Source organism: Chelativorans intermedius (genome assembly GCF_025398255.1).
Lineage (GTDB): Bacteria > Pseudomonadota > Alphaproteobacteria > Rhizobiales > Rhizobiaceae > Chelativorans > Chelativorans intermedius.
Genome location: NZ_JAODNW010000018.1, coordinates 56657 through 113030, shown reverse-complemented (window position 1 = coordinate 113030; position 56374 = coordinate 56657). Strand labels below are relative to the sequence as shown.

Below are 56374 nucleotides of genomic sequence, written 5' to 3'. Positions count from 1 at the left end.
GGATGGCGACATCTCGCCCCTGGCGCTGTTTCTGTGGGCGCTGGCCGGCGCGGTGACAGGCGATCAGGCAGGCTATGCGCTGGGACGCTTCGGCGGTCGGGCAGCCCTTGAACGCCTCATGCCGCAACGTTGGGGCCGCTCCGGGCTCGGCCAGGCCGAAGCGCTGTCAGCCCGCTGGGGCAGCCTCGGCATCTTCTTCAGCCGATGGCTGGTAAGCCCGTTGGGTCCCTGGATCAACATCACGAGCGGGATTGCCCGCTATTCCTGGCCGCGCTTCCTGTTCTGGGACGTCACGGGCGAAAGCATCTGGATCGCCGGCTATGCCGCGCTTGGCTACGGCTTCAGCCGCTCGATCGCAGGGCTTGCCGATTTCCTTGCCAATCTCGGCTGGCTCGTCGGGGCCGTGGCGGTGACGCTTCTGCTCGGCTGGCAGCTGCGCCGCGCCATGCTCCACAGCCGCCGCGCCGAAGAACCCGAGCACTGACAAATCCGCGTTCGGCGACGTTTTGCCGCTATCATCTCCATGGAGAGATACACGGGCTGAGGCCGCTTTTCAGCCCGAAAGGGCGGCGCGCACGGCTTCCACCGCCTGGGCCGCCTTTTCTCCCTCCGGCCCGCCGGCCTGCGCCATGTCGGGCCGCCCACCGCCGCCCTTGCCGCCAATGGCGGCGGAGGCGGCGCGCACTAGGTCGATGGCGTTGAAGCGGCTGGTCAGGTCATCGGTGACACCCACCACCACGCTCGCCTTGCCCTCCTCGGAGGTGCCGACGAAAACGACCACGCCGGAGCCCAGCGACTTCTTTCCGGCATCGGCGAGCGGCTTCAGGTCCTTCGGCGAAATTCCCTCGACAACCCGGCCCATGAAGCCGACGCCGGCCACCTCCTCCCGGCCATCGCCATTTCCGGTTGCGGCACCGCCACCAAGGGCCAGCTTCTTGCGCGCCTCGGAAAGCTCCCTTTCCAGCCGGCGGCGCTCCTCCACCAGGCTCTCCAGCCGCGCCGGCACGTCCTGGGGGGAGACCTTGAGAAGGGCCGCCGCCTGCCGCAACCGCTGCTCCTGCTCGTCCAGATGGCGGTGGGCCGCAACACCGGTCAGCGCCTCCAGGCGGCGTACGCCAGCGGCGACCGCTCCTTCATCGACGATGTGCACGAGGCCGATCTCGCCCGTCGCCTTCACATGAGTGCCGCCGCACAGCTCCAGGGAATAGGTCTTGCCCGCCTTTTCGCCCTTCCTTGCCGTGCCCATCGAGACGACGCGCACCTCGTCCCCATATTTCTCGCCGAACAGCGCCATGGCCCCTTCGGCGATGGCGTCGTCCACAGCCATCAGGCGGGTGACGACGGGCGCATTCTGCAGCACGATCTCATTGGCCAGCGCCTCCACCTCGGCAAGCTCCTCATCGGTCATCGGCTTGGGATGGGAAAAGTCGAAGCGCAGCCGGTCGGGCGCCACCAGCGAACCCTTTTGCGCCACATGGGTGCCCAGCACCTCACGCAGCGCCTCGTGCACCAGGTGGGTGGCCGAGTGATTGGCGCGGATCCTCGCACGGCGCTCGTGATCGACGGTCAGGGAAACGGGCTGGCCCACCTTCGCAGTTCCCCTCGTCACACGGCCGAAATGGACGATCAGCCCCTCGCCCTTCTTCTGGGTATCGGTGACGGCGATGGCAAAGCCTTCGCCCTCGATGGTTCCGGTGTCGCCCACCTGGCCGCCGGACTCCCCATAAAAGGGCGTCTGATTGGTGACGACAGCGACGTCCTCGCCCTCGGCCGCCGCCTCCACGGCAGCGCCGTCCCTCACCAGCGCGTTGATCACACCTTCGGCAACTTCCGTCTCATAGCCCAGGAAATCGGTGGCGCCCGTCTTGTCCTTGACCGCGAACCAGACGGCTTCCGTTGCCGCCTCGCCGGAGCCGGCCCAGCTTGCCCGCGCCTCCGCCTTCTGGCGCTCCATTGCGGCGTTGAAGCCCTCGACGTCGACGGCGATGTCCCGCTGGCGCAGGGCATCCTGGGTCAGATCGAGCGGAAAGCCATAGGTGTCATAAAGCCTGAAGGCGGTCTCGCCGTCCAGGCGGTCGCCCGCGCCCATCCCTGCCGTGGCTTCCGAGAGCAGCTGCAGCCCGCGTGCCAGCGTCTTGCGGAAACGGGTCTCTTCCAGCTTCAGCGTCTCGCTGATCAGCGCCTCGCCGCGCGAAAGCTCGGGATAGGCCTGCCCCATCTCGCGCACCAGCGCCGGCACGAGGCGCCACATCAGGGGCTCCTGCGCGCCCAGGAGCTGGGCATGGCGCATGGCCCGGCGCATGATACGGCGCAGAACGTAGCCGCGCCCCTCATTGGAAGGCAGGACACCATCGGCAATGAGGAAACTTGCCGCGCGCAGATGGTCCGCGATCACCTTGTGGCTGGCGCGATGAGGGCCTTCCGCCTTTACCCCCGTCGCCTCCTCCGAGGCATGGATGAGGGCCTTGAACAGGTCGATTTCGTAATTGTCGTGCACGCCCTGCAGCACGGCGGCGATGCGCTCCAGCCCCATGCCCGTATCGATGGAAGGGCGCGGCAGATCGACCCGCTCCTCAGGCGTCACCTGCTCGAACTGCATGAAGACAAGATTCCAGATCTCGATGAACCGATCCCCATCCTCGTCGGGGCTGCCGGGCGGACCGCCGGGGATGTCCTCCCCATGGTCGTAGAAGATTTCCGAGCAGGGCCCGCACGGGCCGGTATCGCCCATCGCCCAGAAATTGTCGGAGGTGGGAATGCGGATGATGCGGTCTTCAGGCAGGCCGGCGATCTTCCGCCAATGGCCTGCCGCCTCGTCGTCGGTATGGTAGACGGTGACGAGAAGGCGCTTGGGATCGAGGCCGAACTCGCGGGTGATGAGCGTCCAGGCAAGCTCGATGGCGACGTCCTTGAAGTAATCGCCGAAGGAGAAATTGCCCAGCATCTCGAAGAAGGTATGATGGCGGGCGGTGTAGCCCACATTGTCGAGATCGTTGTGCTTGCCGCCGGCGCGCACGCATTTCTGCGCGGTCACGGCGCGCTTGTAGGGGCGCGTCTCAAGGCCGGTGAAGACATTCTTGAACTGCACCATGCCGGCATTGGTGAACATGAGGGTGGGGTCGTTGCGTGGCACAAGCGGCCCCGAGGCCACGATCTCGTGCCCGTTCTTCTTGAAAAAGTCGAGAAAAGTCGACCGGATGTCGTTGACGCCACTCATGTTTTTGCCTTTGCGAGAAACCCGCGCCTGACGGGAAGAAGATTGCCGCCTTTTAGCGTCCAGGCTTGAAACTGTCCAGAAATCCCGCAGCCGGGATGGCTGACGCCACCGCATCATGCGCAAGCGGCACGTTCATCCGTCTCCCGCCTTGTGTCACCTCTGTGAAAACCCTTCTCGTGAGAGAAGACCCGGCGGAACCTGGCGCAGGGGCGGCAAGATCGAACGACCAAGGCAAGCCTGCACCTAGCCGAGGGCCCACATCTTTCTTGCGTTCCCGCTGAAAAGCTTGGCCCGTTCGGCCTCGGAGCAGCTTCCGAAAAGGGCCCGAGTGGCCGCCACCCAGGTGGACAACCCGCCGCCCAGCGTGCACACAGGCCAATCGCTGCCCCACACCACCCGGTCCCAGCCGAAACATTCAACCGTGTGCTCCACCCACGGGCGCAAGCTTTCCAAGGTCCAGCTTTCAGGATCAGCGTAGGCGACGACGCCCGAAATCTTGGCGGCAACATTCGGCCTTCTGGCAATCTCCGCCATGTGGCTTCGCCATGGTTCAAAGACTTCGCCCTTGATGTCGGGCACACCGCAATGGTCGAGAATGAACTGCACATCCGGCGCCAGATCGGCAAGCGCCATGGCCTTCGGAAGCTGATGCGGCAGCACGCACAGATCGAAGGTGAAGCGGGTGCCGGCAAGCCGCTTGATGTTTGCGCGAAAGCGCTGGCCCTCCGAAAGCTCGTCGGGCATCACATGCAGCACGCGGCGAAACCCCTTGACGAGCGGGTTATCCCGCTGGCGCTCCAGATAGGCGGCAAAGCCCTCGCCTTCCGGCCGGCAGGCGGCAATGGCGCCGACGATGAGGCTGTTGCGGCGCCCGGCAAGGCCCGCCACATAGGCCGTCTCGGTTTCCATCTGCGCCTCGGCCACGTCGACTTCCATGTGCAAGGCCGCCTCGATGCCCACGCGCCTCGCGTCGCGTGCATATTCCTCGTAGGAAAAGGTGCGATTGAGCGCCGGTACGCCAGAAAGCCACGGATAGGTCAGCGCTGCCTGGTCGATGACATGCAGATGAGTGTCGACGATCATGCGCGGTCTCCTCCCTTGCTCCTCCCGCACATACTCTCACGCCTCAGCCGGCGTTCAAGCAGATTCGGCCTCGCGCGACGCCGGCACGACCTCCGAACCGGCCAGTTGCGAAAGCTTCCGGGCGGTCGAGCATCCGGTAGAATTCGTTCGGGCTGCGGCCCAGCCGCTTGGCGATCTCGGCCTGGCTGAGCCCGCCATCCACGCCGGCCAGAAGCTCCAGGATGTCAAGCCGCTTGTCCAACGCGGGGGCGCGATAGCGCTCGTTCTGTTTGTCTTTCAAAGCCTTCTTCAATGAAGCGCTCGCTTCATATACGCAAAGCACTTGCGGGCGCAAAGCGGCTTGATCCTTGACCAACAAACAAAGCAGATGCTCTTTTATGAATCAGTTTCTCATTTATGAGAGAATTGCACCGCCGCTCCGACAGGGCCCGGTGCGCTCGCCTTTCGGGGGACGCGTCATCGGAACCCGTGAAGCCGTCGATCTGGCCGCGTCTTGCTTGGCGCTCGCACGCGCTGTTCACTACGCTCCATTCGCTTTTTACCGTTTGCTGTTCGTTCGGAGTCCGCCATGACCAGTCTCGCAGGGAAGACCGCTCTCATCACCGCCGCCGCCCAAGGCATCGGCCGCGCCAGCGCGCTGGCCTTCGCGCAAGCCGGCGCCCATGTGTTTGCCACGGACATCAACGAAAGGACGCTCAAGGCGCTCGATGGCCAAATGGGCATCGTCGCACGCCGGCTCGACGTGCTCGACGAGGAGGCGATCAAGGCCCTGGTGACCGAGATCGGCGCGGTCGACATCCTCTTCAACTGCGCCGGTGTGGTGCATGCCGGTTCCGTCCTGGAGATGAAGGACGAGGATCTCGACTTCGCCTTCGATCTCAACGTCAAGGCGATGGTGCGCACCATTCGCGCCGTGCTGCCCGGCATGATCGAGCGCGGTGGTGGCGCCATCATCAACATGGCGTCGGTCGCCTCCAGCGTGAAAGGCGTTCCCAACCGCTGTGCCTACGGCATCACCAAGGCCGCTGTCATCGGCCTGACCAAGGCCGTGGCCGCCGACTATGTTGCCCAGGGCGTGCGCTGCAATGCCATCTGCCCCGGCACGGTCGAAAGCCCTTCGCTTCAGGAGCGGCTGAAGGCCACCGGCGACTATGAGGCAGCCCGCAAGGCCTTCATCGCCCGCCAGCCCATGGGACGGCTCGGCACGCCGGAAGAGATTGCCGATCTTGCCGTGCATCTGGCCGGCGCCACCTACACCACCGGCCAGGCCTATGCCATCGACGGCGGCTGGACCACCTGACGAGAGCGGCCGACGGCCTCCACCGGGCGCTCGGTGCAGCGATGGAAGGGCGCGGGCTGCGGCCGGTCCGGCGCTTCATGCCGCGCATGATCTTCTTCTAAGGCGCCAGGCCCGTCGCCATGCATCCGGTCGGGCCGATCCGTGTTGCCTTTGATGCCTTTGCGCTCGTCCACAGCCGCCTTGGGCTGACCCGGTACCATGTCATCGAGCATTGGCGATTGCGCGGCCGAACGCTCTCACGCGCGCGGCAGCCACTGGCGCGCTTCATCGAGAAGCCGCACCACCTGTGCATCCTCCGTCTGATCGAAGTTCTCGTAATGCAGGCCGACGGCGCGGAAGCTCTCTGGCGCCGCAAGGCAGATCACCTCGTCAGCCTCCCTTTGCAGAACCTTGAGTGTATCGGGTGCCGCAACGGGAACAGCCAGCACGACACGCCCCGCCCCGGCGAGGCGCAGCGCCTTCAGTGCTGCGCGCACCGTGCCGCCGGTGGCTATGCCATCGTCCACCAGAATGGTCGTGCGCCCGGCAAGCGGTATCGGCGCGCGGCCGGCAAGATACGACCGGCGCCGCCTGTCGATTTCCAGAAGCTGCCGCTGCATCTCGGCCTCGACATAGCCCGGCGGTGGGTTGACCATCTCCATGGCTTCGTCATTGAGCACAAGCTGCGGATCATCGCCATTCACCACGGCGCCGATGCCGAATTCCGGCTGTCCCGGCGCCCCCAGCTTGCGCACCATCACCAGATCCAGCGGAGCCCGCAGCACCCTTGCGACCTCGAAGGCAACCGGCACGCCGCCGCGCGGCAGCGCGAGCACCACCGGCGCCTGCCCACGCAGATGCTCCAGCGCATCGCCGAGGCGCCGCCCGGCCTCCGCGCGGTCGTGAAATTCCGGTGTCCTGCCGAACATGGCTCTCATCCTGCCGCAGGGGCCGGGCCAGTCAAGCAGCCTTTTGGATGCGCGCGATTGAGCCCTTCGCCGGCTGTCGGCTATAACGTGGGCGCGCACAAAGAGGAGGGGCTCGGTTGGGCAGCGACATCAGGGAGAAACCGGCACGAGCGGGCCGCCTGCAGAAGGCGAGCCGCGACCCGGAGCGCACGCAGGCCGCCATCCTGAAGGCCGCGACCGCAGAATTTGCCGAAAAGGGTATCGGCGGAGCCCGTGTCGACATGATCGCCGAGCGCGCCGGCACCAACAAGCGCATGCTCTACCATTATTTCGGCGACAAGGCCGGCCTCTACGTCGCTGTTCTGGAAGCCGCCTACGGGGCCATCCGCTCGGCCGAGCGCGGGCTGGACCTGGCGCACAAGGCACCGGAGGAGGCGCTGTGCGAGCTGACGCGCTTCACCTGGCATTATTTTCTTGAGCATCCCGAGTTCATCAGCCTTCTGAACACGGAGAACCTGCACAAGGCACGGCATATGAAGGGTTCCCGGAAACTGATGGAGATGCACTCCCACTTCGTCACGGAGCTGGCGGAGGTGCTGAAGCGCGGCGCCGAGGCCGGGGTCTTCCGCGCCGGCATCGACCCCATCAACGTCTACATCACGATCGCCGCTCTCGGATATTTCTATCTGTCCAATCGGCACACCCTTTCGGCCATCTTCGACCGGGATCTCGCTGACCCCGCCCGGCTGGCCGATTGGGAAGCCCATGTGGTCAGGACGGTGCTTGCCGCCGTCAGGCCGTGAGCCGCAGATGGTCGAGCACCATCTCCACCGCATGGGCCTCGCGCGCGGCGACATGCCTGCTGCTTGAAAGGTCGGTATCGAAGATCACCGAGAGTGTGGCGTTGTTCGAAACGTAGAAATAGCCTAGGGCGGCGATCGAGATGTAGAGCTGCACCGGATCGACATCGTCGCGGAAGATGCCGCTTTGCGCGCCACGGCGGATGAGCTTTCTGATCTGATCGACAAGCGGCGAATGCAGCCCGTGCATTTCCGGCAAGGTGCGCAGATAACGCGCGCGCATCAGGTTCTCGTTGGTCAACAGCGCAATGAACCAGGGACACTCCAGAAAATGCCGGAAGGTGAAACGCACCAGCCGCGCCATCGCTTCCACCGGGTCATACTGGTCAAGCTGGAGCGCCCGCTCGCCCTGGCGGATCTCGCGATAGGCCTCGGCGAGCACGGCGCAATAGAGCCCCTCCTTGTTGCCGAAATAGTGGTAGAGCATGCGCTTGTTGGTGGCTGCCCGGCGGGCAATGGCGTCGATGCGCGCCCCTTCGAGTCCGTGTTCGGAGAACTCGGCGCGCGCTGCAGCAAGAATCGCCGCCCGCGTGCGGGCCGGATCGCGGGCGCGTGCCGCCAGCCGCGCCTCAGCCGGTACGGCCCTGCGGGTCAAGACGCTTGAAGATCTGCGTGACACGTCTGCTCACCATGGGCATGCTCATGAGGATCGTCACCGCGATGACGGTGACGAGCACCGCGCTGATCGGGCGTGTGAAGAAAGGGGTTACATCGCCGTCGGACAACAGCAGGCCGCGGCGCAGATTGACGTCGAGAAGCTCCCCCAGAACGATGCCGAGCACCAGGGGCGCCATTGGATAGCGCATCTCGCGCAGCACGAAGCCGATCAAACCGAAGGCGACCATCACATAGACGTCGAACATGCGCTGCGTGATGGCGAAGGAGCCCACCACGCACAACACATAGACCACCGGCATCAGCTTCTCGCGCGGGACGAGGAGAACGCGCACCAGAAGCTTGGTCAGCGACAGGCCATAGATGGTGATGGCGATCGTGGTTAGAAACAGGATGCCGACGATCTGATACAGAAACTGCGGGTTTTCGGTCATCAAGAGCGGGCCGGGCCGGATTCCATGGATGAACATTGCAGCAATCAGCACCGCCGCCGCTGCCGAGCCCGGCAGGGCTAGTGTGAGCGTGGGAATCATGGCCCCCGGGATCACCGCCGAGTTGCCGGTCTCGGCCGCCACCAGCCCCTCGATGGAGCCCTTGCCGAAACGGTCCGCCTCCTTGCTCTTGCGGCGCGCCGCAGCATAGGAAGCCCAGGCGCCGATGTCTTCGCCCACACCAGGAATGATGCCGGCAATGGTGCCCAGCACCCCGGAACGGATGGTGGTGCGCCAGTAGCGCGTAATGTCGGCAAGCCGCGGCAGCACCCGGTCGTCGCTGGTCGCCATCTCGGCGGTGAAGCGTTGCTTCATGACGCTCAGGATCTCGGCAAAGCCGAACGCACCCACCATGGCCGGAATCAGATCCACCCCGCCACCCAGCGCGCCGATACCAAAGGTGAAGCGCTGATAGGCGTGCAGGCCCTCCATGCCGATCATGGCCGCAAGTAGGCCCAGAATGCCCGCGATGTAGCCCTTGAGCGGATTGTCGATCGCCGTCAGCCGCCCGGAAATGAGCACACCGAAGAGCGCCAGCCAGAAGAACTCATAGGAGCCGAAACGCAGCGCAAACTCGGCCAGCCACGGCGCGATCAGCGCCAGGAAGAAAATGCCCACGAGCGTGCCAAGCGCGGAGGAGGTGGTGGCGATCCCCATCGCCAGCCCCGCCTTGCCGGCGCGGGCCAGGGGGAAGCCGTCCAGCGCGGTGGCAGCGCTTGCCGGTGTGCCCGGGATGGCAAGCAGGATGGCCGAGCGGCTGCCGCCATAAATGGCGCCCACATAGAGCGCCATCAGGCACAAAATCGCCTGGTCGGGCGGCATCTTGTAGGTGAGCGTGACAAGCAGCGCCACGCCCATGGTGGCCGTCAGCCCCGGCAGGGCGCCGATGACGATGCCAAGCAGGCTTGCCCAGGCCAGATTGAAGAGGGCTCCCCAGGTGAGAAAATGGGCGATGCCTTGGCCGAGCAGCAAGAGACCTTCAAGCATTGGACTGAACCTGTCGGGCTAGGGCAGACGGACGAGAAAGCCGTTTTGAAACACGAGCGTGACGACGATGCCCACCAGCACCGCCTGAACCCCCGCCCAGAGGAGGGAGCGCGGGAGCGGTTTTGGGCTGGGCGAAAGCCAGGTCTCGAAAACGACGATGAAGACGAAAACGAAAAGCGCCGTGGCAAGCCAGAACGGCAGCAGGCCCACCAGGAGAAGCGCATAGACGAGCGCCAAGCCCCCGACGACCGCAAGGCGCCCCATCTCGGCGGAGCGCAGGAGCGAAAAGAAATCGACCCAACCGCCTTCCCCCCGCCCTTCGCGAAAGGCCTTGATGGCAAGGGCTGCCCCGCAGAAGGCGAGGATGAGGCCCAGAAGACCCGGAACAAGACCGGGCACCGTGGCGGGGTGAATGCCGCGCACTTCGAGCCGCGGCATGGTCCAGGACACGTAGACGATCGCAAGTCCCAGACCGGCAAGCACGCAGCCGGTCACGAGATCGGCGCGGTTCATGCGGCGTTGCACCCGAGGGTCGTCCATGCTTGCCTCCCACACGTGGCACCGGCCGGCACCCGTCGCAAGTGCCGGCCAGGCGCTTGCCCCTGCGCGGGCTACATCTCGCTTTTCGTCTCGCAGTCAATGCCAATGGTGGAGGGGTCGTTGACCTCAAGGCCGCGCTCTTCGGCAGCACAGGCCTCCTCGATCACCACGGGCATGGCACGGGCGCGGGCCTCTTCGCCGTAGGAAGGGGCAAAGACGGCGCCATTGGTTTGCGCATATTCCTTCAGCGCCTCGGAATTCATCACCTTCTCTTCCCAGATGCGGTCCATCGTCGCGATCACCTCATCAGGCACACCGCGGGGAATGAAGATGCCGAAATAGTCCGGCGCGATGGGAAAGTCGGGCAGCCATTCGGTGATGGGCGGGATGGGATCCACGCCTTCGATGGTCAGCGCCTCGTCGCTCAAGACGGCAAGCGGGCGCAGGCGGCCGCCACGAATCAGCTCGGCCTGTTCGACGGCGAGCTGGGTGGTAACCATCGCCTCGCCGGCAGCCGTGGCGATGGCGGCCGGCCCGCCGCCGTCATAGGTCACCATGCGGTAGTCGAAATCGCCCTCGGTCCCCAGACCGGCAATCGCCATGCCGCCCGAGGAGGTCACGCCGGCCGTCGCCACCGTGATCTCGCTGCCGCGCTCCTTGAAGGCCTGCAGCAACGCACCGAAATCCTGAAACGGGCTGTCGGCAGGCACCGAGACGACAGGAACGTTGGCGACCGAAAGATAGATGTGCCAGTCGTCGATGCTGGTGTCCGGGATCATTCCCGTCACCGTGTAGGTGGCGTTGTTGGCAATGGCATTGGCCGTCCAGGTATAGCCGTCTTTCGGCGCGTTCAGCACTTCCTGCGTGCCCACGGCGCCAGATGCGCCCGGCTGATTGACCACCACCACCGTCTGCCCGAGCGCCTCGGAGATGATCGGTGCGGTAACACGCGTCACTTGGTCTGTGGAGCCGCCCGCACCCCACGGCACGATGATGTTGATCGGCCGCTCCGGCTCCCATTCCTGGGCAAGCGCCGATGTGGCGGACAGCGCCAATGCGGATGCAGCCGCGCCAAACGCGGCCTTGGTCAAGGAACCCATATTTTCCTCCCTTGAATTGTCCTTGTTACGCCATGGCCCTCTCTCCGGTCCCGGCGTGGAAAGGAACTGTGAAGACAGCGCGGCAGGCTGTCAAGAAGTAAGTAACTGGTTAGTTCTTATCGACTGCATCTTTCTCAAGCCCGTCCAGAACCCCGCGCACATAGCCGATGGCGCGCGCTGCACAGGCTGGCCCGTCCGGCACATAATCGAAAGGTTCCACCGCCAGATCGCCCCCATAGCCGCTTTCGGTCAGCGCGCGCAGCAAGGGCGCAATGGCGTCCGGTCCGCCCGCATGATCGCCCTGCCCCGGCCCGCGCCGGTTTGCTGCGTTGAGCTGTACATGGGCAAGCTTGCCCTGCCGGCAATATCGAGCAGCAAGGACAGCGAGGCTATCCTGCTCCTCCTGCGCGGCGTGGCACACGTCCAGCATCAGCCGCAGCGCCGGCGCACCGATCTCGGCAATCATCGCCTCTGCCTCGGCCAGCGTGTTCAGAAAGTTGCACTCCCGGCGATTGATGGCTTCCAGACAATAGGCAATGCCGTGTTCGCCAGCGCGCCGCGCCGCTGCCTCGATATGCGCCATGGCGACAGCCCGCTGGTCCTTTGCTTGTGCGCCCAAGCGCCGCTGCGCCGGCGAGCCGTGCACGATGACACCGGCACCAAGCCCGGCAGCAAGGTCCACCAGCCGCAACAGCGCCTGCCGCGTCCTGCTGCCAATCTCGGCATCCAGTGAGGTCAGGTCCAGGCCCTCAGGCGCCATGGTCAGCCAGTGCAGGCTGGCAACGGCAAGACCCTGTGCGGCGATGGCGCGCCGCAACTCCGTGATCTCGTCCGCCGTCAGGCGGGTTGGATCGTCGGCCAGCGTAAAGGGTGCAATCTCCAGCCCATCATACCCCGCCTGCCTGGCAAAGGCACACTGCGCGGCAAGCGGCATCGGCCGCAGCACCTCGTTGCACAGCACGATCCGCATCGCCTTGCCTCCCCGTCTTCCTCGATGGCTCACACGCACAACTGCGCGCCGCTTTCAATCTCCTGTCAACCCGGTCGACGGCGGCGCAGCACTCCTGCTTGACACATTCCGTGCCGGCAAGTAAGTAACTGGGTAGTTACAAATATGAAGCTTCCAGGGAGGATTTATGGCCCAGCGGCGCATCGGCATCATCATGCACGGGATTACCGGGCGGATGGGCTACAACCAGCATCTCGTCAGGTCGGTCTTGGCCATCCGCGACCAGGGGGGCATAGTTCTTTCCGACGGCGACCGCTTGACGGTCGACCCGATTCTCGTCGGCCGCAGTCTGGAGAAGGTGGAGGCAATCGCCAAACGCCACAATGTGGCGCGCTTTACCGACGATCTCGACGCCGCGCTTGCCAACCCGGATGACGAGATCTTCTTCGACGCCGGCGCCACCAAGATCCGCGCCGGTCTTCTGGAAAAGGCACTGGCTGCCGGAAAGCACGTCTACTGCGAAAAGCCGACCTCGGACGACCTTTCGGTGGCCGTCGACATTGCCCGGAAAGCGCGCGCCTCCGGCCGCAAGCATGGCGTGGTGCAGGACAAGCTGTTCCTGCCGGGCCTCATGAAGCTGCGAATGCTGCGCGACTCCGGCTTCTTCGGCCGCATTCTCTCGGTGCGCGGCGAATTCGGCTACTGGGTGTTCGAGGGCGACTGGCAGAAGGCGCAGCGCCCTTCGTGGAACTATCGCAAGGCCGATGGCGGCGGCATCATCATCGACATGCTGTGCCACTGGCGCTACGTGCTCGACAACACCTTCGCACCCGTCAAGGCCGTCTCCTGCCTCGGTGCCACGCACATTCCCGAGCGCGTGGACGAGCAGGGCAAGCCCTACAAGGCGGATGCGGATGACGCGGCCTACGCCACCTTTGAGCTGGAGGGCGGCATCGTCGCCCACATCAATTCGAGCTGGGCGGTGCGGGTGCGCCGCGACGATCTCGTCACCTTCCAGGTGGACGGCACGCTGGGCTCCGCCGTAGCCGGGCTCCACAGATGCTGGACACAGCACCGCGTCAACACGCCCAAGCCCGTGTGGAATCCCGACCAGCCGCAGACCATGAACTTCTTCGACGATTGGGAGGAAGTGCCGGACAACTGGCCTGTCGACAACGGCTTCAAGGTGCAGTGGGAGGAGTTCCTGCGCCATGTGGCCGAGGATGCGCCCTGGAGCTACGGTCTTGAGGAAGGTGCCAAGGGCGTGCAGCTTGCCGAACTGGGGCTCAAGTCCTGGGCCGAGCGGCGATGGCTCGACGTCCCAAACCTGCAGTTCTAGGAGTGACCGATGCTCAACCTGCCCAATGCCGACCGTTCCGTCTCCACCTACACGGTGAAGAACCGGCCGATCGAGGCCGGCAAGCGCGATGCCGCTTCCTTCAATCGCATCGCCTACGCCGCCGCGCATGTGGTGGCCGACACGCTGGCCGACAACGACCCCTGGCTCGCCCCGGCCATCGACTGGGACAGGACGATGGCCTTCCGCCACCATCTGTGGGACCTAGGGCTTGGCGTGGCAGAAGCCATGGACACGGCACAGCGCGGCATGGGCCTGGGCTGGACGCAGGCCCGCGAGCTGATCGCCCGGGCCCTGCGGGAAGCAAAAGGCCGCCCCGGCGCACTGATCGCCTGCGGTGCCGGCACCGATCACCTGGCCCCCGGCCCCGACGTGACCATCGAGCATATCATCGCGGCCTATGAGGAGCAGATCGAGGCCATCGAGGCGCATGGCGGACGCATCATCCTGATGGCGAGCCGGGCACTGGCGGCAGCCGCGAAGGGTCCCGACGACTATGCGCGCGTCTATGACCGCATTCTCTCCGGCGTGAAGGAGCCGGTGATCATCCATTGGCTCGGCGAAATGTTCGACCCCGCGCTTGAGGGATATTGGGGCCGGCCCGACCACATGGACGCCATGGAGGTGGCACTCGACATCATCGCCGCCCATGCCGACAAGGTGGACGGCATCAAGATCTCGCTCCTCTCCAAGGAGAAGGAAATCGTCATGCGCCGCCGCCTGGCCAAAGGCGTGCGCATGTATACGGGCGACGACTTCAACTATGCCGAGCTTATTGCCGGAGACAGCGAAGGCCATTCCGACGCCCTGCTCGGCATCTTCGATGCCATCGCGCCTGCGGCGTCCGCCGCGCTTGCCGCCCTTGGTGCAGGCGATGAAAAAAGGTTCTTCGAGCTGCTCGCCCCGACGGTGCCGCTGTCGCGCCACATCTTCAAGGCGCCGACACGCTTCTACAAGACCGGCGTCGTCTTCCTCGCCTATCTGAACGGGTTGCAGGATCACTTCACCATGATCGGCGGTCAGGAATCGGCGCGCTCCACCCTGCATCTGGCGGACCTCTTCCGGCTGGCGGACGAGGCGCGCGTGCTCATCGACCCGGAGCTTGCGGAAGCGCGCATGCGCCAGGTGATGGCCGTGCGCGGCGTGCCCCAGTCCTGAGCGATGGCATCGCTCCCCCGTATAAGCATCGTCGAGGCCGCCGCTTTCGAGCGGCAGGTGCCGTTCCGCTTCGCCTTCCGCTTCGGTGCCGCCGAGGTGAAGGCGGCCGCGCAGGCGTTCCTGCGCGTGCGGATCGCCGACGAGACGGGCCGCGAGGCCATCGGCTGGTCGGCGGAAATGATGATGCCGAAATGGTTCGACAAGGACCCCGGCCTTTCGCCCGAAGAGAACACCCAACAGCTCAGGACCGCCCTGCGGATGGCCGCGCAGGCCATGATGGCTGCCGGCTCCGGCAGCGCCTTCGCGCTCCATGCGGGCGTCGAACCCGCTCATCGCACCGCCTGCGCGCAGGCGGGCCTCAACGGGCTGATCGCCTCCTTCGGCCTCGCCCTCGTCGACCGCGCGGTCATCGACGCGCTCGCGCGGCTGGAGGGGGTTCCGGCGCAAAGGCTCGTGAACGGGAACAGGCTTGGCATCGACACCACCACGGCGCCGGATCTGGCAGGCTTCGACCTTGACAGCTTCCTCGCCGGCCTGACGCTGCCCGCCAGTCTTGCCGTGCGGCACACGGTGGGTCTCGGCGATGCGCTGAGCGCGGATGAAAGCGCCTCCCGCCTCGACGACGGCCTGCCGGAAACGCTGGAGGATGCGATCGCCGCCTATGGGCACCGCTTATTCAAACTGAAGATTGCCGGCGACGTGAAGAAGGATGTCGCACGACTCACCCGCATCGCCGCCGTGCTCGACCGACTTCAGCCCGACTACCGGGCGACGCTCGATGGCAACGAGCAGTATGAGGACGAGGCGCATGTGCTGGAACTGCTCGATGCCATCGAGGCCGAGCCGGCTCTTGCCCGCCTGCGCGAGCGCATCCTGTTTCTGGAACAGCCCATCGCGCGCGCCCGGGCGCTTGCCCGCCCCGTCACCCGCCTTGCCGCCCGCATTGCCGTGGAAATCGACGAGTCCGACGCCGATATGGAAGCCTTCGTCGTCGCAAGGCGCCTTGGCTACACCGGCATCTCCTCGAAATCCTGCAAGGGCTTCTACCGCGCGCTTCTCAACCGAGCGCGCGTGGCACGGTGGAACGGGCAGGCCGGTGAAGCTCACTGCTTTATGTCGGCGGAAGACCTGACCACCCAGGCCGGCATCGCCATCCAGCAGGACCTCGTGCTGGCTGGCTTGATCGGCGCCGAACATGTCGAACGCAACGGCCACCATTTCGTCGACGGCATGGCCGGCGCGCCGGCCGAGGAGATGCGCGCCTATCTCGCCGCCCATGGCGATCTCTATCGAAACGTCGGCGGGCGGGCACGCCTTGCGATCCGCGAGGGCAGCCTGTCGCTTGCCTCCATCGCAGCCGCGCCCGGCCTCGGCTCGGCGGTCGAACCCGACTGGTCCGCCATGCAGCCCCTGTTCTGAGGAAGGAACCAAGCCATGAGCCTTGAAGGCCGCCTGTCGATCAATCTCGCCACCACGCGCGGAAGCTGGGGCTTCGCCGAGGCGGTGGAGGGTTGCCTGCGCCACGGGATCACGGCCATTGCCCCCTGGCGCGACCAGGTGGAAGCGATCGGGCTCAAGGAGGCTGCACGCATCGTCGAGGCAAACGGGCTGAGGGTGACGGGGCTGTGCCGCGGCGGCATGTTTCCTGCGCAGGACGCAGCCGGCAGGCAGGCCAATATCGACGACAACAGGCGGGCCATCGACGAGGCCAAGGCTCTCAACGCCGACTGCCTGGTGCTGGTGGTGGGAGGACTTCCCGGTTCCTCGAAGGACATGCCGGAGGCCCGCCGCCAGGTGGCCGAGGGTCTGGCCGCCATCCTGCCGCATGCCCGCTCCGTTGGAATGCCCCTGGCCATCGAACCGCTGCATCCCATGTATGCCGCCGACCGGGCCTGCGTGAACACGCTTTCCCAGGCGCTCGATCTGTGCGTGGAACTGGGCGAGGGAATCGGCGTGGCCATCGACGTCTACCACGTCTGGTGGGATCCCGAGCTTGCCACTCAGATCGCCCGCGCCGGGCAGATGGGCGCCATTCTCGCTCACCATATCTGCGACTGGCTGGTGCCCACCAGGGACCTTCTTCTGGACCGCGGCATGATGGGCGACGGGGTGATCGACCTGCCCGCCATTCGTCGCATGATCGAGGAGGCAGGCTTCCACGGTCCGCAGGAAGTGGAGATCTTCTCGCGCGACGACTGGTGGAAGCGCCCCGGTGACGAGGTGCTGGCCACCTGCGTGGAACGCTTCAACACCGCCTGCTGACGCAAGGGGCTGGCGCGGCCACAATCGCGTGCTAGCCAGACCTCCATGATTCGATGGACCGCCATAGCCGGCCCGGGACGGGCGGCGTGCCTGATGCTGCTCGTCATCGCCTGCACGGCCTGCGCTGCCGCGCGCCCCGACAGGCCGCTGGAGCCGGTCGGCGACCTGCAATCCCTGCGCAGGAGCGCCCTTGCCCTTGTCAACGGGGAGCGCGCCCGCCACGGCCTGCCCGCGCTGCGCGCGACCGCCCCCATCACCGCCGCCGCCCAGGCCCATGCCGAGGACATGGCGCGGCGCGACTTCTACGACCATCGCTCGCCGGAAGGCCGCGATGTGGCCGACCGATACCGCGCCCATGGTGGCGGACTGTGGGCCATCGTGGCGGAGAACATCGCAAGCTGCATCGCCTGCCAGATACCGCGCGAGCAGCTTCGCACCTTCCATGCCCGATGGATGGAAAGTCCGGGCCACCGCCGCAACATTCTCGATCCCCGGCTTCAGGATTTCGGCTTCGGCATCGCCGCGGCCGGCGGCCGGCTCTATGCCGTGCAGGCTTTCGTGACCGAGCGCCGCGACGCCTATACGATGCCGCCGCCCGTGCCGCGAGCTGCCGGACGCTCGTCCGCCACCTTCCGGCGATAGCCGCTGGCGCGATACGCGGCTACCGGATCTACGGCGCCGCCCGACCGCAGCCGCGCCATGGCGAGAACCGGCCCGACATCGGTGCGGAAGGCAGTCTTCAGAGTCTCGCTCGCCATCAACGCGTCGTTTTCTTCCTGAAAGGCGTCAAGCGCCGTGCGGTCCACCAGCAGCGCCTGGGCATAGGCGCGTGTCACCTCCACCGCCGAGAGCATCAGGCTCTCGATGGGATCGGTGACATTGTGGCTCTGGTCGAGCATGTGGGCGGGCGCAAAGCCCGGAACAGCCCGCCGCTCCGCCGCCACCAGCTCGTTGAAGATGAGGAACAGCCGATAGGGGTCGATGACGCCGGCATCCAGATCGTCGTCGCCATATTTCGAATCGTTGAAGTGGAAGCCACCAAGCTTGCCGAACTGGATCAGGCGCGAGACGATCATCTCGATGTTCACATTCGGCGCGTGGTGGCCAAGATCGACCAGGCAGAAAGCCTTCTCCCCCAGTTCCCGTGCGATCAGGTAGTTGGTGCCCCAGTCCTGCACGACGGTGGAATAGAAGGCCGGCTCGTATATCTTGTGCTCGGTGAAAAGACGCCAGTCTTCCGGCAGCGCCGCGTAGATCTGTTTCATCGAGTCCAGATAGCGCTCGAAGGCGCGGGCAAAGTCGCTCTGCCCCGGAAAGTTGGAGCCATCGCCGATCCACACCGTCAACGCCTTGGAGCCTATGGCCCTGCCGATCTCGATGCATTCCAGATTATGCTCCACCGCTTGGGCGCGCGTGGCGGCGTCTGTGTGCGAGAGCGAACCGAACTTGTAGGAGTGGTGCTGGCCGGGGTGGTCCTGGAAGGTGTTGGAGTTCATGGCATCGAAGGCCAGGCCACGGCGCGCCGCTGCCTCCTTGAGCAGGGCCGGTTCAGCCCTGTCCCATGGAATGTGGAGCGAAATGGTTGGCGTGGCGCGGGTCAGTTGGTGGATCACCGCGCAGTCCTCGATCTTGTCGAAGATGTCCCGAGGCTCGCCAGGGCCGGGGAAACGGGCAAAGCGTGTTCCGCCCGTACCTACACCCCAGGAGGGAATGGCAACGGCGAAGGCAGCCACCTTGTCGCGGATGGCATCAATGGGGATGCCGCGGCGGTCGAGCTGTTCGCCGAGCGCCTCGTAATCCCGTTCGAGTGCCGATTGTCGGGCTGCATTCTCGCGCGCGACGAGATCGGTGTCGATCGGTTGTTCGCTCATGGCCTCCTCCCTGCTTTCCGGTGAGCGGCTTTAGCGCGTGAAACTCTGCGCGTTGCCGGCATCGACGTTGAGAATGTTTCCAGTCGACTTGGCCGACATGTCGGAGACGAAGAAATAGATCGCCTCGGCCACATCCTCGGGATACACGCTGAGCTTCAGAAGCGAGCGCTTGCGATAGTGCTCCTCCAGTTCGTCCGGGCGCATGTTGTAGGCAGCGGCGCGCTGCTCGCGCCAGGCACCCGACCAGATGCGCGATCCGCGCAGCACCGCGTCCGGGTTCACCGTGTTCACGCGGATGCCGAATTCCGCCCCTTCCAGCGCCAGGCAGCGGGCCAGATGGATCTCGGCAGCCTTGGCCGTGCAATAGGCGGCGGCGTTGGGCGAGGCCGCAAGACCGTTCTTTGAGGCAACGAAGACGATCTCGCCGCCAGTGCCCTGACGCTTCATCAGACGGAAGGCCTCCCGCGCCACCAGGAAATATCCGGTGGAAAGAATATCCATGTTGCGATTCCATGTGGAAAGATCGGTCTCGTCCACGGGTGCTGCCGAGGAGATGCCGGCATTTGAGACCAAAATGTCGAGCCCGCCATATTCGCGTACCGCATGGGCAAAGGCGGCGGCGGCCTCGTCCTCCGCCGTCACGTCCAGTCTGACGCGGCGCACACAGTCGGCCGTATACCGACCGGCCAACTCCTCCTCCGCCAGGGCAAGCGCCTTTTCGTCGATGTCGGCCAGCACGACACAGGCGCCATCCTGGAGAAGGCGCTCGGCCGTGGCCTTGCCAATGCCCCCTGCTCCGCCGGTGATCAGCGCAATCTTTCCGGCCAGCGGCCGGGGCCTTGGCAGGCGCTGAAGCTTCGCCTCCTCCAGCACCCAGTACTCGATGTCGAACGCTTCCTGCTCGGCCAAGCCCACATAGCTGGAGACGCTGGAGGCCCCGCGCATCACGTTGATCGCGTTAACATAGAACTCGGCCGAAACGCGGGCCGTCGCCTTGTCCTTGGCAAAGGTAATCATTCCCACGCCCGGCACCAGATATACCACCGCATTGGGATCGCGCATGGGCGGGCTGTCAGGCCGCTTGCACCGCTCGTAATAGGCAGCGTGCTCCTCGCGATATGCCGCGATGGCGGCCGGCAGGCTCCCGAGCGTTCTGTCGAGGTCGGGCCGGGCCGGATCGAAATCGACCACGAGCGGCGTTCGCTTGGTGCGCAGAAAATGGTCCGGGCAACTCGTGCCCAGTGCTGCAAGCGTCTCCATATCCCGCCCGGCCGTGAACTCGAGCACCGCTTCGCTGTCGTCGAAATGGCCGACCTTGCGCTGCGCATCGGAAATCAGGCCGCGGATCGCCGGCATCAGCCGTTCGGCCACCCGGCGCCGCTCCTCAGGGCCCAGAACGGGCCGCACAGCACCGCCAAAAGCAGGCTTGTCCGCCGCCTCCTCCTCGAACCACGCGATGGCGCGGTTGATGATACGGATGGTGGTCTCGTAGCATTCGCGTGCCGTGTCGCCCCATGTAAAGAGCCCATGACCAGCCAGCACCACGCCCTTGGCGTCCGGGTTATCGCGGCAGAACGCCTCCAACCAGAGGCCGAGCTCGAAGCCTGGCCGTTTCCAAGGCAGCCAGCCGATCTCGCCGCCATAGATCGTCTCCGTCAGCGTCTTGCTGTTTTGCGCCGCCGCAATGGCGATCACCGCATCCGGGTGCATATGGTCAACATGCCGGTATGGAACATAGGCATGAAGCGGCGTGTCGATGGAGGCGGCACGCGGATTGAGGTTGAAAGTGCAGTGGGGCAGATACCCCACCATCTCGTCCTCATGGTCAACGCCGCGATAAAGCTTCTTCAGCCCGTGCAGCTTGTCCATGTAAAGCGTGGCGAAGCCGTCAAGTTTGATGGTTCCGACATCGCCGCCCGAGCCCTTGACCCACAGGACCTCCACCGGTTCACCCGTGAACGGATCGGCCTGCGTCACTTTGGCCGAGGTGTTGCCGCCCCCATAATTTGTGATGCGCTTGTCCGAGCCCAGAAGGTTGGAGCGATAAAGCAGGCGCTCCGGCTCGCTCATGGTGGCGGCCCTCGTCTCATCCCAAAGATCGGCGAGCCGTGTTCCACCGCGTGTTTCAAGCATGGAAGTCCTCCCTCGCTGCACCGCCGGGTGCATCTGGCATGGTTCAAAAGTGGCAAAAGGCCCTCCCTCTGTCAATCAATATCACTCAATTTCGATCATATTGCGCTGCAACAATAAAGATTTTGACGGAATATGATTGACACTGCGCGATTCCGATGCGTTAATTCGCGATCGAGGGAGGACCCATGCACGAGAAAGAGCGCCATCGCATCATCCTGTCAGCCGTTCAGGAAAAGCCTGTCGTCACCGTGCAGGAAATGGTGGACCTGACCGGCGCCTCGGAGGCCACGATTCGGCGTGACATCGCCGCCCTGCACATGCAGCAGAAGCTGAGGCGCGTGCGCGGCGGGGCTGAGGCCATGACACCGCCGCAGTTCATCGGGCTTGCCGGCAGGCCGTTCAAGGTCAACGAGGCGCTCAACGCTGACAAGAAGCGGGCCATTGCGCGCGAGGCCGTGGCACTGTGCAGCGACGGCGAGCCGATCATCATCAATGGCGGCACCACCACCTTCCAGATGGTGCATTTCCTTGCCAGCCGGCGGATGCCCATCCTCACCAATTCCTTTGTCATCGCCGAGCACCTTCTGAAGCATTCGAAGAACACGGTGGTTCTGCCCGGCGGCACTGTCTATCGCGAGCAGAACATCGTGCTCTCGCCGTTCGACAACGACGTGACGGCCAATTTCTACGCGCGGCGCATGTTCATGGGCGCCCGCGGTCTCGGCCCCCTCGGCCTGATGGAAGGCGATCCCCTGCTGATCCAGGCCGAGCAGAAGCTGATCAATCAGGCCGAGGAGCTGGTGGTGCTGGCCGATTCCAGCAAGTTCCGCCAGCGCTCAAGCCTCATCCTGTGCCGGCTGGAGCGCATCGCCACGGTGATTACCGACGAGGGCGTGACCGATCGGGAAGCGAAGATGCTGGAGGCGGCGGGCGTGCGCCTGATCGTGGCCAGCAGCCCCGGCCAGGCCCGAGAGGAGACTTCCCTGCCTGCGTGAGCCGGCGGGGACGACGACGCAAACGCTCAAGGGAGGAAACGATGAGCATTGCAAGGAAACTTCTGGCAGCGGCGGCCACCGCCGCCTTCACCCTCGCCGCAGCCCAGGCGCAAGCGCAGGACAATGTGCGCATCGCGCTCGTCGTCAAGGCGCTCGGCATCGGCTTCTTCGAGGCCGCCCACGAAGGCGCTCAGGAGGCGGCGAAGGAGCTGGGCAATGTCGAGGTCATCTATACCGGGCCGACAGACACCACCGCCGAAGGCCAGATCGAGGTCATCAATTCCCTGATCGCCCAAAATGTCGACGCCATCGCCGTCTCGGCCAACGATACCGATGCGCTGGTGCCGACGCTCAAGCGGGCCATGGACCGCGGCATCACCGTCATCTCCTGGGATTCGGGTGTCGCGCCGGAAGGCCGGCAGATGCACCTCAACCCCTCCTCGAACCAGCTCATTGGAGAGATGTGCGTGAAAATGGCAGCGGACCATTTGCCGGAAGGCGGTGGTGACGTGGCCATTCTCTCAGCCTCGGCCACCCACACCAACCAGAACAACTGGATCGCCGAGATGAAGAAGGTGCTGCCCGACTATCCGGGCGTGAACCTGGTCACCACCGTCTATGGCGATGATCTTGCCGACAAGTCGTACCGCGAAGCCCAAGGTCTCATCCAGAGCTATCCGAATCTCAAGGCCATCATCGCCCCCACCTCGGTGGGCATCGTGGCAGCAGCCCAGGCGGTGACTGACGCCGGCAAGATCGGCGAGATCAATGTCACCGGACTTGGCCTGCCCTCCGAAATGGCTGGCCATGTGAAATCCGGCGCGTCCAAGAGCTTCGCCATCTGGAACCCGATCGATCTCGGCTATGCCGCTACCATGATCGCCTATAATCTGGCCACGGGCCAGGCGACCGCCGAGCCGGGCGCCGAGATCGACATGGGGCGCGTCGGCACCGTCACGCTCGACGAGAACCGCGAGGGCGCGATGGCCGAGCCCTTCGTCTACGATGCCTCGAACATCGACAGGTTCAAGGATATCTTCTGAGACGTTCGGCGAGGGCAGGAGCGGTCCTCCCGGTGCTCCGGCGCCGAAAGGGAGGGCCGCCCGTCGCAGAAGAGCAGTCAGGCAATCGTGGCAGAGCCGCTTCCCATGCTCCAGAAAGCCAGGACAGAAAACGCGGATACGCCGCAGGCCCCGAGCGGACAGCTGGTGCTGACGCTTGCCGGCATCTGCAAGAGCTTTCCCGGCGTGCGCGCGCTTTCCGACGTCTCGCTGGAGCTCTATCCCGGCACGGTCACGGCCCTCATCGGCGAGAACGGTGCCGGAAAATCGACGTTGGTGAAGATCCTCACCGGCATCTATCAGCCGGATGAGGGCACGATCCGGCTGGGCGGGAGAGAGGTTTTCTTTGCCACTGCCTATGACGCCCATCGCGCGGGCATCACCGCTATTCACCAGGAAACGGTGCTGTTCGACGAACTTTCCGTAGCGGAGAACATTTTCCTCGGCCACGCACCGCGCACCCGCCTGGGCCTCATCGACCGGGCACGCATGAACCGCGAGGCCGGCACCGTGCTGGAGCGCATCGGCGCGGCCATCGACCCGCAGGCGCGACTGCGCGACCTCGGTATTGCCAGCAAGCACCTGGTGGCCATTGCACGGGCACTGTCGGTCGATGCGCGCATCGTCATCATGGACGAGCCCACCGCCGCCCTCTCCCACAAGGAAATCGAGGAACTCTACGAGCTCATCGAGCGCCTCAAGGCGGAAGGCAAGGCAATCCTCTTCATCTCCCACAAGTTCGACGAGATCTTCCGCATCGCCGACCGCTACACCGTCTTCCGCGACGGCGAATGCGTGGGCGCCGGACTGATCTCCAAAACCAACCACGATGCGCTGGTGCGCCTCATGGTAGGCCGCCCGGTGGGCCAGATCTTCCCCAAACGAAAGGCAGAGATCGGCCCCGCCGTGCTCACCGTTTCCGGTTACAGCCACCCAACCGAGTTCGCCGACATCGGCTTTGAGCTTCGCCGCGGGGAAATCCTCGGCTTCTACGGCCTTGTCGGTGCCGGGCGCAGCGAACTGATGCAGGCGCTGTTCGGCATCACAAAGCCATCGCGGGGAGCCGTGAGGATCGACGGCGAGGTGGCGGTCATCCGCAGCCCGGCCGAGGCAATCCGCCGCGGCATCGTCTATGTGCCGGAGGAACGCGGCAGGCAGGGGGCGATTGCCGGGCTGCCGATCTTTCAGAACGTCACCCTGCCTTCGCTGTCGCGCACCACGCGCCACGGTTTCCTGCGCCTGGCGGAGGAGTTCAAGCTCGCCCGCGAATACACCTCACGCCTGGATCTTCGCGCCGCGAGCCTCGACCAGGATGTGGGCACCCTCTCGGGCGGAAACCAGCAGAAGGTGGTCATCGCCAAGTGGCTCGCCACCGCACCCAAGGTCATCATCCTCGACGAGCCCACCAAGGGCATCGACATCGGCTCCAAGGCGGCGGTGCACGCCTTCATGAGCGAGCTGGTTGCGGCCGGACTCAGCATCATCATGGTCTCCTCCGAGATCCCCGAGATCCTGGGCATGTCCGACCGCGTGATCGTCATGCGCGAAGGGCGCATCGCCGCCGAATTCGCACGCGAGGGGCTGGACGCCGAAACCCTGGTGCGTGCCGCCGCTGGCATTGCAGGGGAAATGCCCCCCATGCCGGATGCTTCCACCCCCGCCCCCCTTCAAGGGCCATGAGAGACATGATGAGGCTCCTCAAATCCCGCGAGATTCTTCTGGCCGCCGCGATTCTGGTGCTGCTTGCCGCCATCGCATGGCGCTTTCCCGGCTTCGTGCGTCCGGCCAATCTCGCCAATGTCTTCAACGACACGGCCATCCTCATCATCCTGGCGCTCGGCCAGATGATGGTGATCCTCACCCGCTGCATCGATCTCTCGATGGCTGCCAATCTGGCCCTTTGCGGCATGGTGGTGGCCATGCTCAACGCGACCGTGCCGGGCATTCCCATTCCGCTTCTCATTCTCTTCGGCATTGGCGTCGGCGCCCTTCTTGGCGCTTTCAACGGCATTCTGGTATGGAAGGTGGAGATCCCGCCCATCGTGGTCACGCTCGGCACGCTGACCATCTTCCGCGGCATCATCTTCGTGATCTCCGGCGGCGAATGGGTGAACGCGCACCAGATGAGCGCCGCCTTCAAGGCCCTGCCGCGCGCGCCTCTTCTCGGCCTGCCGATGCTCTCCTGGATCGCGTTGGCCGCCATCGCTCTCATGGCGCTGTTCATCACGCGCACGCCGCTCGGCCGCGCCTTCTATGCGGTAGGCGGCAATCCCACCGCCGCCGTCTACACCGGCATCGATGTCGGGCGCACACGCTTTCTCGCCTTCACCCTGGCCGGGGCGCTGGCGGGCCTGTCGGGCTATCTGTGGGTATCGCGCTATGCGGTCGCCTATGTGGACATCGCCGGCGGTTTCGAGCTCGACATCATCGCAGCCTGTGTCATCGGCGGCATCTCCATTGCCGGTGGCATCGGCTCGGTGGGGGGCGCGGTGCTCGGCGCGCTGTTCTTCGGCGTCGTCAAGAACGCGCTGCCCGTCATCGACATCTCGCCCTTCTGGCAGCTCGCCATCTCGGGCAGCGCCATCATCCTGGCCGTCGCCTTCAATGCCCGCGCCGAACGGCGGCAGGGCCGGCTCATCCTGCGCAACCGCGAGGCGGCAACATGAGCGAGACGACCCAACGCTTCATCCCCGACCGGCTGGAAAGCCGCTGGACGTCGCTCCTGAAAAGCTGGGAGACGCTGCTCGTCGCCGTGGCGGTGTTCGTTTTCGTCGTCAACGCGCTCTCCTCGCCATATTTCCTCAATGCCTGGAACCTGTCGGACGCCACCTTCAACTTCACCGAAAAAGCGATGATCGCCATGGCCATGGCGCTGCTCATCATCGCCGGCGAGATCGACCTGTCGGTGGCCGCCATCATCGCGCTGGCCTCCACGGCCATGGGGCTGGCGCTGCAGTATGGCGCCGGCACGCCCGAGCTCGTGCTCGTCGGGCTTTTCGTGGGGCTGGCCTGCGGTGCCTTCAATGGCTGGCTGGTGACGGGGTTCGGTCTGCCCTCCATCGTCGTTACCATCGGCACGATGAGCCTGTTCCGTGGCATTGCCTACATCATCCTGGGGGATCAGGCATTTACCGGTTATCCTGCGGATTTCGCGTGGTTCGGCCAGGGCTATGTGTGGTGGGTAATCTCCTTTGAGCTGGTGCTGTTTGCCCTCGTCGCCCTTTTCTTCGGCGTCCTGCTGCACTGCACTGGCTTCGGCCGGCAGGTCTACGCCATCGGCAACAATCCCACGGGGGCCCTGTTCTCCGGCGTCAGGGTGGCACGCGTCAAGTTCGTTCTCTTCCTGATGACCGGGCTCATGTCCGGTCTTGCCGCCATCTGCCTGACGGCCAGGCTCGGCTCGACGCGACCTTCCATCGCCTTTGCCTGGGAGCTCGAAGTCGTCACCATGGTCGTGCTCGGCGGCGTCAACATCCTCGGTGGCTCTGGCAGCATTCCCGGCGTCTTCATCGCGGCGATCATCATGGGGCTCGTCACCTTCGGTTTCGGCTTGGCCAATGTTCCGGGCATCGTCATGTCGATCTTCACCGGGCTGCTGCTCATAGCCGTCATCGGCGCGCCCATCCTCTGGCACCGGCTGCGCGGAGAGAAAACATTGCCATGAGTGGACCTCGCCATGTCGCCGTCGTCGACATCGGGAAGACCAACGCCAAGCTGGCGTTGGTCGATCTTGAGCATCGCGCAGAAATCGACCAGCGGCGCACACCCAACAAGGCGCGCGCCGACGGCCCCTACCCCCATTACGACGTCGAGAGCCTGTGGCGTTTCATCCTCGACAGCCTCGCGACATTTGCCCGTCGACATCCGCTCTCCGCCATCAGTGTCACAACGCATGGGGCGACGGCTGCGTTGCTCGACAGGCACGGGGGTCTTGCCCTGCCGGTGCTCGATTACGAGCATGAGGGTCCGCAAGGCACCGCCGCGCGCTACGAGGCCCTGCGCCCCTCCTTCTCGGAAACCGGTTCGCCACGCCTTCCCGGCGGGCTCAATCTCGGCGCCCAGATCTTCTGGCAGCAGTCGGCCTTTCCCGACGCCTTTGCCAGGACCGCCGCCATCCTGCCCTATCCGCAATATTGGGCTTGGCGGCTCAGCGGCGTTGCGGCAAGCGAAGTGACCTCGCTCGGCTGCCACACGGACCTCTGGTCACCTGCCGCACGTGACTTTTCAAGCCTCGTCCTTGCCATGGGCTGGCGGTCACTCATGCCGCCGCTTGCCGCTGCCAGTGCCCGTCTGGGGCCTGTCCTGCCGGAGGTGGCGCACGCCGCCGCGCTCGACCCTGCTACGCCCGTCCTTTGCGGCGTGCATGATTCCAACGCTTCGCTTCTGCCGCATCTCCTCGCCCGCCGCCCTCCCTTCAGCGTGGTTTCCACCGGCACCTGGGTGGTGACGATGGCTGTGGGCGGTGGCAGCCCGAAACTCGACCCGGAGCGCGACACGCTCGTGAATGTGAACGTCTTCGGCGATCCGGTGCCCTCTGCCCGGTTCATGGGTGGGCGCGAGTTTGCCACGCTCACACAGGGGCTCGATGGCTGTACGGAGGAGGAGATGCGGACTGTCCTTGCCGGTCGGCTTCTGCTTCTGCCCTCGGTGCAGCCGGGTTGCGGTCCCTACCCGGCGCGCCGATCGTCCTGGTCGCAAATGCCCGCCACCGCCGGCACCAGATACGCGGCCGCCTGTTTCTATCTGGCGATGATGACGGCGACCTGCCTCGATCTCGTCGCCGCGCAAGGCCCAACGGTGGTGGAAGGCCCCTTCGCCGGCAACACGCTGTTTACCCGCATGCTGGCTGCGGCCACCGGACGGGACGTGCTGGTCGCACCCGCCGACAGCACCGGTACGGCAATCGGTGCCGCATTGCTGGCTGCCGGTACACCGCACACTGCCCAGCAGGAAGCGTCCCCCGTTGGTGATCCGGGCGAGGCATGGCAGGCCTATGCTGCCGCGTGGCGCGCCGCCGTGGCGCAGACGCCATAGCGCCCCGCCGCCTTGCGCAGGCCAACCGGCGGACCGATAATGAGCCTCGACCCTCAGCGTGCACCATGGGGCAAGCAGGAGGCTGAAATGCGCAACGAGACCCAGGCAAAGCGCCTGCGCATCACCGGCCGCGTGCAGGGCGTCAACTTTCGCGCCTGGACAAAGGCGCAGGCCGAGGAGCTGGACCTGCGCGGCTGGGTGCGCAACGAGCCCGACGGCGCCGTGGCGGCCGTCATCGCCGGGCCCGGATCGGCGGTCGCCACCATGCTTGAGCGCTTGCGCTCCGGCCCGCCCGCCGCCTCGGTCGCCGGGATTGCCGTCGAGGAAACCGATCCCTCCAACGTGCCGGACGGCTTCGCCATCCGGCGCTGAACAGTCCCTCGCCTCAACGCGCCACCGTCACCTCCGCCTTCTTGCGTCGGATGAGACGCCCGAACAGCAGCGGGGCGATGAAGCCCAGAATGGCCAGCAGCCAGATGCCGATTGCTATGGGCGAGCCCCACAGGATCGACAGATCGCCGTCGGAAATCGTCAGCGCTCGGCGCAGGTTCTTCTCCATCTCGTTGCCGAGCAGAATGCCCAGAATGACGGGAACCAGCGGCACGTCGAGCTTGCGCAGCAGATAGCCCATGACGCCGAAGGCGATCATGACCAGGAGGTCGAAGGTCGATCCCGAAAGGCCGTAGATGCCGACGAACGAGACCATGGCAACCGCCGGCATCAGATATTTCGTGGGCACCTGCAGGACGCGCACGAAGATGCCGACCATCGGGACGTTGAGCAGGAGCAGCATGACATTGCCGATGAACAGCGCGGCAATCAGACCCCACACCACATCCGGCTGCTGGGTGAAGAGCAGCGGACCCGGCGTGATGTTGAGCGCCATCAGCATGGCGAGCAGAACGGCCGTGGTGCCCGAGCCCGGCACGCCGAGCGCCAGCATGGGCACCAGCGCGCCGCCGGCCGCCGCATTGTTGCCGGCCTCCGGCGCGGCAACGCCGCGCGGATCGCCCTTGCCAAAGGTGCCCTCCTTGTCCTTCAACCGCTTCTCGAAGGTATAGGCCACGAAGGAGCCGAGCGAGGCGCCGGCGCCCGGCAGCACGCCCGCGACAAAGCCGAGAATCGTGCTTCTTGCCATGGAGCCTGCCGTGCGCGCCACCATGGACAGGGGCGCGGTGATGCGGTTGAGCCGTGTCGTTCCCGCTTCCGGCGCCTCGCCATTGGCATGTTCGAGGAAAAGCAGCACCTCGGAGATGGCAAACAGGCCGACGATGGCGACCAGGAAGTGAATCCCCTCATAGAGGTGGATCTCGCCGAAGGTCAGGCGCGGCACGCCGGTCTGGTGGTCGACGCCGATCATCGCGATGCCGAGACCGAGCGCGGCGGCAATGACGGCCTTGGCCTGATTGCGCGCCGCGATGCCGCCGAGCGTGGCAAAGGCAAGCGTGAACAGCGCGAAATATTCCGCCGGTCCGAAGAGCAGCGCCACCTTGACGAGCTGCGGCGCCAGAAAGACGAGACCCCAGGTGGCGAAGAAGGCGCCGACGAAGGAGGCGATGCCCGACAGCGCCAGTGCCTCTCCGGCCTGTCCGTTCTTCGTCATCGGATAGCCGTCGAGCGTCGTCATCAGCGCCGGTTCGTCGCCCGGGATGTTGAGCAGGATCGAGGAGATGCGCCCGCCATACATCGCCCCGTAATAGACCGAGGTGAGCAGGATGAGCGCCGGTGTCGCCGGCAGGCCAAGCGTGAACGCGAGCGGAATGAGGATGGCCACGCCGTTGGAAGGGCCGAGCCCCGGCAGCGCCCCGATGATGGTGCCCAGAAAGCAGCCGATCAGCGCCAGGGCCAGGTTCTGCCAGGTAAGCGCAACGGCGAAACCATCGGCAAGGTTGGAAAAGACATCCATCTCAGAATCCCCATGGACCGAGGGCGAGGGACAGCCCCAGCACCTGCCTGAAAATGACGAAGATGCCCACCGCGATTGAAACGCCGGCAATGGTTGCCGCGATCGGCCCGGCTCCCAGCCGCCAGCTCAAGAGCCCCGCTGCCACGGCGGTGGAAAGGGTGAAACCGAATTCCGGCAGCGCGTAGGTGTAGGCCACCATGACGAGCACGGCAAAGACAATCTCGCCCATGCGCCCGAGCCGCGGCCAGACGGGCTCGGGGTCGGGCCTGACGAGCGTGTAGAGCGCACCAAGCCCCAGAACCACGCCGATGGCGATGGGAAATGCCTTCGGCCCCATGGGATCGGAAATGAACCCGACCCGGATCTGCGTGGAAAAATAGATGTAGAGCAGCGAAAGCAGCAGGCATGTGCCGCCCAGGACCCGGTCGCTCATGGCATCCTCCCCTAGTGGTGCGATCCCGATAGATGGTACCCATCTGTCGGGAGAAATCGCCCCAACAGATCAACAGCCTGTGGGCTGACTTGTCGAAACGGACGGGTACCATCTGTTTCGGTCAGACCACCAGCGTTCATCGGGCGGCCCGCCGCCTGCGGTGCGGCGGCCCGCCCCTTGCGCATTGGCGCTATTGCAGAAGGCCGATCTCGCGGCTCAGCTCTTCGGTGTCGGCAATCTGCTGGTCGACGAAAGCCTCGAAATCGCCACCGAAGCGGGAAAGCGGCATCAGCCCGTTGGCGGCCATCACCTCCTTCCAGGTGTCGCTCTCATAGACGGTCTTGATGGCCTCGACCCAGAAATCATAGGCCTCGTCGCTCATTCCGCCCGGCGCATAAAAGCCCCGCCAATTGGCGCCCACCGCGTCGATCCCCTGCTCCTTGGCCGTGGGGAAACGGTCGAACTCACCGGGCAGGCGCTCCTCGGCCAGCACGGCCAGCACCTTCAGATCACCCGAATCGACGAAGCCCTTGGCCTCGGAGATATCGCCGGAAAAGGCCTGCACATGGCCGCCAAGAAGCTGGGTGACGGCCTCGCCGCCGCCTTCGAAGGCAACGTACTTGATGGCGCGCGCATCGTTGAAACCGGCCGCCTTGGCGGCAATCAGCACCTTCAGATGGTCCCAGCCACCCACCGCCGAACCGCCGGCGAAGGAGACGGCGCTCGGGTTTTCCTTCACCGCCTCGAACAGTTCGGGCAGCGTGCTGATGGGCGAATCCTTGGCCACGGCGATCACGCCGTAGTCAGCACCGATGGTGCCGAGCCAGCGCACCTGATCCTTGCTGGCGCCGGGAAAGGCGCCCTGGGCCAGCCGGGTGGTGGTTGCCGAGGAGGCGGCGACGATCAGGTTGTCGTCGCCGTTGCGCTTGGAAACCACTTCGGCAAAGGCCACGCCGCCGCCGCCGCCGGCAAGGTTCGTCACCTGCACCGGGTTCGGCACGATTTTCAGGTCATAGAGCGCCTTGCCGACCTGACGGCAGGTGAAGTCCCAGCCGCCGCCGGCATTGGCCGGCGCGATACATTCCGTATTGCCCGGCTCGAAGGCCATGGCGCCCGCCGGCGCGAAGGTTGCAAAAAGGGTTGCGGCCGCCGCCGCGATCAGTTTCTTCATGAGGAAATCCTCCCTTGTTCCTGCCGCACGCGTTTCGTGCGAAGGTTCGGGGAGAATAGGCTCGCAAGCTGTCAGAAAGCTGTCATTTTGTAAGGGGAACCCAAGCAGTGCGCGTTCTTGTGGTGGAGGACACGGAGGACGTGGCCGAGGCGATCCTGGCGCATTTCCAGCGCCAGGGCCATGTGTGCGACCATGCGGAATGTCGCGAGGACGCGGCACATTTCATCGCCCTTGCCGAGCCCTATGATCTCGTCATCCTCGATCTCAACCTGCCCGATGGCTCCGGGCTCGAACTCTTGAAGGAACTGCGCGCCGCCCGCAACGCGGTGCCCGTCCTGGTGCTGACCGCCCGCATGCATGTGGAGGACAAGATCGACGCGCTGGACGTCGGCGCCGACGACTATCTCGTCAAACCCTTCGACCTGCGCGAGCTTGAGGCGCGTGCCCGCGCCGTCAGTCGGCGCCGGCACGGCGCTGTGCAGGCCGCGGTGGAGACCGGAAACCTGTGCTGCGACCTTGCCGCGCGCTCCGTGACCATCGACGGCCGCGAGGTGGAGCTGACGCGGCGGGAGTTCATCCTGCTCGAAGCCTTCATGGGAAATCTGAACCGGGTGCTGGAGAAGGACGAGCTTTATTCCCGGCTTTACGGGCTGACCGGCGAGGCCGGCCTCAACGCGGTGGAAGTCTATATCGCCCGCCTGCGCCGAAAGCTGGAAGGCGCGGATCTGGAAATCAGAACCCTGCGCGGGCTCGGCTACCAGGCCGTGCCACGGGAAAGGACGCGCACGCCGTGAACCAGGCTGTCGATGCTGCGCCACGGGCGCGCGGGATTCTTCCGGCATGAGCACGCTCGCCCCGGAGACGGCGCGCGGCCAGTCGATCGCCTACCGGCTGGGTGTGGCCATGGTGCTCATCCTGGTGATGGTGGTTCTGGCAAGCATCGTCGCCGCCACGCGTTTCGGCCAGACGGCCAGCGACGAGACCTTCGATCGCCTGCTCAGGGGTGCCGCCCTGCAGATCGCCGAACGCATCTCGGTGAATGATGGCCGGGTGGTGGTCGACCTGCCGGTGTCTGCTTTCGAGCTTCTGTCGCTTGCCCGATCCGACCGGGTCTTCTATCGCATCATCGGGCCGGACGGGCAGACCATGACGGGCTATGAAGATCTGCCGCTGCCGCGCAGCAATGCCGGCGCGGATGCCATCTACGATGCCCGTTACAAGAACACCGGGATCCGCGCCGTCAAGCTGACACGGCTTCTGGCCGAACGCTCCATGAGCGGTCAGGTCATCATCGTGGTCGCGCAGACGACGCGCGAACGCGCTGCGCTTGCCGGCAGCATCGCCACCAATGCGGTGCTGATCATCGCCGCTGCGGGCGTGCTGCTTCTCTTCCTGGCACTTCTCGTCCTGCGTGTGGCGCTGAAGCCCCTGGCGCGCGTCGAGCGCGCCATCCTTGCGCGCGAAGCCAACGATCTGTCGCCCATCGATGTGCCGGCACCGCAGGAGGTCGCGGTGCTGGTGGCGGCGATCAACCGCTTCATGGGGCGGCTCGAAAACCGCATCGAGGCCATGCAGAACTTCGTCGCCGATGCCGCCCATCAGATCCGCACGCCAATCACGGCCCTGCGGGCACAAGCGCAGCTCGCGCTGGAGGAAAAGGACCCCGAACGCCTTGAACGGCTGCACCGGCGGCTCTATGCCCGCAGCGTCGGCCTCGGCCGGCTTGCCGATCAACTCCTCAGCCGCGCCCTGATCGCCCACCGCGCCGATACCGCGCTGCGCGAGAGGATCGATCTCAGGCGGGTGGCGCTCGAAGCCGAACGCGAGACGCGGGCAGTCTCGGACCAGGCCATCAATGTCGATCTGCCGGACGAGGAGGTGTGGGTGGAAGGCGATGCGGTGAGCCTGCGCGAGGCGGTGAAGAACCTCCTGAACAACGCCGTGCGGCACGGGGCGGCACCTGTCCGCGTGCAGGTGGAACGGCGGGAGCATCATGCCGCCATCATGGTGTGCGACCGGGGCTCGGGCATCCCGGAGGCGCTTGCCGCGCGGATCGGCGAGCGCTTCACATCCGATGGCATCAGCCCCGACAGCGCCGGCCTCGGGCTTTCCATCGTCGCCTCGGTGGCGGCCATGCACGGAGCGCGCCTCGTTCATCGAAAGGACGCCGAGGGCTTTGCCATCGGCCTCGAAATCCCGATGATACGGTCATGAGACGCTTCGGCCTCTTCTTCCTCGCCCTGCTTGCGCTGCAGCCTGCGGATGCGGCGGAAACGCGCCTGCCACCGAGGGAAGGCGAGGCACAGGCGCAACTGGTGATCGAGAGCACGACCGATTTCGTGATCTTCGAGCCCGTTCTGCTGGCCTTCCAGCAGCGCCATCCCGACCTTGCCATCATCTACCGGGAGCTGACCACCAACGAGCTGGCGGCGCATGTGACGGCAGCCTGCGAGGAGGAGCGCTTCGTGGCCGATGTCGTCATCTCCTCCTCCATCGACCAACAGCTGAAGCTCGTCAATGACGGCTGTGGCCTGCCGCTCGGGGCGCAGGCACATGCCGGCCTGCCGGACTGGGCGCGCTGGCGGGAAGAGCTGGTGGGGCTGACCTTCGAGCCGGCGGTGACCGTCTTCAACCGAGCCTATTTTTCGCGCCGCCCGCCGCCGCGAAGCCGCTTCGAGCTCATCGACCTTCTGCGCGAGAGCCAGGATTTCGTGGGCAGGATCGGTACCTACGACATCGAAAGCTCTGGCGTGGGCTATCTGTTCGCCTTCCAGGACGCCCTGCAGGCCAGCACATGGGGGCGCCTGGTGGAAAGCCTGGGGCGCAACCGCGCCCGTCTCTTCTGCTGCACGGCGGAGATCCTGAACCGGGTGGCCGATGGCCGCCTGCTGATCGGCTACAACGTGCTGGGTTCCTACGCGTTCGAGCACGCCGCGCACGACCCGCGGCTCGGCATCGTGCTTCCCTCCGACTATACGCTGGTGATGGCGCGCGCCGCCTTTGTGGCGCGCGCCGCGCGGCAGCCGGCGCTTGCCGAGGCGTTCATCACCTTCATGCTCTCCCCCGAAGGCCGTGAGATCCTGTCCACCGACATGGCGCTTCTTTCGCCCGTCGACGGTGCCGAGCGGCTGGAAGCCCTGGCGGAGGACGGAACCGCCGATCCGCAGACGCTGCGCCCCATTGCCATGACGCCAGCATTGCTCGTCGGCCTCGACGGCGCAAAGCGGGAAATCTTTCTGGAACAATGGCGCGCCGCGCTTCCGGCATCGCCTCGGTGACGGCCACGAACGGAAGACACCATGCCCGATCTTCCCGTCCCTCTCTACAGCCTGTCGCCGGAACGCGGCACGGGACTGGAAAACGGCGTTGCAGTGCGCCGCGCGCTTGCTCTGGAAATGCATGCGGCGTGCGATTTTGCCGAAACGCATTTCGACCGGGGCTGGGCGAGCGAATGCGCGGTGGCGATGGCGGCCCGGCCGCCGGGTGTCTTTCTCGTGGCAGAGGGCGAACGGCTTCTGGGTTTTGCCTGCTACGATGCCACCGCACGCGGCTTCTTCGGCCCCACCGGTGTCATCGAGGCGGCGCGCGGAAAGGGGCTTGGCCGCCGCCTGCTGCTTGCGGCGCTCCACGCCATGCGCGAGGCCGGTTACGGCTATGCCATCATCGGCGGCGCCGGTCCCGCAGACTTCTACCGCCGCCACTGTCCGGCCATCGAGATCCCCGACTCCGAACCCGGGATCTATGCCGGGGGCTACACGCCCGTTTCCTTGGCCACCTCCGCCACGGCGGCCTCGGCCATGTCGAACATCGCGTCGATCTCATCCTCGGAGATGATGAGGGGCGGGCAGAAGGCGACCGTGTCATACAGATTGCGGGCGATGAGGCCCTTCTCCTGCATGGCGGCAAAGATGCGGCCGCCGAGGGCGCCCGGCTTGTCGCGCAACATCTCATGGGAGAATTCGACAGCGCCGAGCATGCCGATGCCGCGCGCCTCCACCGCCAGCGGGTGGCGGGCGAGCGCCCGCAGACGCGCCTGGAAATGCGGCGCCACCTGCCGCACGTGGCCAAGCACGTCACGCTCTTCCATGATCTTGAGATTCTCGAGCGCCACCGCCGCCGCCACCGGGTGGCCGCTGCCGGTAAAGCCGTGGCCCCAGGTGCCGATGGCATGGGACTCGTCGGCAATCGGCGCATAGACCTTTTCGTTCACAAGCAGCGCCGAGATCGGCAGATAGGAGGAGGAAAGCTGTTTGGAAAGCGTCATCATGTCCGGCTCAAGGCCGTAGGTCGTCGAGCCGAAGGCATCGCCCGTGCGCCCGAATCCGCAGATCACCTCGTCGGCCACGAACAGGATGTCATATTTCTTCAGGACCGGCTGGATGGCCTCCCAATAGCCCTGCGGCGGCACGATGACACCGCCGGCCCCCATCACCGGCTCGGCAAAGAAGGCGGCGACGGTCTCCGGACCTTCCTTCAGGATCAGTTCCTCCAGATCCTGCGCACAGCGCCGGGCGAAATCGGCCTCGCTTTCGCCGGGCCTTGCCATGGTCCGATAATGCGGGCAGGTGGTGTGCAGAACCTTGTCGATCGGCAGGTCGAAGGAACGGTGATTGTTTGGCAGGCCCGTCAGGCTGGCCGAGGCGATCGTGACACCGTGATAGCCCTTTACCCGAGAGATGATCTTCTTGCGCTCCGGCTGACCCAGCGCGTTGGAGCGATACCAGATCATCTTGATGGCGGTGTCGTTGGCCTCCGAGCCGGAGTTGGTGAAATACGCCTTGGACATCGGCACCGGCGCCATGGCCACCAGCTTCTCGGCCAGTTCCACCGAGGGCGCGTGGGACTTGTGGGCGAAGGTGTGGTAGTAGGGAAGCTTCTCCATCTGGCGCGCGGCAGCGGCAGCCAGGCGTTTCTCGCCGAAACCCAATGCCACGCTCCAAAGGCCGGCCATGCCCTCGATATAGCGCTTGCCACTGGTATCGTAGACGTAGACGCCCTCCCCCCGTTCGATGACGAGCGGGCCTGCCTCCTCATGGCGGCGTGCATCCGTATAGGAGTGGAGCTGATAGGCGACGTCGCGCGCCTCCAGGGAGTTGGGCAGGTGGCTCATGTCGAAACCTCTTCAATCATCCGGTCCCCCGGCAATCGCCGAAAAAGGCTGCCGGTTCAATATGCCACGTTTCGCACCCCGCAGGGCACAGTTCACCGCTCCATCCGCGGGGAGCGTTGCCCGAGCGGCCCGCCGGCGATCAAAGGGAGGTGTAGCCGCCCTCGAGCATGACGATGGCGCCGTTCATCAGATCCGATGCGGGCGAGGCGAGATAGAGCGCGCAATCGGCAATCTCCACCGGCTCGCCGAAACGGCCGGCGGGCGTCCTCGCCAGCATGGGGTCGCGCTTTTCCGGCGGACTCCATAGCTTGCGCCCCATCGGCGTCATGACCACGGTGGGGCAGATGGCGTTGATCTGAATGTTGTAGCGCGCCCACTCCACCGTCATGGATTTTGTAAGTGCATTGAGCGCTGCCTTGGAGCTGGCATAGGCAGCATGGTCGGGCAAGGCGATAACGCCCGTCTGGGAGGAGATGTTCACGATCTTGCCGGCCCGCCGCTCGATCATGCCCGGCGCCACCGTGCGCGCCAGCAGAAAGGGCGCGCGCAGATTGACGGCCATGGTCCTGTCCCAGTCTTCGACGGAGGCCTCGAGAAGCGGATCGACCAGCGCCACGCCAGCGCTGTTGACCAGGATGTCGATACGCCCGAAATGGGCCAACGCCCTGTTGGCCGCCTCGACCGGCCCCTCGGCGGTGGCAAGATCAGCCTCGATGCCGATGAAGTCCCGGCCAGCCGCAGCAGCGGCCTCGCGACCCGCCGCAAACCCGGCGCTGTCGCGGCCGATGGCCGCCACATCCGCCCCGGCATCGAGAAAGACACGCACGATCTCCGCGCCGATGCCCTTCGTCCCGCCGCTGATCAATGCCTTGCGGCCGGCGATGGAAAAGCGCTCCTGCCATCTGTCCATCGGTTCTCCTCCCCGCCGCCTGTCGCCTATTCCAGATTGGTGTGGCGATCGCGCATGGTCTGTGCGGTTTCGCCCAATCGGTCCCTAAGCGCCAGCACCAGAAGCTCGAAGGCGACATACTGAACTCCCTCGAACAGGCTGCCCATGGGCAGCACCGAAACACTGCGCGTGCCGTCCGGCAGATCGTCGGCCATGGTCTGGGCGGGAAGGCGCAGCACGGCCTCGGCGGCCCGCGCGCTCTCTCCCTCGGGTCTGGCGGTCACGCAAAGCGTGTGCGCACCGGCATTGCGCGCCACGCCGAGAAGCGCCGTAACCGTGGAAAAACCGCCCGGTCCGGCGCTCACGATGAGCAGATCGCCGGCGCCAAGCGGCGGCGTCGTCATCTCGCCCACCACATGGGCATCAAGCCCCAGATGGAAGAGGCGCATCGCCAGCCCCTTCATCATCAGCCCCTCCCGGCCGACGCCGTAAAGGGCGATCCGCCGCGCGCTGCAGATCATGTCCACCGCACGGCGCACATGCTGCGGGTCGACGCGGGCCAGCACCTCGGCGATCTCGCCGGCGGCCCGTGCGCCCATCTGCGAAAAGTCGCTCAATTTCCCGTCCTCCCTTGCCGCTTCTCAGGCATAAAGCGGATGCGTCTCATGCAGCCCCTCGGCGACAGCCTGATAGAGAAGCCCCGCCTCGTCCAGCAGATCCAGCACCGTATAGCGACGCCGGATCCACCGCGCCTTGAGCACCGTCTGGCGGTGTTGCTGCAGGGTCAGTCCGATGTCACGCACCCGCACCGGCGCGCCTGCCGCCGCCAGCAGGCGCCGCATCTCGCCCTCGCGCATCAAGTGCGACGAAAGCCGGGCGCGCAGGGCCGGCCACACATCTTTCAGCCTTTCGAGGCGCTCGGCAAGGGCAGCACCCTCCACCCACTTCTCCCTGAGCTCCTGTCGCGTCCGCTCGGCGACCACGGCATCCTCGAAGCCCGCCGCAATGGCGCGTTCCACCGTCGGCCAGTCCGGCGCGTTCCGCGCCACGGTCGGGGGATCAAGCCGTGTGAGGTCCTGGGAGAGCAGCCAGTCGAAAAGCGCAAGCACCGTCAGGCAGCCGATCGCCACACAGGCCCCGTGCGAAACCTTTTCGCCCCCATGGGTCAGGTTCTCCATCTCCCAGATGTGGGCAATCTGATGATCGGCTCCGGAGGCGGGCCGCGAGCTGCCATAAAGCTCCATCGCCACGCCCGTTGCCGCAAGGCCCGAGAACAGCCCGGCCACGGCGGCAGGCTCGCCGCGCCCGACTCCCTCGGGATCGGCAAGCCACTGGCGCAGATTGTCCTGCACCAGGGGCCAGGCGATCTCGTCGAGCGGTTCAAGCCCCAGCGCATCCGCCACCAGCCAGTCGCCGCCGGCCGGCATCTTGCCGGCAAGGTCTCCATAGCCCCAGCCGGTCATGGCGGCGGGCGCGGCCGCAATCACGTCGAGATCGGCGAGGATGACGCGCGGCGGCGCGCACTGGATGGTGATCTTGAAGCCATCGTCGTTGAGGGGTGCACCGGCGCTCGTATAGCCATCCATGGAGGCCGCCGTCGGCACGCTCATGAAGGGCGTGCCGGCCTCAAATGCCGCATAGCGCGTCAGATCGTTGACGACGCCGGAGCCGATGGCAAGCGGCACCGGCAGCCCCCCCCCACTGTCGGCGGCAATCTGCCTGATGAGCGCGGCAATGGCATCGCCGCGCGCGCGGTCCGGCGCGAGTCTGGGGCGGGCCGGCATGACGTGCAGATGCGGCTCCGCTCCAGCATCACGGAAGACGGAACGCACGGCCTCGCCGGCAGCCTCGAAGGTTGTCCCGTCCGCGACGAGAAGCACCGGCGCATCGCCGAAGGTCTCGCGAAACAGCGCGGCTGCCTGGCGCAGCACGCCGCGCCCGACCACAAGCCTGTCGATGGCCGCCGAGCGCTCGATACCCGGTACCGTGTGGAGGGCGCCCTGCGCCTTGCCCGCCATGTTGCGTCCGCTCGCCATGGTCAGGGCTCGCGCCGGGCAATCGCCGCGCCATCGGCAGCGAAGAGATGAATGCGCTCTTTCGGCACGGCAAGGCTGATGTGCTCGTCCGGTCGGACCGTGCTTTCTCCATCCGTCTTGACGGTGACCCGGTCGCCATCCCGGGTGTCGATGTGCAGGATGGTCTCGCCGCCCAGGGTTTCCTTCACGGCGATGCGCCCCTCGATCGTGCCGGCCATCCCCTCACCTGCCTGTTCGCCGATCCGCAGATGCTCCGGCCGCACTCCCAGTGTAAGCCGCCCCTCGACAGGGGCCGCAAGCGGCGGCAGCATCAGCCGCGCATCGCCATAGCGCGCCACAGCGCCCTGCCCGCCTTCCTGTTCGACGGCAACGGCAAGGAAGTTCATGGAGGGCGAGCCGATGAAATCGGCCACGAAACGGCTTGCCGGCCGGTGATAGAGATCCATCGGCGCGCCCACCTGCTCGATGCGCCCGCCATTCAGAACGACGATCTTGTCAGCCATGGTCATCGCCTCCACTTGGTCGTGTGTGACATAGATCATGGTGGCGCGAAGCTGACGGTGCAGGCTCTCCAGCTCGATGCGCATGGCCACCCGCAGTTTGGCATCGAGATTGGACAGCGGCTCGTCGAAGAGGAAGACCTGAGGCTCGCGCAAGATCGCCCGGCCGATCGCCACACGCTGGCGCTGGCCGCCCGAAAGGTGCGCCGGCTTGCGGTCGAGATAGGGTTCGAGCTGCAGAATGCGGGCGGCTTCGGCAATGCGGCGGTCACGCTCGCTCTTTTCCACGCCGTTGACGCGCATTCCGAAGTCCATGTTGTCGCGCACACTCATGTGCGGATAGAGCGCATAGGACTGGAACACCATGGCCACGCCGCGTTCGGACGGAGCGGCACGGCTGACATCCCGTCCGCCAATCTCAATGAGCCCGCTATAGCTGCCCTCCAGCCCGGCAATCGTGCGAAGCAGGGTTGATTTCCCGCAGCCGGAAGGTCCGACAAAGACCACGAACTCGCCATCCGCGACATCGAGATCGATGTTTCTCAGCGCTTGAAAGTCTCCATAGAACTTACTGATGTTTCGCAGCTTTACGGCAGCCACCCGTCGCTCCTCCCTGTTGGTTCCTCAAGCGCGTTCCACACCTGCAGGCCGGCCTGCTCGCCTCAAGCGTCCCGGCCCGTCATCCGGCAATGCGGCCTTCACGATTGACTTTTACAAATGTAAATGAAAGAATGAAAATGTAAAGACCATCGGTTACGATGCTCCTTGGGAGGAAATGATGACCATCAGATCGACCCTTACGGCGCTCGCCGCCAGCGCCGCCATGTCCCTTGCACTTGCACCCGCGGGCGCTTCGGCATGGTCGCTCGAAGAGGCGGCAAAGCCCTATGCAGGCACCACGGTGGACGTGGTCTTCCTGCTCAGACCCGGCTACGAAGCCGCCAAGCAGATGTTGCCGGAGTTCGAGGAGAAGACGGGCATTACGGTCAACATCACCGAGATGCCCTATGAGAATGCCCTTGGCGAGCAGGTGCGCGACTTCGTGGCAGGCGGCGATCTCGACATCGCGCTGATCGACCTCGTATGGATCGGCAACTTCGCCGAGAATGGCTGGATCGTGCCGGCCGACAAGTTCATCAACGATCCGCAGCTTGCCGATCCCGATCTCGATCTGGACGACTTCTTTCCGCTCGTGCTCAACGCCTTCGGCGCCTGGGACGGAACCGTCTACGGCCTGCCTTTCGACAACTATTCGGGCCTTCTGTTCTACAATCGCTGCATGCTGGAAGAGGCAGGCTTCGACGGTCCGCCGGAAACCTGGACAGAGCTGAAGGATGTTTACGGCCCGGCCTTGACGAAGGATGGAAAATACGCCTTCGCGCTTCAGTCGAAGCGCAACGAAACCCAGTCCGCCGACTCCTTTGCCCGTGTGCTGTGGCCCTTCGGCGGCTCCTTCCTGGACGAGAACTTCCGCTCCAATCTCCTTTCGGAGGAAAGCCAGGCCGGGCTCAAGTTCCGCCAGGAGCTGATGCAATACATGCCGGAAGGCATCGTCGCCTATGACCACGCCGAGACCGTCAACGCGCTCGCCCAGGGCGACGTGGCCATGATCACCGAGTGGTCGTCCTTCTATCCGACCCTTGCCAATCCGCAGACCTCGGCCATCGTCGACTGTCTCGGCGTGGCACCGGAGCCTGCGGGGCCGGCAGGCCGCAAGCCGGCGCTCGGCGGCTTCTCGCTGGCCGTCGCCGCGCAGGCCGACGAGAACGAACAGGCGGCCGCCTGGCTCTTCATCCAGTGGATCACCTCGAAGGAAAACGCCAAGCGCTACCTCGATCTGGGCGGCGTGCCGGCCCGCCAGTCCGTCTATCAGATGGAGGGTGTCGCCGAAGAACACCCCTTCGTGCCGGCACTGGTGGAAAGCTGGCAGGAGGGCGTGCCGGAGTTCCGCCCCCGCTTTGCCGAATGGCCGCAGATCACCGAGATCGTGCAGGAGTGGGGCACCAAGATGATGCTGGGCGAGGTCTCCACGGAGGAAGGAGCCCGCGAGATCGGCGAACGCATGGAAGCCGTGCTCGAGGAGGCCGGTTACTATAGCGGCAACAAGCCGCTGATCCAGTAAGGCTGGAGCCTGCCCGCGCGCTCTTGGCGCGGGCAGGCCGTTCCTTGCTTACGGACGAAAAGGCGCGGGGAGCGAGGGCTGCCGCAGGTCGCGCAAGGGAGGCGCACGGGAAGCGATGCAAGCAACGCAGGACATTGGCCGCAACGCGGCCGCGCTGCAGCGGGGCGGCCGGCCAGCAGCGGAAGAGGCCATCATCGACGTCAACAGAGTGCGTGCCGGAACAAAGCTTGGTTTTCTGGGGCCTGCCGTGTTCGCCCTTGCGGCCATCGGCCTGGCGCCGCTCATCTTCGCCATCTGGACATCGCTCTACAACTACAATCTCACCAAGCTCGCCAACATGCGCTTCATCGGCCTTGGCAATTATGCGGCCGTCTTCACCGATCCCGTCTTCTGGCAGGCAATGGGGCGCACCTTCACCATGCTCGTCATCGCCCTGCCGGTGCAGATCGCCCTCGGAATGGGCATCGCCCTTCTTCTGCATCAGCCGGGGCTTGGCTTCCTCAAGACCCTGGCGCGGCTGTCGCTGGTCATTCCCATGGCCACCACCTATGCGGTGGTCGGGCTCCTCGGCCAGGTGATGTTCAACCTCAAATATGGCGTCGTGAATCAGCTCCTGGGCTTCATCGGCATCGATGCCGTCAACTGGCTGGGCGTGCCGGCCTATGCCTTCGCCACCATCATCTTCTGGGACATCTGGCAATGGACGCCATTCTGTGCGCTGGTCTTCCTGGCGGGCCTGACCACCGTGCCCATGGAGATCGAGGAGGCAGCACGGCTGGAGACGAAAAGCTGGTGGACGGTGCTCCGTCACATCCAGCTTCCCTTCCTCGTACCGGGACTGACGGCCGTGCTCATCCTGCGCACCGCCGACACGCTGAAGCAGTTCGACATGGTCTTCACCATGACGCGCGGCGGGCCGGGTTCCTCCACCGAGCTCATCAGCCTGCTCATCCAGCGCATCGGCTTCCGCGCCTTCGATCAGGGACTGGCATCGGCCCAGGCCGTGGTGCTGCTCGTCATCACCATCGTCCTCAGCCGGCTCTATATCCGCATCTTCTACCGGGAGGTCTGACATGCGGGACCGCACCACATCCACACCCTCGCTCGCCGCACAGGTGCTTCTCCTGGCAGCCATCATCGTCTTCTGCCTTTTTCCCTTCTACTGGATGGTGCTGACCAGCCTGAAGAGCCAGCTCGTGGCGCTGCAGACGCCGCCGGCGTGGATCTTCGATGTCACCTTCTCGAACTATACGGAGGTGCTGTTCGACAACAATGTGGGGCGCAGCCTCGTCAATTCGCTCATCATCGCGGTTGTCACCACGGCCTTCGCCCTGCTCCTTGGCGCACCGGCGGCCTACGCGCTCGCCCGCTTCGAGTTCCGGGGCAAGAAGGAACTGTGGTTCTGGTTCATCACCAACCGCATGGTCAGCCCCATCGTGCTGGCGCTTCCCTTCTTCCTGATCGTGCGCAGCTTCGGCATGCTTGACACGCACATCGTGCTGATTCTCATCTACCTCACGTTCAACCTGCCGATCGTGATCTGGATCTGCACCGATCAGTTCCGTTCCATCCCGCGAGAGATCGACGAGGCAGCGGTGCTGGAAGGCGCCTCCCAGTGGCGCATCTTCCGTTCCCTCTGTCTGCCTCTTGCCGCGCCCGGCCTTGCGGTGTCTGCCATCTTCTCCTTCATATTCTCCTGGAACGAGCTGATGTATGCGCTTGTTCTCACGCGCAATCAGGCAAAGACCGCACCCGCCATGGCCGTCTCCTTCATGGAGGGCTACTCGCTGCCCTATGGCAAGATCATGGCAACCTCCACGCTCATCGTCGTGCCCGTCATCATCTTTGCCCTGATCGCCTCCAAGCAGCTCGTGCGCGGGCTGACCATGGGCGCCGTGAAATGATGCGGCCGCTGAGGGACTTTCCGCCCGAAAGGCGTGCAGCGATAGGTTTCGTGCTGACCGACATCGACGACACGCTGACGCACGATGGCAGGCTGCCCTCGACGAGCCTTGCGGCGATGGAGGCGCTCTCGGCCGCCGGGCTGAAGGTTGTTCCCGTCACCGGCCGACCGGCCGGCTGGTGCGACCACATCGCCCGCATGTGGCCTGTCGATGCCGTGGTGGGAGAGAACGGCGCCTTCTGGTTCGCCTATGACCGGGAACGGCGCAAGATGCGAAGCGGCTATGCCAAGACGGCCGAGGAAAGGCTGGCCGACCGGCAGCGGCTGGAGCGCCTGCGCGCGCGCATCCTCAGGGAGGTGCCGGGTGCCGGCGTGGCCTCCGACCAGGACTATCGCATCGCCGATCTTGCCATCGACTACCGGGAGGACGTGCCGCCCCTCGATCCTGCGGCGGTGGAGCGCATCGTGGCGCTGTTCGCCGAGGAAGGCGCGACGGCGAAGGTTTCCTCGATCCATGTCAATGGCTGGTTCGGCGATTACGACAAGCTGTCCATGGCGCGCCTCTGCCTGCTGGAAAATTTCGGCGCAGACATCGCCGACCCGGCCGTGAACGCCGCCGCCGTCTTCGTCGGCGACAGTCCCAACGACCAGCCGATGTTTGCCTTCTTCGAGAACGGCATTGGCGTGGCCAACATTCGCGCCTACCGCTTGGAAAGCCCGCCGCACTGGATTACCAACGCCGAAAGCGCGGCCGGCTTCTGCGAGGTCGCGGAACTTTTGCTGGAGGCCCGCGGATGACCGAGACGGCGCTGTCGCCAGATGAGCGGATCGACGAGGAAGCGCATTTTCTGGCCAGGGTGGCCTGGCACTACTATGTGGAAGGGATCAACCAGCAGGAGGTGGCCGACCGGCTTGCCACCAACCGGCTGAGGATCAATCAGGCGCTGCGCGATGCCCGCCGGGAGGGAATCGTGCGCATCACCATCGAGTCCCCCTTCCTGCGCTCTGTCGAGCTCGAAGCCGAGATGCGCAGGCGCTTCGGTCTGGAGCGCGTGCGCATCGTGCCGAGCCCCCAGGATCCGCGAAAGGTGCAGACCACGGTGGGCGCGGCGCTCGCCATGGAAATCTCCCCGCTCATCGCCGATTCCTCGATCAAGCGCTTCGGCCTGACCTGGGGAATGACCATCTACCACGCCTCCCGCTTTCTGCGCCCCACCCTGAGGCCGGACCTCGAATTCGTGTCGCTTCTGGGCGGCATCGCGCAAGGATCGGACGTCAATTCCTTTGATATCGTCAAGGCTTTCGCCACCCAGTGCGAAGCCCAGCGCACCTACTTCACGGCCCCCATCTACGCCCCCTCAAGGGCCACCCGCGACGCCATTCTCGACACCGAATTCTTCGACGATGTCTTCGAGCGCATCCGCTCGGTGGATGCCTGCGTGATCGGTGCGGGCGACATGTCCACCGATTCTCTGCTCATCCGCCATGCCGTCCCCTCCGATGTGGATGTGGCCGAGCTCGTTGCCGCAGGAGCAGTAGGCGACATCCAGGGCCAGTTCCTGGATGCCGAAGGCAGGCTCGTGGACCACGAGATCAACGAGCGCGCCATCGGTATCGGCGTTCTCGATGTGGCAAATCTCAAGGGCACGATCCTGGCGGCGGGCGGTCCCGGCAAGGTGCCCATCATTTGTGCCGCGTTGCGCACCGGCGCCTTCCGCCGTCTCGTCACCGACGAGCAGACGGCGGCGGCCGTTCTGGCGCGCGACGCCGCCGCGGCATAGCAGCCATGTTCGCGGGCGTCGACATCGGCACATCGGGCCTCAAGGCTGTCCTGGTCGACGAGAACCAACAGATCCTGGCCGCAGCGACGCGTCCGCTTGCCGTCAGCCGGCCGCGGGATGGATGGAGCGAGCAACACCCCGATGCCTGGTGGGAGGCGTTCTGCGACGCCTTCGACGAACTGGCCGCCCGCCATCCGCACCTTCTGGCCGCATTGAAGGCCATCGGTCTTTCGGGGCAGATGCTGGGCACCGTTCTCATCGACCGGCAGAACCTGCCTTTGCGGCCCGCCCTTCTGTGGAATGACGGACGGGCCCTTGAGGAGGCCGATGCGCTCGGCAGGGCCGTGCCCGACCTTGCCCTTCGCGGATGCATCGATCCCGATCCGGGTTTCGGCGCCCCCAAGCTGATGTGGCTCAAGCGTCACGAGCCGAAGGTCATCGAGGATGCCGACTGCCTGCTTCTGCCCAAGGACTATGTGCGCCTGAAGCTCACCGGAGAGCGCGCAAGCGAGCCGAGCGATGCCAGCGGCACCTTGCTGTTCGACAACCGGAAGATGGCCTTCGCGCCGGATCTGGTTGCAGCAGCAGGCTTCGCGATGGAGAAGCTGCCGCCGCTCGTCAACGCCTGGGAGGCCGCCGGCACGCTGCGCAGCCCGTTGCGTCAACGCTGGGGCATCAAACAGCCCGTGGTGGTGGCCGGCGGGGCTGGCGACAACCTTGCCTGCATGCTGGGCGTGGGTGCTGCCGAGCCCGGGCGGGGAGCGCTCACCATCGGCACGTCCGGCGTTCTGTGCGTGGCCACGGCGGGCTTCCTTCCCATTCCCGGCAAGGGGGTGCAGACGCCGCCGCACGCAGCACCCGGCCAATTCTCTTCCCAGGGCGTGGTCATGAGCGCCACAAGCGCACTCAACTGGCTGGCAAACCTCCTGGGAACCGATCCCGCCACCCTGGATGGCGAGGCAACCAGCCTGCTTGTCACGCGGGAGGGACGGGCACGCATCGCCGCCGCGCCGGCCATCGCGCCCTATCTCGACGGCGTGCGCACCCCCCACCGCAATGCCGGCCTGCGCGGCCTGGCGAGCGCCTTGTCGCTTTCCACCACACGGCAGGACCTTGCCTGGTCCCTCTTCGAGGGCGTGGCCTTCCACTTTGCCGAGATCGTCGAGACGCAGCGTGCCCACGGCATTGCCTGCAAGCGCCTGCAATTGGTGGGTGGCGGGGCGCGCTCCGCCCTCTGGCCTCGCCTGATCTCCACACTGTTCGGCGTGCCCCTCAGCCTGCCCGGGAACCGGCAACATGCCGCCGCCATCGGCGCAGCACGGCTTGCCATGACCGCGTACCATGGCGGCGATCCGATGGGCATCCTCGCTGGCGAGCCGGAACCGGAGCTGGAGGTTCACCCCGAGGACACGCTCGCAGCCCTGCTCAGCGAGCGAAGAGCGCGTTACGAGCGCGCCAGGAGCCTTGCGCTCGCGCCTTAGACCGATTCATCTATTTGTTTTTGAAGCATTTTTGCGATGCCAAATGATTCCTTTCGGCTGCAAAATTCTGGAGCCTTTAAAGCCTGCCACCGAGTTCGTCTTCGATGTGAACACGGATGATCTCGTCGAAGCTCGCCTCCGCCCTGAAGCCCAGCGCCCTGGCGCGGCTGGCATCGAAGTCGGCCGGCCAGCCGGCGACGATCTCGCGGATTGCAGGGTCCGGTTCGCGGCGGATCAGGCGGACCGCCTTGTCCCCCGCCACGCGCCTCAGCGCCTCGATCTGTTCGCCAACCCGCGCCGAAAGGCCCGGCATGGTGAGGTTGCGCCGCACGCCCACCTGCGCAAGGTCGAGCCTCGCCGCATGCAGAAAGAACCCCACCGCGGCCCGCGGGCTGGCAAACCAGTGGCGCACGTCCTCCTCCACGGGCAGCACCGCCTCCTTTCCCGCCAGCGGCTCGCGCAGGATGTTGGAGAAGAAGCCCGACGCCGCCTTGTTCGGCTTGCCGGGGCGAATGCAGATCGTGGGCAGCCTGAGCCCGATCCCGTCGAAAAAACCGCGTCTCGAATAATCGGCCAGAAGAAGCTCCGAGATCGCCTTCTGGGTGCCGTAGCTCGTCAGGGGCGTGGCAAAGAAGGTGTCGTCGATCCTCGCTGGGAATGGCGCGCCGAAAACGGCGATGGAGGAGGCAAAGATCAGACGCGGCCGATAGGGCGCGTTCAGCGCCTCCAGGCGAATGGCTTCGAACAGCGCGCGCGTGCCGTCGAGATTGACGCGGTAGCCCTTCTCGAAATCGGCCTCCGCCTCGCCCGAGACGACCGCGGCCAGATGGAAGATGAAATCGGGGCGGGCGGCGGCAAGCGTCCCGGCGGCGCCGGGCGCCGAAAGATCGAGGGTCCGAGACGATGCGATGGCGGCCAGTGCCGCAGGCACCGGCGGCTCCGCCACGTCGACGAGCGACAGGCGGCTGAGCGTCGCACCAAGCGCGCCCTCTTGCACAGCCAGCCGCTCGACCAGCTTGCGGCCCACCATTCCGGCCGCTCCGATCACCATCACATGCATGGGCAGTCACCCCTCCCTCGGGCCGCGCCGGGCGGCGGGCCCTTCTATTCCTTCGTCTTGTCCTTCGTCATGCCCGGCACCAGGCTGGCAAGCTCCATGGGGAAGGGAAAGACGATGGTGGAACTGCGCTCGCTGGCCACCACGCTCAGCGTGCCCAGATAGCGAAGCTGCATTGCCTCCGGTCTCCCGGCCAGGATCTCGGCAGCCTCAAGGAGCTTCTGGGCGGCCTGCTGCTCGCCCTCCGCATTGATGATCTTGGCGCGCCGCTCGCGCTCGGCCTCCGCCTGTCGGGCAATGGCCCGGATCATGGATTCGTTGATATCGACATGCTTGATCTCGACATTGGCCACCTTGATGCCCCAGGCTTCCGTCTGCACGTCGAGAATTTCCTGAATGTCGTTGTTGAGCTTGTCGCGCTCGGCCAGCATCTCGTCGAGATCGTGCTTGCCGAGCACGGATCGCAACGTCGTCTGGGCAAGCTGGCTGGTGGCCGCCATGAAGTCCTCGACCTGGATCGTCGCCCTTTCGGGGTCGACGACGCGGAAGTAGAGCACCGCATTGACACGCACCGAAACATTGTCGCGCGAGATCACGTCCTGGCTCGGCACGTCGAGCACAAGGGTGCGCAGGTCGGTGCGCACCATCTGCTGGATGAAAGGGATGAGCAGGATCAGCCCCGGCCCCTTGACCGACGTGAACCGGCCGAGGGTAAAGACCACGCCGCGCTCATACTCTCTCAGGATCTTGATCGCCGAGCTTAGAAAGGCGATCAGGATGACGATCAGGACGGCATAGAAGGTAAGACCGTCGAACAGATTCATGTTTCTTCTCCCGTCATGCTGCGTGTTGCGTCACCGGAAACCTCGAGGGTAAGCCCCTTGAGGCCGGTGACGCGCACTGCCTGCCCCGCTTCGAGAGGTGCAGCCGAAACAGCCTTCCACCGTTCGCCCTGAACGAGCACATAGCCTGCATTCCCCTGCCAGCTCTGCACCACGCCGCCGGCGCCGATCAGGCCCCGCCTGCCGGTCACGACGGCACGGCTGTGCGAGCTCCAGGCAAGGCGCATGATGACAAGCGTCAACCCCAGGCTCGCCAACGCCACTGCACCCACCACCTGCCAGGAAAGCTCGAATCCCGGCACCTGGGGATCAAAGAGGATCGTGGCGCCAAGCACCAGCGCAAGCGTGCCGCCGAGGCCAAGAATGCCGAAGGAAGGCGCAAAGGCCTCCGCCACGATCAGCGCCGCACCCAAAAGCATCAGTCCCGCCCCGGCATAGCTGACCGGCAGCACCGCCAGCGCATAGAGACCGGTGAGAAGGCAGACGGCGCCGATGGTGCCCGGCACCAGCGCACCGGGGTTGAGGAACTCGAAGATGAGCCCGTAAATCCCGATCATCAGGAGAATGAGCGCCACATTGGGGTCGGTGACGACCGAAAGCAGCCGCGTGCGCCAGTCGGGCTCCATCGCCTCGACGGCGAGCCCCGCCGTGCTGAGCCTCGTTTCCGTCTCGCCAAGGCGCACCGTGCGCCCGTCGGCCTTGGCAAGCAGGGCCTCGACATCGGGAGCCACAAAGTCGATCACGCCTTCCTCGCTTGCCGCCAAGGAGGTGAGGCTCGCCGCCTCGCGCACCGCCTTCTCGGCCCACGCCGCGTTGCGGCCGCGCAGCTCCGCAAGGCCGCGGATATAGGCAACGGCATCGTTGATCGCCTTGGCTTCCGCGGCATTGCGCGGGCCAGCCGGGGCTTCGCCTTCCTCCTCCGCCGGCTCGTCCTCCTGCGCGCCGCCGAAGGGAAAGCCACCCCCGCCGATGGCAATCGGGGTCGCAGCCCCGAGATTGGTGCCCGGCGCCATGGCCGCCACATGCGCAGCATAAAGGATGTAGGTGCCGGCGCTTGCCGCGCGCGCCCCCGATGGCGCCACGAAGCCCGCCACCGGCACCGGCGAGGCCAGAATGGCGCGAATGATGTCGCGCATCGACGAATCAAGCCCGCCGGGCGTGTCCATCTGCAGGATCACAAGGGCGGCCCCGCGCCGGGCAGCCTCGCGAAGTCCGCGTTGCACATAGTCGGCCGTCGCCGGGCTCACCGCGCCTTCCAGCCGTAGAAGCAGCGCCCTGCCCCCTTCCTGCGAAGACAACGGCGCCGCAAGACCGGCCAGGCCCGCCAGAACCAGAAACAACGCCCGCACCGCGCGCACCAGGGCGGGCGCAACAAGGAAAGGCCGGGCAATCTGCCGTAAAGCCGTCATGGCTTCAGCATATAGCACACCCTTGCGCCGCGAACAGGAAATGCTCGACATCCCGCATGTTTCAGATGGCCGGCAAAAGGGTATCGGAATTAGTTCGCCGCGCGCTTGATTGTCTGAAAGGCAGGTCTCGGATGGCCTAGGCTCGAACCTTCGGCCGGACGGCGCTGGCCTGGGTAACAAAGCGCGCGCGGAGGTGATCCGGCCTCACTCTCCCGGGTCTGGCTTTCAAAGCCTGATCGCAAGCAGGCGGATGCCTGGCTTAAGGCGGCCCGGCTCTCAAAGGGCATGATGGCCGACCGCGTCGAGGCCAAAGAGGCGGGATAGAGAAGCGTGCCATCGGCCCGGCATGCCACCATGGTTGAGACGGTGGCGGCGACCGACATGGCGGCGACGTCACGGTCACGGCATCCGGCCTGCTCCACGGCCCTCCGGCCCGCGGCAAGAAGGGCCTTCCACCAGTCCTGCAGCGCCTGCTCGGCCCAGCCGGGATGCGGATAGGCGGTTTCATAGCGCATCTCGGCGCTGCCGCGCATGCGCCCTGAACTTCTCAAGCTCGCAGACAGCGAGGGACGGGTAATCTGACGCAGCCCGCCCGAAGGATCGAACACCGGCAAGACCTTGGATCAGACCTTCCTGTCAGGCGGCAGACTGCCGCAATTGGTAAAGACGGCGATGTCGTCTTCCAGCCTCGCGACGAACGCACGCTGCTGCCCGAGTTCGGCCATCTGCTGCGCATGCTGCATCATCGCCGCGGTCAGCACGCGCACCCGTTCGGTAAGCTCCTCGCGCGCCCCCTCGTTCTCGATGGCCTGCTGTGCGAAGGCGGCGCAGGTGGCCAGATTCTCAAACCTGTGTTCAAGCCCGTCCAGCTCGTTCTGGATCTCGTTGCGAATCTCGCTGGTCAGCTGTCCAAGGCGCCGCATGTGGAGCATGCCGGTTTCCCCGACCTGTTCCCGGTGCTGCAACCGAAAGGAAAAAGACATCGCCCACAGCCTCCCATCGCTGCGCTGTTGCCTCCCGCGACGCGCTCGATTTCAAGCATAGCCCCGGAGGCTGGGCCGCGAGAGCTGGCCAAAAGGCCTATGCCGTCGCGGAGAACCGCACTTTCTTCCACTTTCGGCTGTCGATTGGCGCTGCGCCTGCCCACGCCTGCCTGCGAGAACGTGCCTGCAGCCGGGCAGAAGCGACCACAGCCAGTGCGATGAAGAACGCAGGTCCCGGATCGGCCGAGCCGCCGGCAAGAGACGCCGACACCGCCGCGGCAAGCGCAAAGTTGCGCACGCTTGCCACGATCGTCTCCGTTTCGGGGGAAAGCCAGCCCTGCAAACCGCCCAGCCCGCGCAGGATATAGGCGAGGAGCACGCCCATCATCAGGGAGCCGAGCAGGCCGAGCTGCGAGACCACCGCAATCGGCCAGCTCGACGCCCGCGAACTGCCGAAGCCCACTCCCAAGCCGGCCGTATCGAGAAAGGCCTGCAGGCTCTTGATGTTCCAGTAGGCCCGCTCCTGCCCCGAGGCGGAACGCGCCTTGTTGAGAACCATCGCATCGAGGAGACGGACAAAGGGCTCGAAGAAGCCTGCATTGTAGAGTGTGACCGCCATGACAGCCACGCCGGCAAGCGCCATGAGCGACACGATGGTCAGATCCTCACCCGTTGCACGGCCGAGGAAAAAGGATTTCGAGATACCCCAGGCAACCGGAATGCACAGGATGGCAAGTCCCACATAGGCGGTAGAGGAGGTCGACAGAACCGTCAGCGCGAGAAGGACGGCAGCCAGCCACTTCGCCGCCTGCGACCGGCTGCGCCGCCAGTAGGTATAGGAGAAGGCAAGACAGGCAAGCGAAAAGCTGCCGAAGGCCGAAGCCTCGGAAAACGCACCGGCAATGCGATGAAAGCCGCCTGCAACCGCCTCCGTGAGCATCGCGTAGCTGGCGGTGCGAATGGGGGCGAGCACATCCCCCGCACCGGCAATCTTTCCCAGCAGGTCGAGCGACCCCATTCCCGCATGGAGAAATCCGAGGATCAGGAAGGCGCTCCCCACCTGCCGCATGCGACCGCGCTCCAGAAGCAGCACGCAAAGCGCCATGGCGGTCAGCCCGCCAAGCACGAAATAGCCGGTTTGCGTGATGTTGGAACCAACCGGAGCAAGCGATGCCTCGATCACGCCCGACCGCGTCCTTGACTGGACGAACACCACGGTCTGCCCCGCGAAGAAGCGCGGCAGGAGAAGCGCACCCACCGCCGAATAGACCATGAGAAAACACAGGACCCATATGGGGCGGACAGTGGCGAACACCCCTCCAAGGTCCTTCAGAAATCCCCTGCGCAGCGCCACCGCAGCAATCAGCAGGGCAGAAAACGCCGTATAGATGAGAGGGGACGAACCGCCGAGTGACGTGAGCGTCACCAGCGCCGTGGCGCCGAATGCGAGAGACGCCACAAGGCCGACGATCAGCACGCTCCGGTGCAGCCAGGCGAGAAGCAGGATGCCCGCACAGACCAGGAGACCCATCGGCAGTATCTGCATGCGTTTCGCTGCCCCCATCCGCCATTCGCCAACGCTTCGGACCGAAGCCGGCGGAGATACCGGTCGCTGCCGGCATGTCGAGCCCGGCGCGCACCCTTGAAATGCTCTGCCGGCCGGGTGCCGACCGCAAGTGCATCCATCGGTGAGGCGGCCTCGACAAGGGACGATGCCCGGCGGCAGCGCTACGCCTTTTGTGCAATGCCGACCCTGTAAGGCCCGCCGGGCGGGGGAGCGTACAGACGGAATGCTGATGGGCAGGGCCGTTCCGCCGCATCCACCGCGGTGTATGCTTCGAGCACAAGCCGCCAGGGGCCTGCGGGATTATCCAGGCCCCTCTTCAGACGACCTGAAAGGCACGGGCCCATGGGATCCGCTTCTGCTTCAGGCACCGGCAATCCGGGCGCCGGAAACCGGGTGGGGCAAATCGACTCCCTTCGCTGTTTCGCGATGAGCGCTGTCGTTGCCCAGCACTGCGGCCTGCTTCCTCTTGGCTGGACGGGAGTGTGGCTGTTCTTCGTGATCTCCGGCTATGTGGTCACATGCACGGTGGTCGGCCGATCCTCCGACCAACCGCCGGCCAGGCGCCTGGCCAGCTTCTTCCGCCGCCGCATCATGCGCATCGTGCCGGTGTATTATGCCTATGTGCTTGCAGGGGTTCTCGTTTCCGTGGGCTCGGCCGCCACGTTCGCACGATACGATCTCGCCGCGCTTCTCGGCTTCTTTCACAACATCGCCATGGGAGAAGGCCGTGGGCTGCTTGCCGACTGGCCGGTGAGCCATCTGTGGACCATATCGGTCGAGATGCAGTTCTATCTTGTCTATGGGACCGCGCTCATTCTGGCGCCACGGCGCGCCGTCGTCTATCTGCTCTTCGCCGCCCTCCTTGTTGCGCCTGCGGCGCGCCTGTCCGCCTCCTGGTGGTTTGCCGGACTTGGCCTCGACAGCGAAACCAGCGCGTTCCGAATCTACTCGGGGCCCTTCCTGCACATCGACGCTTTCGCGGCAGGGGGGCTGCTGGCCTTTGCAGCCTACAACGCAACCCTGACGCGGCTCTCGCGGCCGCTTGCCGTTTGGGGCTTCGCTGCGCTCCTCCTCTATTGCGTGTCCTATTTCGTGTTGAACCGCCTGGCCGGCGCGCACGGCCTCGACACGCTGCGCAATATCGTCTCCGGCGTGTTGTGGGGTCAGTATCGCGAAGTGTTCGTCTATTCGGCCGTCGCCGCACCGGCAGCAGGCCTTGTTGCGCTTGCTGCAACCAACGATCCCTGGGTCTCCTGGCTGCTCAGGCACCGCCTTCTGCAGAGAGTGGGGGAGATCTCCTACGGCGCCTATATCTTCCACGTCCTCGGCATCGCCGCCGCCGCATACCTGCTTGGCCTGTTCGTCGACCTTTCGGCGCATCCCGTCACGGGCAGGCTCGCCCTCTTTGCCCTGTCCTACACGGCCACGATCGCCGCGGCGGAACTGTCCTTCCGCACATTTGAAGCCCGCTTTCTGAACAAGAGAGCGCGCGCCGTTCCTGCACCCGGAAAAAAGGTCGAAAGCGGCGAAGCAGGTCCACGGCGGCCTGTCACGAGCCAGGGCCACCCGCATCGGACGACAGAAGCGTGGCAAGCAGATGCGCCTCCTGCCGCTTCAGACTTGCCGCATACTCCGCTGTCCTGGCGGCGATGACCCGGGCGATGCGCTCCCTGTCGGTGTGCAGGCGGCAGACCTGCGTGACAAGCCTGTCGGGATCGAAATCGTCAATGTGCTGACAATAGTCGGCCAGCCCCATCTGCGCCATCAGCAGATCGTTCTTGCTGGCATATCCGATCGATATGGTGGGCCTTGCGAGCTTCAGCGCACAAACGACATTGTGGAAGCGGGTGGCAACCACGATGTCGACCTTTCCGATCTGGACCATGACCTCGTCGAGAGAGTGCGCCATCTCGACGGTCATCCGGTCAGTCCTTGCCGCCATGGGCAGGGCCGAGACCGCAGCCTGCAGCGCCTCGACGGCGATCAGATCCTCTTCATCGCCTATCAGGAGGCGCACCATGTGACCACGCTGCATGAGCGCGCTCACAAACCGCGTCATCTTGTCGATGTAACGGGCGAACACGTCCTCACCCGTCTTCCGATATCCGTACCAGCCGCGATAGGCCATGACGCCCACACCGACAACCGGAGCGCCCTCACGCGGCGGGGCGCGACCTTGCGGGACTGCGAGGCGAAAGGCGAGATCCGGATAGAGGCGGTCGCCCGGCTTGTGCGCACCGATGCGCTGCATGAACTCGACCGATGCCCGGTCGCGAAAGGAACGATAATCGGCCATGCCGGCAGCGGCCACCATGAGCCATCGGCTCCATCGGTTGCGAATGGGGCCCGCCCCGACGCTGACAAAGGCAATCCGTGTTCCGGCCAGCCTTGCCGCCAGACACCATTTCAGAATGTCGAAGGGCATTCCCAGCGGCTTCTCGCCGAAATCATCGAGGATGCCTGTGCCGGGCACGATCATCACGTCGGCCCGTCGGATCACGCGCACCGCGCGCATGAAATCGCAAAGCTTGCCGGGAACCTTCAGCAACGCCCGGTCGATCAGGCGCGCAACACCGACAGACGGTTTGCGCCGAAGCTCGACGGCGGCGATGCCGAACGCTCTTCCGACGGCCTCCGTCTCCCGGCAGATGCAGACGAGCTGCGCACTGGGGCATCGCTCGGCGAGAAACTCGACCATGGCCTTGAGCGAACCGTCATTGCCCAGATTGCCGCTTCCAAAGAGGCCGAACAGGGCAATGCGTCCCACCCTGTGGACTGCCGGAGACGGTGCCGCACGGGTTTTCGCACGCGGTCCGCCGGCCATCCCCTGGCGAGCGGCAGCGGAAGCGCGCAAGACCCGGCCCCTTGCCCTCACCGCACATCTCCCTTCTCGCCGACCCGGAACACCTCAAGGATCCAATCGCCATCGCCGACGCTGTTTCTCTCCGGCGGCTTGAGGCGGCGCGGCGCGGAGGAAAGCGGAGCGCCGGCGACGGGCAGCGCAGAGCCATCGCCCGGGTCGCGCCACCGCGCGGAAAACATCTCTCCCGAAAGCCGCGCAAGGTCGAGCGTGACCGCACCGCCATCGGGAAGATAGGCAAGCGCGAAGGAGCCGTCGGCTGCAATGGCGGCGAGCGGCGGCGTCTCCCCGCCCTCGGGGCTCCCGAGGAATCCACCTCGCATATCGGGCACGAGCTGCCACCACGCAATGGACCGGAAGATGCCGGCAAGAACGCTCATCGACCGCGCGCCGGGACTGTCGAGCGCCTCCTTCCATCCCATGG

General features: G+C 65.4%; 52 protein-coding genes and 2 pseudogenes (2 of these 54 cut by a window edge). 26 read left to right on the top strand and 28 right to left on the bottom strand.

Annotation, left to right across the window (positions count from 1 at the left end):
• Positions 1–484, top strand: partial view of a DedA family protein gene (locus tag NYR58_RS13805; RefSeq protein ID WP_261521477.1) — the 3' portion only. 131 nt of this gene lie to the left of the window's left edge; only the last 484 of its 615 coding nucleotides appear in the window; the start codon falls outside the window, past its left edge; its stop codon occupies positions 482–484.
• A 69-nt stretch (positions 485–553) separates the two neighbouring features.
• Here the strand turns inward: NYR58_RS13805 and alaS are convergent, their stop codons facing one another.
• The 3 genes and pseudogenes from alaS to NYR58_RS13790 form a co-directional block, all read right to left on the bottom strand.
• Entirely contained in the window at positions 554–3217 is a 2664-nt protein-coding gene (alaS, locus tag NYR58_RS13800; RefSeq protein ID WP_261521476.1) for an alanine--tRNA ligase, read from the bottom strand.
• A 243-nt stretch (positions 3218–3460) separates the two neighbouring features.
• Positions 3461–4300, bottom strand: a complete 840-nt coding sequence (locus tag NYR58_RS13795; protein WP_261521474.1) for an amidohydrolase family protein — start codon at positions 4298–4300, stop codon at positions 3461–3463.
• Positions 4301–4421: 121 nt separating this feature from the next.
• Positions 4422–4580 (bottom strand): annotated as a pseudogene (locus NYR58_RS13790) (helix-turn-helix domain-containing protein); the annotation flags it as partial.
• Between the two features lie 288 nt (positions 4581–4868).
• On the opposite strand from NYR58_RS13790, the gene NYR58_RS13785 reads away from it, so the two are divergent.
• The gene (locus NYR58_RS13785; protein ID WP_261521473.1) at positions 4869–5600 is read left to right on the top strand and encodes an SDR family oxidoreductase; all 732 of its coding nucleotides are present in this window, start codon (positions 4869–4871) and stop codon (positions 5598–5600) included.
• On the opposite strand, the gene NYR58_RS13780 is transcribed toward NYR58_RS13785, so the two are convergent.
• Both NYR58_RS13780 and NYR58_RS13775 read right to left on the bottom strand, forming a co-directional pair.
• The gene (locus NYR58_RS13780) at positions 5570–5812 is read right to left on the bottom strand and encodes a hypothetical protein (RefSeq protein WP_261521472.1); all 243 of its coding nucleotides are present in this window, start codon (positions 5810–5812) and stop codon (positions 5570–5572) included. The genes NYR58_RS13785 and NYR58_RS13780 overlap by 31 nt on opposite strands.
• Before the next feature lie 24 nt (positions 5813–5836).
• Entirely contained in the window at positions 5837–6508 is a 672-nt protein-coding gene (locus NYR58_RS13775) for a phosphoribosyltransferase (RefSeq protein WP_261521471.1), read from the bottom strand.
• 116 nt (positions 6509–6624) lie between these two features.
• On the opposite strand from NYR58_RS13775, the gene NYR58_RS13770 reads away from it, so the two are divergent.
• Complete coding sequence (locus tag NYR58_RS13770) at positions 6625–7290, top strand: TetR/AcrR family transcriptional regulator (RefSeq protein ID WP_261521470.1); 666 nt, start codon at positions 6625–6627, stop codon at positions 7288–7290.
• Here the strand turns inward: NYR58_RS13770 and NYR58_RS13765 are convergent.
• The 5 genes from NYR58_RS13765 to NYR58_RS13745 form a co-directional block, all read right to left on the bottom strand.
• A complete protein-coding gene (locus NYR58_RS13765; protein ID WP_261521469.1) occupies positions 7280–7942 on the bottom strand; it encodes a TetR/AcrR family transcriptional regulator in 663 nt (220 codons plus the stop codon). The two genes, NYR58_RS13770 and NYR58_RS13765, sit on opposite strands and share 11 nt — an antisense overlap.
• Positions 7917–9440: a tripartite tricarboxylate transporter permease gene (locus NYR58_RS13760; protein ID WP_261521468.1), complete on the bottom strand. Its 1524-nt coding sequence runs from the start codon at positions 9438–9440 to the stop codon at positions 7917–7919. Before NYR58_RS13760 ends, NYR58_RS13765 begins: the two co-directional genes overlap by 26 nt.
• A gap of 18 nt (positions 9441–9458) precedes the next feature.
• Positions 9459–9980, bottom strand: coding sequence for a tripartite tricarboxylate transporter TctB family protein (locus NYR58_RS13755; RefSeq protein WP_261521467.1), 522 nt, complete (start codon positions 9978–9980; stop codon positions 9459–9461).
• Between the two features lie 71 nt (positions 9981–10051).
• Positions 10052–11080, bottom strand: a complete 1029-nt coding sequence (locus tag NYR58_RS13750) for a tripartite tricarboxylate transporter substrate binding protein (RefSeq protein ID WP_261521466.1) — start codon at positions 11078–11080, stop codon at positions 10052–10054.
• A 109-nt stretch (positions 11081–11189) separates the two neighbouring features.
• Positions 11190–12050: a sugar phosphate isomerase/epimerase family protein gene (locus NYR58_RS13745; RefSeq protein WP_261521464.1), complete on the bottom strand. Its 861-nt coding sequence runs from the start codon at positions 12048–12050 to the stop codon at positions 11190–11192.
• Positions 12051–12216: 166 nt separating this feature from the next.
• On the opposite strand from NYR58_RS13745, the gene NYR58_RS13740 reads away from it, so the two are divergent.
• From NYR58_RS13740 to NYR58_RS13720, 5 genes are read left to right on the top strand one after another with little or no spacing between them, the layout of a single operon-like run.
• A complete protein-coding gene (locus tag NYR58_RS13740) occupies positions 12217–13368 on the top strand; it encodes a Gfo/Idh/MocA family protein (RefSeq protein ID WP_261521463.1) in 1152 nt (383 codons plus the stop codon).
• Between the two features lie 9 nt (positions 13369–13377).
• Positions 13378–14544: a dihydrodipicolinate synthase family protein gene (locus NYR58_RS13735; protein WP_261521462.1), complete on the top strand. Its 1167-nt coding sequence runs from the start codon at positions 13378–13380 to the stop codon at positions 14542–14544.
• A gap of 3 nt (positions 14545–14547) precedes the next feature.
• On the top strand, positions 14548–15963 hold the full coding sequence (locus tag NYR58_RS13730) for an enolase C-terminal domain-like protein (protein ID WP_261521461.1): 1416 nt from the start codon (positions 14548–14550) through the stop codon (positions 15961–15963).
• Between the two features lie 15 nt (positions 15964–15978).
• Positions 15979–16806: a sugar phosphate isomerase/epimerase family protein gene (locus tag NYR58_RS13725; RefSeq protein WP_261521460.1), complete on the top strand. Its 828-nt coding sequence runs from the start codon at positions 15979–15981 to the stop codon at positions 16804–16806.
• Positions 16807–16851: 45 nt separating this feature from the next.
• Positions 16852–17448 (top strand): CAP domain-containing protein, encoded by a 597-nt coding sequence (locus NYR58_RS13720; protein WP_261521459.1) that lies wholly within the window; start codon positions 16852–16854, stop codon positions 17446–17448.
• Here NYR58_RS13720 and rhaI read toward each other — a convergent pair.
• The gene (rhaI, locus tag NYR58_RS13715) at positions 17385–18677 is read right to left on the bottom strand and encodes an L-rhamnose catabolism isomerase (RefSeq protein WP_261521458.1); all 1293 of its coding nucleotides are present in this window, start codon (positions 18675–18677) and stop codon (positions 17385–17387) included. The genes NYR58_RS13720 and rhaI overlap by 64 nt on opposite strands.
• 30 nt (positions 18678–18707) lie before the next feature.
• Positions 18708–20810, bottom strand: coding sequence for a bifunctional rhamnulose-1-phosphate aldolase/short-chain dehydrogenase (locus NYR58_RS13710; protein WP_261521456.1), 2103 nt, complete (start codon positions 20808–20810; stop codon positions 18708–18710).
• A gap of 185 nt (positions 20811–20995) precedes the next feature.
• Between NYR58_RS13710 and NYR58_RS13705 the strand changes: the two genes are divergently transcribed.
• From NYR58_RS13705 to NYR58_RS13675, 7 genes are all read left to right on the top strand, one after another.
• A complete protein-coding gene (locus NYR58_RS13705) occupies positions 20996–21805 on the top strand; it encodes a DeoR/GlpR family DNA-binding transcription regulator (RefSeq protein WP_261521455.1) in 810 nt (269 codons plus the stop codon).
• A 41-nt stretch (positions 21806–21846) separates the two neighbouring features.
• A complete protein-coding gene (gene rhaS, locus NYR58_RS13700; RefSeq protein WP_261521454.1) occupies positions 21847–22848 on the top strand; it encodes a rhamnose ABC transporter substrate-binding protein in 1002 nt (333 codons plus the stop codon).
• Between the two features lie 105 nt (positions 22849–22953).
• Entirely contained in the window at positions 22954–24546 is a 1593-nt protein-coding gene (locus NYR58_RS13695) for a sugar ABC transporter ATP-binding protein (RefSeq protein ID WP_261521453.1), read from the top strand.
• A 5-nt stretch (positions 24547–24551) separates the two neighbouring features.
• Complete coding sequence (locus tag NYR58_RS13690; RefSeq protein ID WP_261521452.1) at positions 24552–25532, top strand: ABC transporter permease; 981 nt, start codon at positions 24552–24554, stop codon at positions 25530–25532.
• Positions 25529–26530 (top strand): ABC transporter permease, encoded by a 1002-nt coding sequence (locus NYR58_RS13685; RefSeq protein ID WP_261521450.1) that lies wholly within the window; start codon positions 25529–25531, stop codon positions 26528–26530. Before NYR58_RS13690 ends, NYR58_RS13685 begins: the two co-directional genes overlap by 4 nt.
• Entirely contained in the window at positions 26527–27900 is a 1374-nt protein-coding gene (locus NYR58_RS13680; protein ID WP_261521448.1) for an FGGY-family carbohydrate kinase, read from the top strand. Before NYR58_RS13685 ends, NYR58_RS13680 begins: the two co-directional genes overlap by 4 nt.
• Before the next feature lie 87 nt (positions 27901–27987).
• Positions 27988–28272 carry an acylphosphatase gene (locus NYR58_RS13675; protein WP_261521447.1) on the top strand — a complete coding sequence of 95 codons (285 nt, stop codon included), beginning with the start codon at positions 27988–27990 and terminating at the stop codon, positions 28270–28272.
• A 13-nt stretch (positions 28273–28285) separates the two neighbouring features.
• On the opposite strand, the gene NYR58_RS13670 is transcribed toward NYR58_RS13675, so the two are convergent.
• From NYR58_RS13670 to NYR58_RS13660, 3 genes are all read right to left on the bottom strand, one after another.
• The gene (locus NYR58_RS13670) at positions 28286–29806 is read right to left on the bottom strand and encodes a tripartite tricarboxylate transporter permease (protein ID WP_261521445.1); all 1521 of its coding nucleotides are present in this window, start codon (positions 29804–29806) and stop codon (positions 28286–28288) included.
• A 1-nt stretch (position 29807) separates the two neighbouring features.
• On the bottom strand, positions 29808–30239 hold the full coding sequence (locus NYR58_RS13665; RefSeq protein WP_261521444.1) for a tripartite tricarboxylate transporter TctB family protein: 432 nt from the start codon (positions 30237–30239) through the stop codon (positions 29808–29810).
• 190 nt (positions 30240–30429) lie between these two features.
• Positions 30430–31410: a Bug family tripartite tricarboxylate transporter substrate binding protein gene (locus NYR58_RS13660; protein WP_261521442.1), complete on the bottom strand. Its 981-nt coding sequence runs from the start codon at positions 31408–31410 to the stop codon at positions 30430–30432.
• 107 nt (positions 31411–31517) lie between these two features.
• Here NYR58_RS13660 and NYR58_RS13655 point away from each other — a divergent pair, with 107 nt between their 5' ends.
• The 4 genes and pseudogenes from NYR58_RS13655 to NYR58_RS13640 form a co-directional block, all read left to right on the top strand.
• Positions 31518–32204 (top strand): response regulator transcription factor, encoded by a 687-nt coding sequence (locus tag NYR58_RS13655; protein WP_261521438.1) that lies wholly within the window; start codon positions 31518–31520, stop codon positions 32202–32204.
• A gap of 46 nt (positions 32205–32250) precedes the next feature.
• Positions 32251–33624, top strand: a complete 1374-nt coding sequence (locus NYR58_RS13650) for a sensor histidine kinase (RefSeq protein ID WP_261521435.1) — start codon at positions 32251–32253, stop codon at positions 33622–33624.
• The gene (locus NYR58_RS13645; RefSeq protein ID WP_261521434.1) at positions 33621–34688 is read left to right on the top strand and encodes an ABC transporter substrate-binding protein; all 1068 of its coding nucleotides are present in this window, start codon (positions 33621–33623) and stop codon (positions 34686–34688) included. Before NYR58_RS13650 ends, NYR58_RS13645 begins: the two co-directional genes overlap by 4 nt.
• A gap of 21 nt (positions 34689–34709) precedes the next feature.
• Positions 34710–35057, top strand: a pseudogene (locus tag NYR58_RS13640) (GNAT family N-acetyltransferase); the annotation flags it as partial.
• A 104-nt stretch (positions 35058–35161) separates the two neighbouring features.
• Here the strand turns inward: NYR58_RS13640 and NYR58_RS13635 are convergent.
• The 5 genes from NYR58_RS13635 to NYR58_RS13615 form a co-directional block, all read right to left on the bottom strand.
• Positions 35162–36520, bottom strand: a complete 1359-nt coding sequence (locus NYR58_RS13635; protein ID WP_261521433.1) for an aspartate aminotransferase family protein — start codon at positions 36518–36520, stop codon at positions 35162–35164.
• A gap of 139 nt (positions 36521–36659) precedes the next feature.
• Complete coding sequence (locus NYR58_RS13630) at positions 36660–37430, bottom strand: SDR family NAD(P)-dependent oxidoreductase (RefSeq protein ID WP_261521432.1); 771 nt, start codon at positions 37428–37430, stop codon at positions 36660–36662.
• 26 nt (positions 37431–37456) lie between these two features.
• Positions 37457–38026: an SIS domain-containing protein gene (locus NYR58_RS13625; protein ID WP_261521431.1), complete on the bottom strand. Its 570-nt coding sequence runs from the start codon at positions 38024–38026 to the stop codon at positions 37457–37459.
• Between the two features lie 24 nt (positions 38027–38050).
• Positions 38051–39445, bottom strand: coding sequence for a sn-glycerol-1-phosphate dehydrogenase (locus tag NYR58_RS13620; RefSeq protein WP_261521429.1), 1395 nt, complete (start codon positions 39443–39445; stop codon positions 38051–38053).
• 2 nt (positions 39446–39447) lie between these two features.
• Positions 39448–40545, bottom strand: a complete 1098-nt coding sequence (locus NYR58_RS13615) for an ABC transporter ATP-binding protein (RefSeq protein WP_261521428.1) — start codon at positions 40543–40545, stop codon at positions 39448–39450.
• A gap of 178 nt (positions 40546–40723) precedes the next feature.
• Here NYR58_RS13615 and NYR58_RS13610 point away from each other — a divergent pair, with 178 nt between their 5' ends.
• The 6 genes from NYR58_RS13610 (at position 40724) to xylB (ending at position 47232) form a co-directional block, all read left to right on the top strand.
• Positions 40724–42067, top strand: coding sequence for an ABC transporter substrate-binding protein (locus NYR58_RS13610; RefSeq protein ID WP_261521427.1), 1344 nt, complete (start codon positions 40724–40726; stop codon positions 42065–42067).
• Positions 42068–42182: 115 nt separating this feature from the next.
• The gene (locus NYR58_RS13605) at positions 42183–43139 is read left to right on the top strand and encodes a carbohydrate ABC transporter permease (protein WP_261521426.1); all 957 of its coding nucleotides are present in this window, start codon (positions 42183–42185) and stop codon (positions 43137–43139) included.
• 1 nt (position 43140) lies between these two features.
• A complete protein-coding gene (locus tag NYR58_RS13600) occupies positions 43141–43971 on the top strand; it encodes a carbohydrate ABC transporter permease (RefSeq protein WP_261521425.1) in 831 nt (276 codons plus the stop codon).
• A 50-nt stretch (positions 43972–44021) separates the two neighbouring features.
• Positions 44022–44768 carry an HAD-IIB family hydrolase gene (locus tag NYR58_RS13595; RefSeq protein ID WP_315903339.1) on the top strand — a complete coding sequence of 249 codons (747 nt, stop codon included), beginning with the start codon at positions 44022–44024 and terminating at the stop codon, positions 44766–44768.
• A complete protein-coding gene (locus NYR58_RS13590; RefSeq protein WP_261521424.1) occupies positions 44765–45751 on the top strand; it encodes a sugar-binding transcriptional regulator in 987 nt (328 codons plus the stop codon). The genes NYR58_RS13595 and NYR58_RS13590 overlap by 4 nt, the downstream gene beginning before the upstream one ends.
• 5 nt (positions 45752–45756) lie before the next feature.
• Entirely contained in the window at positions 45757–47232 is a 1476-nt protein-coding gene (gene xylB, locus NYR58_RS13585; RefSeq protein ID WP_261521423.1) for a xylulokinase, read from the top strand.
• A 76-nt stretch (positions 47233–47308) separates the two neighbouring features.
• Here xylB and denD read toward each other — a convergent pair whose 3' ends face one another.
• From denD to NYR58_RS13555, 6 genes are all read right to left on the bottom strand, one after another.
• The gene (denD, locus tag NYR58_RS13580; RefSeq protein ID WP_261521422.1) at positions 47309–48292 is read right to left on the bottom strand and encodes a D-erythronate dehydrogenase; all 984 of its coding nucleotides are present in this window, start codon (positions 48290–48292) and stop codon (positions 47309–47311) included.
• Between the two features lie 44 nt (positions 48293–48336).
• A complete protein-coding gene (locus tag NYR58_RS13575; protein ID WP_261521421.1) occupies positions 48337–49113 on the bottom strand; it encodes a slipin family protein in 777 nt (258 codons plus the stop codon).
• On the bottom strand, positions 49110–50540 hold the full coding sequence (locus tag NYR58_RS13570) for an NfeD family protein (RefSeq protein ID WP_261521419.1): 1431 nt from the start codon (positions 50538–50540) through the stop codon (positions 49110–49112). Before NYR58_RS13570 ends, NYR58_RS13575 begins: the two co-directional genes overlap by 4 nt.
• An 89-nt stretch (positions 50541–50629) precedes the next feature.
• Positions 50630–51073 (bottom strand): FGGY family carbohydrate kinase, encoded by a 444-nt coding sequence (locus tag NYR58_RS13565; protein WP_261521416.1) that lies wholly within the window; start codon positions 51071–51073, stop codon positions 50630–50632.
• A gap of 90 nt (positions 51074–51163) precedes the next feature.
• Positions 51164–51472: a hypothetical protein gene (locus NYR58_RS13560; protein ID WP_261521411.1), complete on the bottom strand. Its 309-nt coding sequence runs from the start codon at positions 51470–51472 to the stop codon at positions 51164–51166.
• 148 nt (positions 51473–51620) lie between these two features.
• Positions 51621–53069, bottom strand: coding sequence for an O-antigen ligase family protein (locus NYR58_RS13555; RefSeq protein WP_261521410.1), 1449 nt, complete (start codon positions 53067–53069; stop codon positions 51621–51623).
• A 363-nt stretch (positions 53070–53432) separates the two neighbouring features.
• On the opposite strand from NYR58_RS13555, the gene NYR58_RS13550 reads away from it, so the two are divergent.
• Positions 53433–54743 carry an acyltransferase family protein gene (locus tag NYR58_RS13550; RefSeq protein ID WP_261521408.1) on the top strand — a complete coding sequence of 437 codons (1311 nt, stop codon included), beginning with the start codon at positions 53433–53435 and terminating at the stop codon, positions 54741–54743.
• Here NYR58_RS13550 and NYR58_RS13545 read toward each other — a convergent pair.
• Both NYR58_RS13545 and NYR58_RS13540 read right to left on the bottom strand, forming a co-directional pair.
• Positions 54640–55857 carry a polysaccharide pyruvyl transferase family protein gene (locus tag NYR58_RS13545; RefSeq protein ID WP_261521407.1) on the bottom strand — a complete coding sequence of 406 codons (1218 nt, stop codon included), beginning with the start codon at positions 55855–55857 and terminating at the stop codon, positions 54640–54642. The two genes, NYR58_RS13550 and NYR58_RS13545, sit on opposite strands and share 104 nt — an antisense overlap.
• A gap of 104 nt (positions 55858–55961) precedes the next feature.
• Positions 55962–56374 carry the end of a glycoside hydrolase family 140 protein gene (locus tag NYR58_RS13540; RefSeq protein WP_261521406.1) on the bottom strand. The gene runs 955 nt beyond the window's last position, so the window shows 413 of its 1368 coding nt (coding positions 956–1368); the start codon falls outside the window, past its right edge; its stop codon occupies positions 55962–55964.

Coding starts and splice junctions, on each gene's coding strand:
- alaS (WP_261521476.1), bottom strand. CDS start 3,217: ATGAGTGGCGTCAACGACATCCGGTCGACTTTTCTCGACTTTTTCAAG.
- NYR58_RS13795 (WP_261521474.1), bottom strand. CDS start 4,300: ATGATCGTCGACACTCATCTGCATGTCATCGACCAGGCAGCGCTGACC.
- NYR58_RS13785 (WP_261521473.1), top strand. CDS start 4,869: ATGACCAGTCTCGCAGGGAAGACCGCTCTCATCACCGCCGCCGCCCAA.
- NYR58_RS13780 (WP_261521472.1), bottom strand. CDS start 5,812: ATGCTCGATGACATGGTACCGGGTCAGCCCAAGGCGGCTGTGGACGAG.
- NYR58_RS13775 (WP_261521471.1), bottom strand. CDS start 6,508: ATGTTCGGCAGGACACCGGAATTTCACGACCGCGCGGAGGCCGGGCGG.
- NYR58_RS13760 (WP_261521468.1), bottom strand. CDS start 9,440: ATGCTTGAAGGTCTCTTGCTGCTCGGCCAAGGCATCGCCCATTTTCTC.
- NYR58_RS13755 (WP_261521467.1), bottom strand. CDS start 9,980: ATGGACGACCCTCGGGTGCAACGCCGCATGAACCGCGCCGATCTCGTG.
- NYR58_RS13750 (WP_261521466.1), bottom strand. CDS start 11,080: ATGGGTTCCTTGACCAAGGCCGCGTTTGGCGCGGCTGCATCCGCATTG.
- NYR58_RS13745 (WP_261521464.1), bottom strand. CDS start 12,050: ATGCGGATCGTGCTGTGCAACGAGGTGCTGCGGCCGATGCCGCTTGCC.
- NYR58_RS13740 (WP_261521463.1), top strand. CDS start 12,217: ATGGCCCAGCGGCGCATCGGCATCATCATGCACGGGATTACCGGGCGG.
- NYR58_RS13735 (WP_261521462.1), top strand. CDS start 13,378: ATGCTCAACCTGCCCAATGCCGACCGTTCCGTCTCCACCTACACGGTG.
- NYR58_RS13730 (WP_261521461.1), top strand. CDS start 14,548: ATGGCATCGCTCCCCCGTATAAGCATCGTCGAGGCCGCCGCTTTCGAG.
- NYR58_RS13725 (WP_261521460.1), top strand. CDS start 15,979: ATGAGCCTTGAAGGCCGCCTGTCGATCAATCTCGCCACCACGCGCGGA.
- NYR58_RS13720 (WP_261521459.1), top strand. CDS start 16,852: ATGATTCGATGGACCGCCATAGCCGGCCCGGGACGGGCGGCGTGCCTG.
- rhaI (WP_261521458.1), bottom strand. CDS start 18,677: ATGAGCGAACAACCGATCGACACCGATCTCGTCGCGCGCGAGAATGCA.
- NYR58_RS13710 (WP_261521456.1), bottom strand. CDS start 20,810: ATGCTTGAAACACGCGGTGGAACACGGCTCGCCGATCTTTGGGATGAG.
- NYR58_RS13705 (WP_261521455.1), top strand. CDS start 20,996: ATGCACGAGAAAGAGCGCCATCGCATCATCCTGTCAGCCGTTCAGGAA.
- rhaS (WP_261521454.1), top strand. CDS start 21,847: ATGAGCATTGCAAGGAAACTTCTGGCAGCGGCGGCCACCGCCGCCTTC.
- NYR58_RS13695 (WP_261521453.1), top strand. CDS start 22,954: ATGCTCCAGAAAGCCAGGACAGAAAACGCGGATACGCCGCAGGCCCCG.
- NYR58_RS13690 (WP_261521452.1), top strand. CDS start 24,552: ATGATGAGGCTCCTCAAATCCCGCGAGATTCTTCTGGCCGCCGCGATT.
- NYR58_RS13685 (WP_261521450.1), top strand. CDS start 25,529: ATGAGCGAGACGACCCAACGCTTCATCCCCGACCGGCTGGAAAGCCGC.
- NYR58_RS13680 (WP_261521448.1), top strand. CDS start 26,527: ATGAGTGGACCTCGCCATGTCGCCGTCGTCGACATCGGGAAGACCAAC.
- NYR58_RS13675 (WP_261521447.1), top strand. CDS start 27,988: ATGCGCAACGAGACCCAGGCAAAGCGCCTGCGCATCACCGGCCGCGTG.
- NYR58_RS13670 (WP_261521445.1), bottom strand. CDS start 29,806: ATGGATGTCTTTTCCAACCTTGCCGATGGTTTCGCCGTTGCGCTTACC.
- NYR58_RS13665 (WP_261521444.1), bottom strand. CDS start 30,239: ATGAGCGACCGGGTCCTGGGCGGCACATGCCTGCTGCTTTCGCTGCTC.
- NYR58_RS13660 (WP_261521442.1), bottom strand. CDS start 31,410: ATGAAGAAACTGATCGCGGCGGCGGCCGCAACCCTTTTTGCAACCTTC.
- NYR58_RS13650 (WP_261521435.1), top strand. CDS start 32,251: ATGAGCACGCTCGCCCCGGAGACGGCGCGCGGCCAGTCGATCGCCTAC.
- NYR58_RS13645 (WP_261521434.1), top strand. CDS start 33,621: ATGAGACGCTTCGGCCTCTTCTTCCTCGCCCTGCTTGCGCTGCAGCCT.
- NYR58_RS13635 (WP_261521433.1), bottom strand. CDS start 36,520: ATGAGCCACCTGCCCAACTCCCTGGAGGCGCGCGACGTCGCCTATCAG.
- NYR58_RS13630 (WP_261521432.1), bottom strand. CDS start 37,430: ATGGACAGATGGCAGGAGCGCTTTTCCATCGCCGGCCGCAAGGCATTG.
- NYR58_RS13620 (WP_261521429.1), bottom strand. CDS start 39,445: ATGGCGAGCGGACGCAACATGGCGGGCAAGGCGCAGGGCGCCCTCCAC.
- NYR58_RS13610 (WP_261521427.1), top strand. CDS start 40,724: ATGACCATCAGATCGACCCTTACGGCGCTCGCCGCCAGCGCCGCCATG.
- NYR58_RS13605 (WP_261521426.1), top strand. CDS start 42,183: ATGCAAGCAACGCAGGACATTGGCCGCAACGCGGCCGCGCTGCAGCGG.
- NYR58_RS13600 (WP_261521425.1), top strand. CDS start 43,141: ATGCGGGACCGCACCACATCCACACCCTCGCTCGCCGCACAGGTGCTT.
- NYR58_RS13590 (WP_261521424.1), top strand. CDS start 44,765: ATGACCGAGACGGCGCTGTCGCCAGATGAGCGGATCGACGAGGAAGCG.
- xylB (WP_261521423.1), top strand. CDS start 45,757: ATGTTCGCGGGCGTCGACATCGGCACATCGGGCCTCAAGGCTGTCCTG.
- denD (WP_261521422.1), bottom strand. CDS start 48,292: ATGCATGTGATGGTGATCGGAGCGGCCGGAATGGTGGGCCGCAAGCTG.
- NYR58_RS13575 (WP_261521421.1), bottom strand. CDS start 49,113: ATGAATCTGTTCGACGGTCTTACCTTCTATGCCGTCCTGATCGTCATC.
- NYR58_RS13570 (WP_261521419.1), bottom strand. CDS start 50,540: ATGACGGCTTTACGGCAGATTGCCCGGCCTTTCCTTGTTGCGCCCGCC.
- NYR58_RS13565 (WP_261521416.1), bottom strand. CDS start 51,073: ATGCGCGGCAGCGCCGAGATGCGCTATGAAACCGCCTATCCGCATCCC.
- NYR58_RS13560 (WP_261521411.1), bottom strand. CDS start 51,472: ATGCTCCACATGCGGCGCCTTGGACAGCTGACCAGCGAGATTCGCAAC.
- NYR58_RS13555 (WP_261521410.1), bottom strand. CDS start 53,069: ATGCAGATACTGCCGATGGGTCTCCTGGTCTGTGCGGGCATCCTGCTT.
- NYR58_RS13550 (WP_261521408.1), top strand. CDS start 53,433: ATGGGATCCGCTTCTGCTTCAGGCACCGGCAATCCGGGCGCCGGAAAC.